A 56858-nucleotide genomic window follows, 5' to 3' on the forward strand; every position below is an offset into this window, starting at 1 on the left:
CGGTCGGAGTTGTCGGTGACCAGAACAACGGGGGAGAGCCGCGATCGGGTGGCACCGTGTCGTTTGCCACCTACAACGGGATCAGCAGTCTCGATCCGGCTGACCGTCAGGACGGCGGCGCTACCGGTGGTAGCGAAATGGCAGCCATCTACGACCTTCTCATGCGCTTCGATACGTCGGCGGGCGAATACGTCCCCCACTTGGCTCAGTCGTTGTCGGCCAACGGCGACAACACGGTGTGGACACTGAAATTGCGCGACGGCGTCACCTTCAGCGACGGCACTCCGATGGACAGTGCGGCAGTCCTGTGGAGCATCGATCACTATCTGCAGAAGAAGGGAACTCACGCGCTGGTGTGGAAGACCGCTGTGCGCGAGACGAATTCACCGGATCCGAGTACGGTCGTCTTTACATTGGCGCAGCCGTGGGACGAGTTCCCGATCATGTTCACCACCGGTCCCGGCATGATCGTCGCGCCCTCGTCGATGGCTACCGGCACGTTCACCCCGATCGGGGCAGGCCCGTTCACCGTCGAGAAGTTCGCCTCCCAGGACGAATTGGTGCTCGCTGCCCGTCCGACGTACTGGGACGGGGCGCCGTACCTCGAGAAGTTGCGCTTTCCGGCAATCGTCAACGAGAAGAGCAAACTGGAAGGATTGCACACCGACGGAATCCAGGTTGCCTATCTGAAGTCTCCCGACTTCATTCACGAGGCTTTCGAAGCCGGTGATCCCGGATTTGTGTACTCGGCCAGCATGGCCGGAGTTCTGGCAATCAATCAGCGCGACGATCGGGCAGCGAAGGACGAGCGCGTGCGTAAGGCGATTGTCGCTGCGGTGGACCCGAATACGTTCAACGAGCGAGTTCAGGGCGGCTTCGGCGAACCCGGCACCGACATGTTCGCGTCGTGGTCGCAGTGGCACGGATCGGTGGCCGGGAACGGCTTCGACCCCGAGGCGGCCAAGAAGTATCTCGCCGAGGCGAAGGCGGACGGTTACGACGGAAAACTGACGTACGTCGGGATGAACGATCCGGCGACGCAGCGCAGCGCACTGACGTTTCAGTCGCTCTTGCAGGCAGTGGGTTTCACGGTCGACATCACCTACGCAACCAGCATCAACGATCTGATTTCCATGCTGTACGCTAAGCACGACTACGACGTGTCCTACTTCGCGTTCAACGTGCTGGAAGAGTCACCGTTCGTGCGTATGTACGGCAACCTGTTCAGCGAATCGCCGTCGAACATCCTCGGTTACAAGAACGCTCGGATGGACGAGTTGCTCGGCAAGCTGCAAACAGCGTCGGGCGAGGATGAGCGGCGAGCCGTCATCGACGATATTCAGACCGTGGTCAACGAGACGGCGCCGATGGCCGTGGTCAACTCCGGCAAGGTCTTCATCCCGTGGCGCGAGAACGTCCACGGAGTGACCCCGAGTGCGGACGGGATTCTGCTCTTCGGCAACACGTGGTTGAGCTGACCCCCGTGCGCCTTTTTGGTAGTGCCCACTACCAAAAAGGCGCACAGGGGCTTTGCCCCTATAGCTCCGCTCGTACCAACTTCGCGGCTTCGACGAGGTTACGCAGTGACGCCTCGACCTCGACGGAACCGCGGGTCTTCAAACCGCAGTCCGGGTTGACCCACAACCGCTCGACAGGAACAGCTTTGAGTGCCTCACGCAGGGATTCGGCAATCTCGTCGACGCTCGGCACCCGCGGCGAGTGGATGTCGTAGACACCCGGGCCGACGCCGAGATCGAACCCGACCGAACTGAGATCGTCGAGGACCTCCATGTGTGAGCGCGCCGCCTCGATGGACGTGACGTCCGCGTCGAGGCCGGCGATGGCGCCGATCACCGCTCCGAACTCGGAGTAGCACAGGTGCGTGTGGATCGCGGTGGAATCCGCGACGCCCGAGGTAGCCAACCGGAAGGCGCCGACCGACCAGTCCAGGTAGGCGCGCTGATCCTCGGCACGCAGTGGGAGTAGTTCTCGTAGAGCCGGTTCGTCAACCTGGATGATTCCGATTCCGGCGGCCTGCAGGTCGACGGTCTCGTCTCGAATGGCCAGTGCGACTTGATTTGCCGAGTCGGCGAGGGGTTGGTCGTCGCGGACGAACGACCAGGCCAGAATGGTGACGGGTCCGGTGAGCATGCCCTTGACCGGCTTGTCGGTCAGGGACTGCGCGTACGTGATCCAGTCGACGGTCATCTGTTTCGGGCGGGAGACGTCGCCGTACAGAATCGGCGGACGCACGCAGCGGGTGCCGTACGACTGGACCCAACCGTTGGCGGTGGCGAAGAATCCGTCCAACTGCTCCGCGAAGTACTGGACCATGTCGTTGCGTTCCGGCTCACCGTGAACAAGAACGTCCAGGTCCAGCTTTTCCTGGAGCGCAACAACTTCGGCAATTTCGGCGCGCATACGGTTGACGTACTCGGCTTCGTCGATCTCGCCCTTGCGCAGTGCTGCGCGAGCGATGCGGATCTTCGAGGTTTGCGGGTACGAACCGATTGTCGTCGTGGGCAGCGGCGGCAGAGAAAGCAGTTCGTCCTGGGCAGCGCGACGTTCGGCGGCGGGCGCGCGACCGGTCGCCGAGTTCAGCACGGCGGCCAGGCGTCCCCGAACACTCGCATCATTGAGTCTGCGATCGTCCTTGCGGGTCGACGCGGCCGCTCGTGCCAGAGCGAACTCGTCTTCCACCGACTCCCGGCCCTGTGTGAGAGCGGTTGCGAGAGTTACTACTTCCTTGACCTTCTCGGTGCCGAACGCGAGCCACGAGCGCAGGGCCTTGTCGACATCGGCTTCTGCGTCGAGAGTGTACGGAACGTGCAGCAGGGAGCACGATGTGGAGACGGCAAGATTATCCACGCTGCCCAACAGAGCACCCAACGTGCTCAGTGCCGAATCCAGATCCGACCGCCAGATGTTTCGTCCGTCGACCACGCCGGCGACGACCAGTTTGCGGGCGAGTTCGGGGACGGAGCCGATCGAATCCTGACCGGCCACCAGGTCGACGGCAAATCCTTCGACGCCGGTGGACGCAAGCGCGGGCAGCGCCTCACGCAGCGAACCGAAGTACGACGCCAACAGGATCGACGGCCGCTCGGACAGCGCTGAAAGCTGTTCGTACGCAGCGCGTGCCGCTTCGATTTCCTCGTCGGTGCGATCGCCCACGAGGGCCGGTTCGTCGAGCTGAACCCAGCTCGCACCGGCCTTCGCGAGCCGACCGAGTAGATCCGCGTAGAGGGGGAGTAGTTCTTCGAGTCGCGAGAGCAGCGGCTCGTCGGTGCCGACAGCCTTCGAGAGCAGCAGGAAGGTGACCGGTCCGATGACGACCGGGCGGGCTGCAATGCCGTCGGAAAGTGCTTCTGCCAGTTCGGACAAGACCTTGGACGGGTCGAGTGCGAACGTGGTGGACGGCGAGATCTCCGGCACCAGGTAGTGGTAGTTGGTGTCGAACCACTTCGTCATTTCGAGCGGCGCGATGGTGTCCGTCCCACGGGCAGCGGCAAAGTAGCGGTCCAACGGATCGGCGACCGACGCGACGCGGTCGGGCAGCGCGCCGAGAAGAACTGCGGTGTCGAGCATCTGGTCGTAGAAGGAGAAGGTATTGACCGGGACGGAGTCGAGGCCCAGGTCACGGAGGTCGGCCAAGCCCTGCCGACGGAGGTCACGGGCGACAGCCTGCAGGGCGTCGGCGTCGATGCGCCCTGCCCAGTAGCTTTCGGTTGCCCGCTTGAGTTCTCGATGAGGACCGATGCGCGGTGAGCCCAGCACGGTCGAAGTGAATGTTGTTGTCACGGAGTTTCTCCAGATTGCCAATGCATTGATGGCCACTGCCGGCAGACGGGTACACCTCACGAGACCCCGAGTTTCAGCGGGCAGCACTGCCCGCACCGCACACGAGGTCCGATGGAGATCTACACGCCCATTCCACGAGGCGGTGGACCGTCGGGCACGGCGTGCCCGACACAGTCGGCAGGTCTTCGGACTCGCGGGCACTCGATCGAGTTGGATCGAACCTACTGGCCGTCGCTTCCCAGGCGGATGCCCAGTGCACATGAACGGCGGTCGTTCCTGCTTACCGCTGCGGGACAGTCCCGGATTTTCACCGGGTTCCCTCTCACCCCGACAGCTTGCGCTGACGGAGCTTCGACGCCGGGACCGGTCTTCGGGGCTCCTCATGACCGTGCCGGGCGAACCAGCTGCATCGACCAGCATAAGGCCAACCCTCCCTGAGCAGTCAAGGAGAGTCGGCGAAGGGCGCTATGCGCGTGACATGTAGGAATTCGAGTCCGGTGGTACGCGCGGAAGATTTTCGGAGGAACGTAGATTCTCCGCCATTTCGACAAGCAGATCCTGTGAAGACGGTGAGAGGTCGACGACACGGGAGGTGAGGTTCCGCAGGCGCACGTTGTGCAGCTGTTCGAGGAGGGAGAGGTCTGCCTCGCCACCTGAGATCGCGGGCGGAGTGTGATCGGACGGGGCGTAGAAGTAGTCCGGATGGACCTTGAAGAAGTGGGCGAGGGCGGCAACCACTTCGGGTGACGGATTGGTTCGGACGCCGGTGCGCAGTTGCGACAGGTACGGCGTCGAGATACGGCAGCCGAACTCGGTCATGCCGCGAACGACCATCGCGTTGGTGACGTGAAAGTCGGCAGTCTCGAACAGCGAGTTCAAGCGATCGTTGAACTGGTTCGACATGAGACGTCCCTTCCCCCGCTACGCACAGGCTCCGTCGGTTCAATTAACTGCATCATAGCCAGTTATCGAACGATTAGCTGTTTCAGATTCTCGCGAAGCGGTCGTTTGCAGGGAAAATCCCTAGGGTAGAAGGTCCCTACTTTGAGTGATCTGGACAAATCGCCATCACGAATCGAACGGCGAACTATTTGCCGGGGAAGGCTATTCCAGACGCGCGGATCAGAGCCAGCCGTTCGACTCGGCGATTCTGACGGCTTCCGCGCGCGTCGACGCACCCGTCTTACCCATCGCGGATGACAGATGATTTCGAACTGTCCCGGCAGACAGGAAGAGCGCCCCTGCGATGGCTGCCACGGGTGCGCCGTCGTGAGCGGCGCGCAGTACTTGGGTCTCACGCTCCGTCAGGGGCGACTCGCCGCTGACGAGGCTGTCGGCCGCAAGGGTGGGATCGACGACGCGCAGTCCGGCGTGGACACGCCTGACCGCGTCGGCAAGCTGCCTGGCGGGGGTGTCCTTGACGACGAACCCGCCGGCCCCGGCGTGCAGGGCTTTACGAAGAAATCCGGGACGGCCGAACGTGGTGACGATCAGAACCCGGGTGTCGGGTGCTGCCTCGCGAAGGGCCGCCGTCGCGGCGATTCCGTCCATGCCGGGCATCTCGACGTCCAAAAGCGCGACGTCCGGGCGGTGTTCGAGAACGGCGGACACCACCTCGTCGCCGCGACCGACCTCGGCCACCACGGACAGGTCGGATTCCAGATCGAGCAGCGCGGCCAAAGCTCCTCGCACGAGCGCCTGATCGTCCGCCAAGAGCAGCCGTATGGTTGCTCGATCGCCCTGGCTGTTCACTCTGTCTCCTGTTCGACTACCTGAAGTGCAAACCCCTGTGGCTGGGGATGAGTGATGATCACTCGTGCGCCCGACGCTCCGGCGCGCTCGCGCAATCCGATCAGACCGTTTCCGGAAGACGTCGACTCGGCCCCTCGTCCGTCGTCGACGACCGACGCACTATTTTCGTCGACCGTGATCCGGCAGTGGGTCGCACCGCTGTGTCGAACGACGTTGGTGACGCCCTCACGGATCGTCCATGCAAAGAGTTCCCGAAGACGCGTGGGAACCATGTCGGTACTGCTCGGCACCTCGTCCTCGATACCAGCCGCACGCAATGCCTCTCGCGCTCGGGCTATCTCGACGGGTAGCGAAATCCCACGAAATCCTTCGACGGCCGAGCGCACGTCTGCCAACGCGTCACGAGAAAGTCTTTCGAGGTCGTCGAGTTCGTTGCGCGCACGTTCGATATCGACATCGAGTAGGCGATTGGCCAGTTCGGCTTTGATCGTGATGACGGTCAGCGAGTGCCCGAGGATGTCGTGCAGATCGCGCGCCATCCTCGTTCGCTCCTCCATGATTGCCCGCTGCTCCTGCTCTTCGCGTTCATGGAGTATGGCGAAGTTGCGGCTGATCAGGGACATGATTCCCCAGGTCGCGAACGCGGCCGCGCAGACTCCGAGTGAGAGTCCGGAGTAGTTTCCCCATCCGGACGAGAGGCTGACTATCTCCACGGAGGCCGCGAACACCAAAGCGAGAATGCCGCCGGCGACGGTCGGCAACAGCGTCACCGCTGTCACCGCGAGGTACGGTGCTGCTGTCAAACCTGTCGGCCCGACGCTCACGATCATCACAGCGGCCAACGCGGTCAAGGCGGACAGAGCCAGTGCAGCTTCGCGAATCGTCGGCCGAGTCATCGTCATTCGACGCCGCTGCTGCGTTGTGGCGAAGGTGTAGAGGTAGAGGGCACTGAAGGCGATCGTCGCGAGAATCCCTGTCCAGCCGCGCAGTTCGTCGCGTAGATTCCATCCCTCGATCAGCGGCCCGCCGAGAAATACCATCCAGACCGCCGCGAAGAGAACGCCGAAACGATTCCGCCGCGGGAGCGCGACGGAATCTTCTCGGTCAGTCGTTTGCGACAACTACACACGCTCCGTATCTCGTTGGAACCGCCAGATCGCTCCGCCGGCGAAGATGGCGAACCACACCAGGATATTGACGATCCAGGTCCAGTGAATGCTATTGCCCGTCAACGGTGCGTGGGCGAGGGCGTTGATGCCGAACATCGGGGTGAACTGTGCGATGGTCGCCCATACGGAACCGTCGGTGAGTGGTACGAAGAGTCCGCCGCCGAATGCGAGCAGAGCCAGTCCCGGTCCGAGCAACTGCATGACGTTCTCACTGGGGAGTAGGTACCCCATGAACAGGCCGAAGGCCGCGAAGATCGACGATCCCAGCCAGGCGATCAATGCCGTTGTGAACCAGAGTGATCCGTCCATCTGCGCCGAGGTGAACGCGCCGACGACGTAGACCACGAGAATCGAGACGAGACCGAGCAGCATCGCCATGATCAGTTTGACGGCGATGTAGGCGACCGGGGTCAGGGGAGTCAGCCGAAGTTGTCGGCTCCACCCGGACGCTCGTTCGATCGAGACCATCGCGCCGCCGCTGGTGGTGGCCAGCATCGCGCCGTACAGGGCCATGCTGATCATGATGTACGCGGCGACATTGCCGTGCCCGATCCCGTGGTCGTCGTCGCCTTGACCGAGACCGAAGACGAGGAAGAAGACAACCGGCATGACGAGCGTGAAGATCATCGTGCGCCGGTTGCGAGTCAGGCGACGAAATTCCAGTCGCAGTAGCGTCGTGTTGAATCCGCCGAGAGGTACGACGGTTCGCTCGGCTCCGTAGGTATTCGCTTCGGTTGCAGTGGTCATCACTTCTGTCCTTCGGAGTTGTTCGACGTGAGTGCGATGAATGCGTCTTCGAGGCCACGCGAGACGATTTCGAGATCGCGAGCCTGCGTATTGGTCAACAGGAACCGTGCAACGGCATCGGTGTCGCCCGAGTGCACGAGTAGCGACTCACCGCGCACCTCGACGGCGTCGGAGTTCGGTATGGCTCGCAGGAGTTCGTCGGTGATGCCTGGAACAGTCGCGCGCAGGGTGCGCCCGGACGCCATCGCCTTGACCTCGGCGGTGGTCCCGTCTGCGACCACGGTGCCTTGCCTGACCAGGATGATGCGGTCGGCGTAGACATCGGCCTCTTCGAGGTAGTGCGTCGCAAAAAGCACAGTGCGACCGTGATCTGCGTCGGCGCGGATGGCGGACCAAAAGTCCCGACGCCCTTCGACGTCCATACCGGTGGTGGGCTCGTCGAGAATGAGCAATTGCGGGTTCGACAGCAACGCCATCGCAAATCGCAACCGCTGTTGTTGTCCGCCTGAGCATTTGCTGACCAGGCGATCGGAGATGTCGAGGATTCCGGCTCTCCCCAGCACTTCGTCGACCGGACGGGATTGGGAGTACAGGCTGGCGGTCAGCTGCACCGTCTCGGCAACCGTCAGCTCTTTCAGTAGTCCGCCGGTCTGCATGACTGCCGAGACGAGTCCGCGGGCAATCGCCGATCGAGGTGACATTCCGAAGACGCTCACCTCGCCTGACGTCGGCCGGGACAGGCCGAGGATCATGTCGATGGTTGTCGTCTTGCCTGCGCCGTTCGGGCCGAGGAACGCGACGATCTCGCCGGGGCGGATGCTCAGGTCGATACCTTTGACGGCGTCGACGGTTCCGAAACTCTTACGAAGTCCGGTCAACCGGACGGCGTCGTGTGCCGATCCTTCAGTGAGTGTGTGCAGTGCCTGTGGTGAATGCCGTGCCTGTGTTGAGGTCATACATAGAATCTGCTCGCTTCGAGGTCGTGATCCCTCGTCCGTCCGTCATTCTTCTGCCATGACATTTGTCATCGGGTCGGCCGGTATCTGTTTCGGTGCAACCTGGCCGAGGCGCGCGAGGACCAACCCCGCGATGATTGCTGCGCCACCTACAGCTTGGAGTGCGGTGACGGATTCCCCGACCAGGATCCACGCGGCGACGACCGCGCACAGCACTTCGGTCAGCGCTACCAGAGACCCGATTGTCGGCCCCAGCAGCGTGATCGCGGCGATGCCGGTGAGATAGGCAATGACAGTGCTGACCAGGACCAGGACCACCACCGGCAGCCACACGTTCACCGAATGGTCTGCCACGACTGCGTTCGAGGCCGAGAACTGGAGGGGGAGGACGCCTACGAGTCCGAGCGCGCCGATGACCACCGCACTGACCGTGAGCCCCGATGCCGCGAGCACAACTGGATGGAGATCACCGTCCGCACGTTCGGAAATGACGAAATAGACTGCAAGGCATGCCGCGGCGGCCAGTCCCCAGGCGACTCCGACGGCACTGATCTCTGCCGATCCGAAGACGTCGATCACCACGGCGGCGCCGATCAAGGCCACCGCCGCACCGAGAAGCGTCTGCACGCTCGGACGCGCGCCCTTGGTTATCCACACCCACCCGATGACGATGATCGGTGCAAGGTACTCGAGAAGCAATGCGACGCCGACCGAAAGATGTTGCACGGCATTGAAGAAGCACAGTTGAACGCCCGAGATCGCGAACACCCCGTACAGCAGTACCGTTCGCGTGTGGGTGCTCACCTGTCGTAGGCGAGGCCATTGGGTGGCTACGGCGATCACCATCATCACCAGTGCGCCGCCGGCAACGCGCGCGAACACTGCGCCGCCGGGGGACCACCCTGATTCGATGAGAGATTTCGCGAACGGGCCCGATACGCCGAACGTTGCCGCGGACAGCAGAGCGAAGATCAAGCCGTTGCGAGAGTTCACGTCGTCACCCGTCAGGAGTAAAAGCGATTACGATGCTGACATTAGGTTGATACGGCTCAGGAGTCAAAGTGCATTTTGCTGGTGACACGGAATCGGCGCTCGTCTTCGCCGCGTCGTTGGTCAACACGGCCCGCGGCGGGGCCGAACTGCTTCCGGATCAAGAGGAGCTGACACGGTTTCTCGACGCGGATCGCTGGACCGGCAGGCGGGACGGCACACCGGAGGAATTGACGGCGGTTCGTGCGCTGCGTCCACGACTGCGAAAGTTCTGGGAAGCCGCGGGAGTGGACGACGCCGTCGAGGTGGTGAACACACTGCTACTCGAATCGGGCGCGAGGCCGCGGCTCACCAGGCACGATGATCTCGGCTGGCACCTGCACGTCACCGCTGACGATTCGCCACTGGTGGACCGGATGGCCGCAGAAGCGGCGATGGGTGTGCTCGATCTGATCCGAACCGACGAATTCTCGAGGTTGCGATGGTGCGAGGCCCCGGACTGCGAAGCGGTCTTCGTGGATTTGTCGCGCAATCGTTCGAAGCGATACTGCGACACCGGAAACTGTGGGAACAGGGCGCACGTCGCCGCCTATCGTGCCCGTAAATCCGGGGCGTGACCAAGCGGCGTTCGGAGGGATAGAACCAGGCTGAGTGAATACCTTGTCGGGAGCCAGGATCGGTCTAGCGTTGTGAATTCGGAACAGATTTCGCGAAGCCAGGAGGATGGTCGGTGGCCGATCGTAGGCGTCCACTCAAGACGATGACCGGTGTCAGCGGGGCGGTGAGTATCTACGACGCCGCGATCGATCCGACGACTTCGACGGTCGCGTCCGCGATCGACGTCGCAAAGACGGCCGAGGCGAACAAGATCGATGGACTGTTTGCCGCCGACCTGCTGAGTTTCGGTGCGCAGGGCGCGATCGGTGCGCAGGAGCCGTTGATCTTCCTTGCCGCGCTGAGTGCGGTCACCACCCATGTGGGGCTCATCGCCACCGTCACGACGACGTTTCATCACCCATTCAACCTGGCACGGTTGTTCGGCACCCTGGACCACGTCAGCAATGGTCGAGCCGCATGGAATGCCGTCACTTCCTCACTCGGAGAAGAGAACTACAGCGACCTGGACCTGCCGAGTCCGGAGGAGCGGTACGCCCGAGCGGCCGAATCGCTCGAGGTGGTCAACGCGCTCTTCGACAGCTGGAAGCCCGGCGCCTTGATCCGGGGAGAGGGCTCTGCGGTGCTGGATCCGTCGAGGGTGGTCCCCATCGAGCACCGAGGCAAGTACTTCACCGTGCAGGGGCCGTTGAACATTCCATCCCTGCCGCAGCGTCGTCCGGTCCAATTCCAGGCAGGCCAATCTGCCGGGGGTATCGAACTGGGTGCTCGCTTCGCGGAGGTCGTATTCACTTCTCTCGCAACCTTCGAGGACGCGGTCACCTACACGAAGACGATCCGCGCCAGGGCGGCAGAGTTGGGGCGTGGGGACGAACTGCCACTGATTTTCAGCTCGTTCCACGCAACGTACGGCGCTACCGAAGCCGAAGTCGAACGATTGGTCAGAGAAGCCGAGGAATCGACGGACTTCGACGCCGGACGCACCAGGCTTGCCGACATGTTCGGCGGTGACGTGGATTTCTCGGAATTGCCGCTGGATCGGCCGATCCCGGAGTCGTTGTTGCCGGACCCGTCGTCGGTGAATCGACGACGGGGCCGGGTCGAGATCTTCGGCAAGCTCGCATCACTAGGAAAGACTCTGCGTGAGTTGATCATCGCGTCCAAGGACACCGGCCACTGGGCAGCGGCGGGCACCCCGGAACAGCTCGCGGACGCGATCGAGGAACGATACGACGCGGGCGTACTCGACGTCATCACGCTCGGTGACCTTGCCGATCCGCGTACACGCGATTTCGTCACGAACGGGCTGCTGCCGGAGCTGCGCAAGCGCGGAATCGTGGGATCCGACTACGTCGGCGGTACCTTTCGCGAAAACCTCGAGTTGCCACCGCTGCCACCGGTTTCCGGTGTCTAGTTGTTGGAAGCGAGTGAGCGCATGAAGAACATGAGGTTGGCCGGTCTTTCCGCGAGGCGACGCATGAAGTAGCCGTACCACTGGCTGCCGTAGGGAACGTAGACCCGCAGGTGATTGCCTTCGGCTACCAATCTGCGTTGTTCGCCGTCGCGGATGCCGTAGAGCATCTGAAACTCGAAATCCTCGGCTGTGCGTTCGGTCAATGTGGCGAGTTCGAGGGCGGCGTCGATCATGGTGGGATCGTGGGAGGCGACCATCGGGTACCCGTCACCTTCCATCAAGACCTTCAGGCAACGCAGGTACGACGCGTCGACTTCGCCGGCCTTTTGGAACGCGACGCCGGCCGGTTCCTTGTATGCACCCTTGCACAGCCGAATTCGTGAACCTGATCCGGAGAAGTGCCGGCAGTCGGCCTCGGTGCGGTGTAGATACGCCTGCAGGACCGTGCCGAGCGTCGGGAAGTCGCGGCGCAACTCTTCGACGATGGACAGTGTCGAGTCGGTGGTGGTGTGATCCTCCGCATCGACGGTGACCCACGCGCCCACTTCGTCTGCCGCTGTGACGATTCGGTGAGCGTTCGCCAGGGCGATCTTCTCGCCGTCACCGGGAAGTGACTGCCCCAACGCGGAGAGCTTGAGCGAAACCTCCAGGGAGTGTTGCGTCCCGGCAATCTCGGAAAGCGTTGCGTACGAGCGGAGAAGGGAGAGATAGGCATCGACGGTAGCTGTTGCCTGAGCCGGATCGGTGGTGTCCTCGCCGAGGTAGTCGACCGTCACGAACCGGCCACTGGTGAGGATGTTGCGCACCGCTGACATCGCTGCGGGTTCCGCGTCCCCGGCGACGAACCTGTCTACAAGCTTGCGGGTCAAGGTCATCCCGGAGACTGTCTTCTCCAGTCGCGACGAGCGTGCCGCCGCGAGGAGCACCGGGCGCAGTGGGTTGCTCAGCGAGACGGCACTCATCAACGGTTCTCGCTCTCGGCTGGATCGACGTCCTGGTGGGGGTAACGATGATCGGTGGGAGGAACGAAGGTTTCCTTGACGGTGCGTGTCGACGCCCAACGGAGCAGATTCTGCGGCGAACCGGCCTTGTCGTTGGTACCCGAAGCCCGCGCACCTCCGAAGGGTTGTTGTCCGACTACCGCTCCCGTCGGCTTGTCGTTGACGTAGAAGTTTCCGGCGGCGAACCGCAGACCATGATGAGCTTGATCGACGGCCGCACGGTCGGTGGCGATCACGGCGCCGGTCAGGGCGTAAGCGGATCCGCTGTCGACGCGCGCGAGGATGTCGGCGTAGGCATTCGGTGCGGAGTCGTCGTAGACGTGAAGCGAAAGGATGGGACCGAAGTACTCGGTGCTGAAGGCTTCGTCGCTCGGGTCGTCACCGAGTAGGACCGTCGGTGAGATGAAGAATCCTTCACGGTCGTCGTAGTCGCCGCCTGCTGCGATGGTGAGGCTGCTGGTCGACTTGGCGCGGACGATCGCGGCGGCGTTTCGGTCGAACGAACGTTGGTCGATGACGGCGCCGCCGAAGTTCGTCAGGTCGGTGACGTCTCCGTACTTCAGCGACGACACAGTGTCGATGAACGTGTCGCCCATCTTGGCCCACAACGACTTCGGGATGAACGCCCGTGATGCGGCCGAACATTTCTGGCCCTGGTAGTCGAAGGCCCCGCGAATCAATGCCGTCGTGAGTACGTCCGGGTCAGCGGAACTGTGTGCGAGTACAAAATCCTTGCCGCCGGTTTCGCCGACGAGACGCGGATACGTCCGGTAGTTCGAGATGTTGGCTCCGACCTCACGCCACAAACGCTGGAACGTTGCGGTGGATCCGGTGAAGTGGATACCCGCCAGTCGGGGGTCGGCAAGCGCGACCTCGGACACCAAGGGGCCGTCGCCGAGAACAAGATTGATCACCCCGGGCGGGAGGCCGGCAGCTTCGAGTAGTTGCATTGTCAGGTACGCCGCGACGGCCTGCGTCGGTGACGGCTTCCAGATCACGGTGTTGCCCATCAGGGCCGGTGCTGTGGGGAGATTTCCGGCGATGGCGGTGAAATTGAAGGGAGTGATCGCGTAGACGAAACCTTCGAGTGGACGATATTCGACGCGATTCCACACTCCCGGAGCGGAAACGGGTTGGTCGGCGAGTATCTGACGTGCGAACGCGACGTTGAAACGCCAGAAGTCGATCAGTTCGCAGGGCGCGTCGATCTCGGCCTGGTATGCGGTCTTCGACTGGCCGAGCATTGTTGCGGCGGCGATGGTTTCGCGCCACGGGCCGGAAAGTAGATCGGCGGCGCGGAGGAAGACCGCAGCGCGGTCGTCGAACGAGAGGTCGCGCCAGGCCGGGGCGGCGAGTGTAGCGGCGTCGATGGCATCACGAACATCCGAGTGCGTTGCGTCCGCATACGATCCGAGCACCGAACTGTGACGGTGTGGTTGAACAACGCTCTCTCGCTTACCTTCCGCAGTTCGGTGGATGCCGCCGATGACCTGCCTGATGTCGGTCGGCGATTCGGCCAGTTCGGTCAGTTTCGTACGGAGGCGCGATCGTTCCGGGCTTCCCGGCGCGTAATTGTTCACCGGTTCGTTGGCTGGGTGGGGGACATTGGTAACGGCGTCCATGACGATCCTTCGGCAGACTCAGGAGTGGGCAGTTGTCGTGTCGTGAACCAGTCAAGTCGAAAGACGTCGGCGAGTAATCCGCTGAGCGGCCAAACATCGGTGTCCGTGTTTGTCCGATCGGCTGAACCGTTTTCGCAGGAAAATGCACTATTCTCGAAGTTGAGGCATTGCGACGGTCCGGAGAGTGGGTGGTACGTGTCTATCCGTGGGGTCAGGCTCGACGCGGTCCTTCGGGCGCTGGGCGGAGCTTTTGTCGAGCTCGTCCTCGCGCCGTCAGGTGATGACGTCTTCGTCGACTCCGTGGTGTTCGCAGAGGTCGGGGACCTCACGCGCCCCAGAACCGCGGCCGTCGAATCCTCTGAGCTCTGGCTCGCTGTCGGTATCGGCGCAGCCGAATTGGCGGCCTGGCTGAACCGCCTCGATCAGAAGGGATCAGCGCCTCGGGCCGTCATGTCGAAGGAGGCCTCGGACACGTCGGTGCGTGCGGCGGCACAGCGCGCCGGAATCGCCTTGATAGCGGTCCATCCGGATGCTCGTTGGGATCGATTGTTCACGACCATCCGGGGCGTGCTCGATCATTCGGTGTCCCGACAGGATTCGGACGACATCGTATTCGGTAGTGACACAGACTTGTTCGAGCTGGCGCAGAACGTCGCCGCAATCACGCGGGGGATGGTCAGCATCGAGGACGAGCATTCCCACGTCTTGGCCTATTCGGCATCGGGAGATGCTGCGGACGAGCTACGTCGGCAATCAATCCTCGGCCGCGAAGGACCTCGCGAATACCTCCGAAAGCTACAGGAGTGGGGCGTCTTCGAGAGCCTGCGGCGAAGTGACGACGTAGTGGAGGTGCCCGCTCACGACGACCTTGCGATCAGGCGACGGTTGGTGGTTCCGATTCGGAGAATATCCGACAATGTCAAGGGGGAGAGCGGTTTCAGCTCTGATCTTCTCGGCACGATCTGGGTGCAGGAAGGCCCGGTTCCCATTGCCGGCGATGCCGACAGCGTGCTCCGCGGTGCCGCGGCCGTTGCTGCTCGGCTGATTTCGCGCATCCGAGACGCGCCGAGTAACGAGGCGATACAGATTCAGCGGTTGCTCGGGGTTCGCGGCGGCGGTGTCGACGTTCCTTCGCTCGCGGCCTCGTTGACCATCCCGATGTCCGGACCGGCGATGGTGGTCGGAGTGGCGAGTATCGGAAACGGTGGGCTGCCGTCTTCGGGCGAACTCGTGTCGTCTTTGCGACTGCACGCCAGCGCCTTTCAGCGTGAATCGCTGGTGAGTACCGTCGGCACCCGGATCTATGTGCTGTTTCCGCGAACCCAATCCGTGAAATCCACAGTCTCGTGGACCCGCGAAGTTGTCGCGCGTTTGGACAAGGTGTCGCCTTCGGGGCTACGGGCCGCGGTCTCGTCGCCGGTTTCGACGCTTGCGGAGGTGGCCCAGGCTCGGGCCGAAGTGGATCGGGTCTTGGACGGAACGTCGGGGGATGTTCGTGTGACCACCCTCGCGGACTCGCGCACACCGGTGCTGCTGGGCGAAATCATGGACACCATTGCGGCCGACGAGCAACTGCACGATCCGAGAGTCGACGCCCTGGACGTCTACGACAGACGCAACGGGTCGAACATGCGCGAAAGCATCTCCGTTTACCTCGCACATTCGGGCGATGTCCGACGTGCATCCGAGCAGCTTCGGATTCACCCGAACACCCTCAGGTATCGGATCAAGAGGGTCGAGGAGATCACGGATACCGACCTCTCCGAGCCGTCGGCCAGGCTGTTGATGGAGATTCAGTTGGCGGCGTCTGCTCGGGCAGTGAGTTCGCCGAACCTGTCGGACCCCAGCAGTACTCTTCGCGAATGATCGACTCAGCGAAGGTGCCAGGCGCAGCGCGCGCGTATTTCGACGGCGGCGACGTCCGCGGCGTTTTCACCGAAGACGCAGTGGTTCGTGACGACGGCCGGACGTATGTCGGGATCGAAGAAATCGTGGCGTGGAAGTCGGCCGTGTCGACGGCGTTCACCTTCACCCAGAAGATCGAGTCGGTCAACACCCCAGGCTCGGCCGTTGTCGTGTCGGTGAAGGTCGAGGGTGATTTTCCCGGAAGCCCCGTCCAGTTACATCACCATTTCACTCTCGACGGTGATCGGATTTCCGCTCTCACGGTGTGCCCCTGATGCCCACCGCTGACGAACTGCTCGGGAAATCCGTCGTCGCCGATCTGGCAGGCTGTCTAGAGCGAGCCTCCGGTCACACACGCCTCGCCCTCGTTCGGGGTAGTACATCCGAATTCGACGGTATGAGTCTCGGCGAACGTACGCGCGTTGTGCGGGACGCGATGACTGCCGAACTGCCTCAGGATCTTCCGGCCTTCGCCGAGATCATCCGCCGTGCGCTTTCAGAAGAGACCTTCACCGGTTGGATGATCTGGCCGGTGACCGAAGCCGTCGCCGTCACGGCGACACGAAGTGGCTCCGAGTCGGATTTCGACGAGGGAATGGCTCTGCTTGCCGAGTTGACGTCGCGTCTGACGGCCGAATTCGCAATTCGCTCATTTCTCGAAACGAACCTTGACCGTTCGCTGGCGATCGCACTCACCTGGACCGGCCATGAAGACGAACACGTCCGGCGCTTGGCGACCGAAGGCACTCGTACTCGTTTGCCCTGGGGAAGACGAGTGAAAGAATTGACGGCGCGTCCCGAGTCGACAATCGTCATTCTCGACGAGCTGTATCGGGATGATTCGGAATATGTACGACGTTCGGTCGCAAACCATCTCAACGATCTCAGTCGTGCTGACGCTGGGCTCGCAGTATCGACTGCGAAGCGTTGGCTGCAGACACCGGATGCCAACACACTGAAAATCGTCAAACATGCATTGCGGACGTTGATCAAGGCCGGCGATCCAGATGCTCTGTCCCTCTTGGGGTTCTCGCCGCCCACCGACGTCGTGGTCGAGGGGTTCGTCATCGACCGCGAAACAGTTGATGCGGGTGGAGAACTCACCTTCGACTTCGCCGTCACGAACAATGGCAGCGAGTCCGTCACCGTCGTGATCGATTACATCGTCCACCACGTGAAGGCCAACGGGCAGACGACGCCCAAGGTCTTCAAACTGACAACACGAACGCTGGAACCCGGGGTGCCGGCCCGTATCGCGAAGAGGCATTCCTTCAAACCGATCAGCACCCGGAAGTACTACGCCGGCGAACATGCCGTCGAGGTGCAGATCAACGGCGTACGCCAGGTGCGAGGTGTATTCCGTTTGGACGCGTGAGGAGATCCGGCCTAGACGCGGAGACTGGCAAATATCGGGATCGGGGCTATGCGGACCGTCGTCCAGATCAACACGAGTGTCAAGATCACAGCCGGTGACCAGCGCAACTGATGCCAGAGCACGACGGGTCTTCCACGGGTGCGGGCGGTCGTCCACGAGACGTACGTGAACGCCAGTGCAAGCAGCATCACGAGGCCAAAGGCATTGAAACGCATCGCTGCACCGAAATCGCCGTGGATGAGGCTGTACACCATCCGAGTGCTACCGCAACCGGGACAATTGACGTTGAACAGCGCTTTGGTCGGACAAACGGGAATGACCCCACCAGGTGTGGTGGGGTCACTCCAGGAGATGAAGGCGCACAGCGCAATTGCCGTGAACGCAACTGCCGCTGGCGCCTTCAGTGCGGCGAGTCGTGATATGTCATCGTTCTCGGTGTCACCACAATTCGGTGTCATTGCAGTTCGGTGTTTGGCCGTCGATCAGTGTCGCCGGTCGGCGTCGGCGGTCACAGGGAACTCGATCCGGCAAGGACGACGACAAAAAGGAAGTACAGAACAGCGACGGCAACACCTGCGCCGACTGACCACAAGGCGAACTTCTTGGCATCGTCAGCTGATTTTCGCGCAGCGTCGAACTGACCTTGCGCCCACAAAGTGTTGACCTGGCTTGATTTGACGATCGAGACGATGCCGAGCGGGAGGCAGCAGAACACTGTCACGAGAATCGCCCAGACCAGATTGTTGTCCGGCGGAGGGCCGACCGGTTGTTGCTGGCCGTAGTACGGGTTCTGCGTCATTGGTCACCTAGCGTTCGGAGAAACAGGGCGTTCGGAGAAACACCCTCTGACGTGCGAAGAGCACGGGCAGGTGACAACATAATCCGTTTCCGAGTGAGTCAGTATCGACTGTTCGTATGACAGAGAATCCGGTTGATTTCTGATTCGGAAGGCGATCCCGAAGACGTCAGCGCATGACCTGTACCTGCTCGGCGATGTCAGCGGCCAGGGCCATCGCAGTCAGAGCGAGGCCGTTGTTGAGGTCGTATCGCAGATGCCCGACATGGCCGTCCTGGACAGCGCGGACTCGTTTCCACGTGGGCGACTCGGCTTCCACAGCGTCGGGGTTCTGTAGCAAGACGAAGTCGGCCTGGTCGAAGATCGCAAGCTCCTCGAGGCTGTAGAAAGTCGAATCCTTCCGATCAGGTGCGGCATGGGCAGCGTCGGTCAAGACGTTCAAGCCGAGGTCCTGCGCAACCGAGACGGCGAACGTGTTGTTCTGCAGCCAGATCTGACCGCTGTCTGCGCCGGCGATCGCAATCGACTTGCCTTCGAGGAGACCACCGATCTTGGCCCGCGCTTGCGCAAGTTCGGCGTTGTATCGGGCGATGACGCGTTCGGCGACTTCGCGGCGATCGAGAGCCGTGAGCTGCGCGGTCATGGCCTGCTTCCACGACGAGCCCGTCGTGCCCTCGTCGACGACGAGCACCGGTGCGATGTCAGTGCCGAGCAGGCCCTTGTCCTGGTAGTAATCCCACCAGCCTTTCCCGACGACCAAAAGATCGGGGTCGTGGCTCAGTATCGATTCGGCATTCGGTTCGTTGTTCGTCCCACCGAGGCGAGCCGCGCCGGCGGGTACCTGGCGCATGAGTTGAGACTTCGGATCCCAATTGGTCGCGACGATCGGGTACTCGGCAAGTAGTGCAAAATCGAGGGCGCCTCGAGCTTCGAGTACCACGACGCGCTTGGGGTCCCGCGGGAGGCGGTAGGCCTGGTCCGCGACGACGATGTCGACCCACTCGTCGGAGGCTTCGGTGCCGCTGGATTCGCTCGAACATGCAGAGAGTGCGCCTAGTGCACCGAGCGCCGCCGCACCGGCCAGGAATCCGCGTCGTGTCAAGGAATCGATCAGACGGGTGAACTCGCCGTCCACATCTCTTGTCGACTGCAAGGGGGTATCGGTCGCAAAAGGGGACACCGTCGGGTGGAAGGTTTCGGTCGATTCGATCACAGGCATGAGAAGGCGCAGCTCCATCTGATGTTCCGGGCATTGGCAGGTGCCTGACCAACGTATTCGAATTCCGTAGCCGCAGCCTTGCTCGAAAGCGCCAATCGCTCAGCGGATTTGGCCATTCGTCACGGGCTCGTGCCACGGGACTCTCCCCTCGGATTCGGCTCGTTGTGGAGGGGCGCGCCCATCTGATCCGAACTCGAGGTATCGTGGCCGACATGCAGCGCGTCTATTTCTGGTTTAGCAGGCCGGCCCCGGGTGGGCCTGCCGGCGTAACCACGCGCTGACAACCTCCACCCAAGAGCCGGACTACAGACCGGCTCGCTGGAGTTTCTCTTCATCTCTGGGGTCGGCCTGAGAACAGGAAACCGAAAACCCCATGACTGTCACCATCGACACCACCGCAGCTTCGGACAGCCTCGACGATCAGCGCACTGTGAGTATCAGTCCGCTCGTGTCACCGGCGACCGTTCGTGCTCAGCACGCTCCGGACGAGGTCGCGGCCGCCACTGTGCGCACCGGTCGGGCCGACACCATCAACATCCTCAACGGTGACGACGATCGTTTGATCGTCGTAGTCGGTCCGTGCTCTGTGCACGATCCGGAAGCGGCGATGGACTACGCCCGCCGGTTGGCCGCCAAGGCCGAAGAACTGCGGGACGATCTGCACATCGTCATGCGCGTCTACTTCGAAAAGCCGCGCACCACACTCGGGTGGAAGGGCCTGCTCAACGACCCCCACCTCGACGGCACGTTCGACATCAACACCGGGCTCGGTATCGGCCGCAAGTTGCTTCTCGACGTGTCGAGCCTGGGCCTGCCTGTCGGCTGCGAGTTCCTTGATCCGATCATGCCTCAGTACATTGCCGACCTGGTCAGCTACGGTGCGATCGGCGCCCGGACCGCCGCCAGTCAGGTTCACCGTCAGCTGTGCAGCGCGCTGTCCATGCCCGTCGGTATCAAGAACTCCACCGAAGGCGACGTACAGGTAGCCGTCGACGGCACCCGCGCCGCGGCAGCGAGCCACGTGTTCCCCGGAACGGACCTCGACGGCCAGGCTGCCTTGATCCGTACCGCGGGCAACCCCGACTGCCATGTCATTCTTCGTGGTGGTAGCGACGGACCGAACTACGATGCCGAGACAGTCGCGGACACCCTTGCCCGCCTGCGTAAGTCGAACCTGCCCGAGCGCGTGGTCATCGACGCGAGCCACGGTAACAGCAGCAAGGACCATGAGCGTCAGGTCATCGTGCTCGACGACATTGCCCGACGTCTGACCGAGGGCGAGCAGGGAATCGCGGGCGTCATGTTGGAGAGTTTCATCGAGGCCGGCCGTCAGGACCTGACCTTGGGTAAGGCGGACGAGCTCACCTACGGTCAGTCGATCACCGACGCGTGCATCGACTGGTCCACCACCGCAGCGCAGTTGGACCGTCTGGCGCAGGCCGTTGCGGCTCGGAGGGGCTGACGCCCCCGTGCGCCTTTTTGGTAGCGCCAACTACCAAAAAGGCGCACAGGGCCGCTAGGCCAACACTTCTCGCGTGGCCTCGACCAGGCGTTCCAGCCAGGCATCCGTGCCGACGGCCTGACGCAGTGGCTCGTTGGGCAGTTCGATGCTGACCGACAGTCCGGCAGGCAAAGTCGACCAGATGTCGGCCAGGGCTATGCCGCCGGTGCCGGGCACCAGACGCTCCTCGCGGGCCTGACGGATCAGCTCTGCGTCCCCAGTGGGAGCGGGGGTCGAACCGTCGCACATCTGGGCGTAGTGCAACCACTCGCGCGGGATGGACGCAAGATCCTCGAGCGTTGTCGCCGAGCGGTCGGTGTGCAATGCGTCGACGAGGACACTGCGAGCCGGACCGTCTGCCGCCGAGACGATCTCGATGGCCGCACGCGCATCGGGCACCGCAGTCCACGGCATGAATTCGAGCGAGGCGACGATGCCGTAGTTCGCGCACAGTTCAGCGAGGCGGGCATAGGAGTCCGTGAGCCGAGCGCGGTCGCGGTCGTCGCCGCCCACCAGAACGGCTTTGGCTCCGAGCTGTGCTCCGGCTTCGAGCAGCGGAACGTAGTCGGCGGGGTCGAAGTCGGCTGCAAGACGGATGATTTCGAGGTCGAATACCTCGACCGGTGAATCGCCCAGTCGACGCACCAGTTCGTCCAACGACTGCTTGTCCTCGTGCAGAGGGTAGGCCGTCGTACCTGGTGCCGCGGGCATCAGACGGATACCGATGGTGTCGAAGCCGTGCTTTTCAGCCAAGGCGACGTGCTGCATCGGTGCGGTGTCGAGCACTGTGAGGGCTGCCAGTCCGAGTGAGAGTGTCATGCGTGCGCTCCAACTGTCCTGGCTCCGGCCAGTTCCCGGCCGGCCAGGTAACCGAATGTCATGGCCGGTCCGAGGTTGATGCCCCCGGACGGGTAGTGCCCGCCCATCACGCTCGCCTGATCGACGCCGACGGCGAGCAACCCCTCGATGGGGCGGTCGTTGTCATCGAGAACCTGCGACGACGAGTCCGTGACCAGTCCGGCGAAGGTGCCGAAACTCCCTGGCACGACTTTCACCGCGTAGTACGGACCCTTCTGCAAGGGCGCGAGCGACGGGTTCGGCCACGGATTGGAAGCATCTCCGGAACCTCGGTTGAACGGTGTTGTACCGCGACCGAACTCGGGGTCTTCACCGGCCACGGCCCCGATATTGAAAGCTGCGACGGTTTTCTCCAACTGCACGGGGTCGGCGCCGATCTTCTCGGCCAAGTCCCGAAGAGTGCGCCCACGCGTGAGGTACCCCGAGCGCAGGTACGGCTGGATCGGGATCGGCAAGGGCTTCGCCATGCCCAGCGGGAGGTATCGCACATACTGTTGATCGGCAATCAACCACGAGCACACCTCTTCACCCTCGGGAACCTGCTCGACCATCGCGAGTGTGTAGTCGTGATAGCCGAGTGCTTCGTTGACAAACCGCTTGCCGTTCGCGAGAACTCCGATGACACCGGGCTTTCCGCGATCGAGGATGTGCGGGAACACACCTTCCTTGCCGTTGCGGTAGCGAACGATGGAGACGGGGCAGTACGCGACGGGGGAGGCGAGGGTGCGGTCGAGTCGGCCGCCCACGGATTCGCCGAGGGTGATGCCGTCGCCGGTGGTTGTCTTCGGGGTGAGCGACCAGTGCTCGTTGCCGGTGGGGGTGCGCGGGAACAGTTCGCGTCGTCGGTCGATGTCCTGGGCGAAGCCGCCGGTGGCCAGTACGACGCCGCGCGTGGCAGTTACCGAGTACGCACCATCCGGGCCTTCGAGGCGGACACCGACAACGCGACCGTCATCGTCAGTCCGCAGCGATGTTGCCGACGTTTTCACCCGAATCTCGACGCCGAGATCAAGCGCTGAGCGAAGCATCATGCCGACAAGCGCAGTGCCGTTGACGAGTTGCTGGCCACGACGTTTGGTGGCGAGATCGAACATGTGCTTTGTCACGCGAACACCACAGTGCACAAAGGCTTTCGGTGATCGGGTCGAGTGCAGGAAAGCCTGCAGATCAGGGCCGGCCATGATGCCCATACCGAGGAATGACGTCTCGTACAACTGTCGACGTAGCAGCGCCGCGACGTCGGGGCCGAGCTTTCGCAAGCTCACCGGTTTCGGTCCGACGGAACGATGACCAGTGCCGGCTCCCGGTGTGTCGCCGTGTATGTCGGCGATCTTGGCTCCGGGAACAAACTTCAGCGCAGTCTTGCGTTCGAAGAACTCGACCATCTCCGGTGCGCCGTCGAGAAGAGCATCCACTTTGGCGGCGTCGAAGTTGTCTCCGAGTCGGTTCTCCAGATATGCCCGCGGCGCCGAACGATCTTCGACAACCCCGTCGGCGATGGCAAACATGTTGCGCGGGGTCCACATCCACCCGCCTGACCAGGCCGTTGCGCCGCCGCAGGTGTCGGCCTTCTCGACAACGAGTACCGACGCGCCGCCATGTGCTGCGGCAATTGCTGTGGAAAGCCCGCCTGCGCCGGAGCCCACGACAACCACGTCGTAGGTGAGGGGGGTACTGCTACTCATTTCTGCTCCTTGGCAGTTGTTGCGAGGGTCGGTGTCGATGTCAGCTCGACAACCTTGCCCGTTCGTGACGATTCGTAGATTGCGGCGATGATGGCAAGTGATGCGCGGGCGTCCCGGCCGGTGACGGCGGGTTCACGCCCGGTCAGGACGGCGTCGGCGAAGTCTTGCACCTGCAGGGTGTGGAAGTCGGTCAGTGCCGCATTGACCGCGCCCACATCGAGATTCGCATCGATGTCTGCGGAGTACGGCGACCGGAACTCCACTTCGCCCGGCACCGTCCAGATTTCGTTGACACCCTCGTGCCCTTCGGGGAACTCGAGGACACTGGCGATGGCACCGGTGCGCCCGATCACCGTGACGCGGTTGCCCAGGTTGTGATTGGCACCCGTTGTCGCAGTGACGGTGGCGGTGCCACCCGAGGCAAAGGAAATCACAGCTGACGCGCTGTCTTCCGTCTCGATGTGCTCACCGTGGGTGTGGGTGCGGATGAAGCCGCTGACCGAGACGGCCTCGCCCATGAACCAGACCAGCATGTCGATCTGGTGCACGGCCTGAGTCATGAGCACGCCACCGCCGTCGGTGTCCCAGCGTCCACGCCAGGCGTCGGCCGAGTAGTAACTCGATGGGCGATGCAGGATCACCGACGCCTCACCGAGCATGGGTAGTCCGATCCGCCCGTCGTCGATGGCGTCGCGGATCCGACGTGCTGCCGGCCAGAATCGGCGTTGGAAGAGCACCCCGAACGTGATACCGGCGCGGTCGGCGGCCTCGATCATGCGGTCGGCGGCAGCAACATCGACTGCGATGGGCTTCTCGCACAAAACATGTACACCCGCTTCGGCAGCGGCCACGACTACCTCTTCATGTACCGGGTGCGGCGTGCAAACGGTGCAGGCGTCGAGTCCGAGGGCGAGAAGTTGCTCCACTGAACTCACGGCTGCGGGAATGCCGTGCGCTGCCGCGAACTCCTGGGCGCGTCCGATATCGGGATCGCAGCAGCCGATCACCTCGACACCGGGGACTTGTTGCAGCGCGCGGGCATGGTTGCCGGCGATCTTGCCGCAGCCGACGATTCCGACTTTCAACGTCATCAGAAATGTTCCTCTGCTTCGACGTCCCGCGCCGCAGATTCGCCGCGGTCGAGACTGTTCAGTGCTTCGATGTCCTCGCCGGATAGGGTGACGTCGAGTGCTGCCAGGTTCTCGGCCTGACGCGTCGGGTTCGCTGATCGCGCGACCGGAACCACACCCTGCGCGACGTGCCATGCGAGCACCACTTGAGCTGGTGTGCAACCGATTCGACCGGCGATCTCCCCGACCACGGCGTTGTCGAGCACGTCACCCCGGCCGAGCGGACTCCACGACTGAGTGAAGATGCCAAGTTCGTCGTTTGCGCGGCGAACCGGGATCCGAGCGAGCGACGGGTCCATCTGAATCTGGTTGACTGCCGGTGCCTCGCCGGTTTCGGCGACGACGCGGCGCAGGTGGAGCTCCAGGAAGTTCGACACACCCACGTACCGAACCAGTCCGGCGTCGCGGCAGGCCAGCATCGACTCGAACGACGCGACATAGCGATCGATTCGCGGGAGTGGCCAGTGGATCAGGAACAGATCCAGCTGGTCGAGTCCCAGTAGTTCCAGACTCTGCTCGAGGGCGCCCCGAATGTCGCCGGAAACCTGGTCGTTGCCACGAAGTTTGGTGGTGACGAACAGTTCTTCTCGCGGCAAACCTGATTCCGCCAGCGCCACACCGACGGCGCCCTCGTTGCCGTAGATCGCGGCGGTGTCGATGAGGCGGTACCCGGCCTCGATGCCGGAGAGAACCGAGTTCGTGGCGTCGGCACCGACCAGGGGCCAGGTTCCGAGTCCAATGGGCGGCAATGCAGTTGCCACGGGTGTGGCTGCCTGTGTGGTCATGCGTGAACCTCCTGACGTGCCGCAGCGGCGGCGGTGATCGCGACGGCAACGTCGGCTGCGGTCACGAGTGCGGCATGGATGGACCCGCCGTCACCGCTCGCGTCGCCGACGGTATGTACTCCGAGTCGTGGTGCCAGTGAACGGAGTTCGGCAAGAAGTTCCGAACGCGGCTCGACGCCTTGCGAGATCAGCAGTTCGCCCGGAGCATCGACCTCGCTCAGCACACCGGCCGTCGAAATCGTGACGCGGTCAGCGGCGACTGTGGTGACGATCGAGCTGAGGTAGGTCGTGAGGTTCTCACTTGCGGCCAGGCGCGGCAGCAGCACGATCTTTCCGCGGCGTCCGACGTCGTGCGCGATGGTTTCCTGCGGGCCGATCATCACGACCTGGGTGCCCTTCTGAAGGAGATCGTCGGCGACGGCCGCAGCCTCACGGTCGGCGCCGAAGATGGTGACAGCGGCAGGAGCTGGATCGCCGGAGACGAGGAATTCGCGGACGTCGCGAACGGTACGGGTTGCTGCTCCGGGGAGATCGACCACGGGGCCGACGCCGCCGGCGGCAAGAACTATGGCGTCGAAATCGACACCGGAGAGCAAAGCAGCATCTACCCGGGTCGAGGTGTGGCAGTGGACCCCGAGTTCAGCCAGTTCCGCGGCGTACCAGTCCACGATCCGTCCATATTCGGGATACTCGTGAAGCTTCGATGCCAGAGCGAAGTCGCCACCGAGGCTGGGTCGCTCGTCGTACAGGTCGACGCGGTGACCGGCAAGTGCGAGGTCGCGGGCAGCGGCCATTCCCGACGGCCCGGCACCGATGACGGCGACCCGCACGGTGGCATCAGCCGGCTTTGTGGGCTGATCCAATTCGCGGCCGACCCACGGGTTGACGGAGCAGGGAATGGGGCCGGCGGCCAGGCTGTCGATGCAGTAGTTGCAGGCAATGCAAGGGCGGTACCGGCCACCGTCGATGGCGCGATTCGGGAAGTCCGGATCTGCGTGCAGCGTACGAGCCATGCTGACGAAGTTCGCCTGCCCGGATTCGATGATCCGCGCAGCGATCTCCGGCGACGTGATGCGTCCGGCCACTCCCACCGGGATGTCGAAGTCGCGCTGGTACTGCTCGGAGTACGGCGCGAGGAGACCGCGCGACCATTCACCGGGCTGGATGATCCACTGTCCCGCTTCGTAGTTGCCGGCCGAGACGTCGAGGAAATCGAGTCGGTCGGTGTCGATGGCGCCGATGCGAGCGCGAGTCATCTCGGCGTCGAGTCCGCCGTCGATGCCTTCGAAGGCTGAGAATCGGAGTCCCAGAGTGATTCCCGGTGCGTGCTCGTGGACGGAGGCGATGACCTTGTTGACGAACAAGGTGGGGTCGGCCCACTCGTCGTCGCGGTGATTGTAAGCAGGGGAGAGGAACTGGTGGATCAGATACCCGTGGCCACCGTGCAGGGAGATGACGTCGACGCCGGCCTGCTGGCAGCGCGCTGCGGCTTCACCGAAACACTCGATGATGTGCTCGATGTCGTCGCCGTCGAGTTGTTCTGGCATCTCGCCGCCGACAACCAAACACGGAATCGGTGTCGGGGCAACGGGAACAAACCCGCTGACAGAACCTTGCGCCGTGCGACCACCATGGTTGAGTTCGACTCCGACGAGCGCTCCATGCGCGTGAATAGCGTCGACCATCTTCTTGATGCCCGGAATCCGTTCGTCGACGTCGACGCCCATCTGCCGGATGCGACCCTTGCCGTCGGCACGCACGTAGCTCGCTTCGGTGAAGATCAGTGCAGCACCACCTTCGGCGCGGCGAGCGAGGTACGCGATGTACTCGTCCGTCATGGTGCCGTCGACTTCGCAGTAGTTGCGTTCCATCGGGGCCGACACGAACCGGTTCCGGAGGCGGACGCTGCCCATGTCGAGAGGTTCGGCGAAAGGCGCAGTCACATTCATCAGTGCTCCTGGTACTTCGCGAGAAAGTAGGTGTTCGGTTGTGCTCATGCGCATGCCGTCTCGGAGAGCAGCTCGCTCAGATGGCTGCGCATGCGATCCGTATCGGCTTCGACACCCGTCAGGAGTGTGAAGGTGTCAGAGGCTTGAGCCACCAGCATCTGGCCACCGTCGAGGACTCGACATCCGAGAGTAATTGCAGCGTCGAGCAATTCGGTGCGCATCGGCCGATAGACGATGTCCGCGACCCACAAGCCCGCGTGGAGCGCCGCGGGGTCGAACGGAGTTCCGGGATGGCCGACCATCCCGATCGGAGATGCGTTGACGACGCCGTCGCACGTCGTCAGGTTGACGGCGATCTCATCGATCGCCAAAGCCGTTGTGCGCGTGGCAGGAAAGGCCGAGGCGACGCGAGAACACACATCGGCAGCGCGATCGGGATCAATATCTGCGATGCGAAGATCCGTGGTACCGGCGGCGGCGAGTGCGTACGCCACGGCGGAACCCGCCCCTCCTGCCCCGGCAAGCACCACTCGGTCCAGGGCGGCGTCGGGCAAACCGCGCTGCAGTGCTGTGAGGAATCCACTGTGATCGGTGTTGTGGCCGATCAGAAGGCCGTTGTGGACGACAATCGTGTTGACAGCACCGAGCAGTCGGGCATTGTCGGACAGTTCGTCGAGTGCGTCCACGACAACCTGCTTGCACGGATGGGTGATGTTCAGTCCGGTGAAGCCGGCTGCGACGGCGCTCCGCACCACCTCGCCGGTCTTTTCGACCGAGACCGTCAGGTTCTCGAGGTCTACCAGTTCGTAGCTGTAATCGTCGAGTCCGAGTGCTGATGCTTCGTGCGAATGCAGCGCCGGCGAGAGGGAAGTCGAGATCCCGGCTCCGACAAGGCCGATTCGGTGACGTGTGAATTCGGTAGTCATGACATTCTCCTGCATAAGTGGGGACGGCCCCTCGCGGCAATTCAGCGCGAGGGGCCGGTCCGGTCAAGCGTTGTTGCTGGTGAGCTCCGAGTCCTGCTTGATTAGCAGGCTCGGCTTCGGTTGGCCCAGTTCAGCTGTGGGCGTGCGGTACGTTTCCGGTCCGGTCATTGCCGCGATGGCGGAGACGACGGCGAAGCCCAGGCACATCCAGGCAACCGGTGTCCAGTTGCTCTTGTCTCCGGCTGAAATCGCCTGAGCGATAGCCGGTGTGAAGCCGGCAACAAGGAGTCCGAGCATGAGGCTGACGGCCATTCCGGTGTATCGGACCTTCGCGGGAAACTGCTCCGGGAAGTACGCCGGGTACGTGCCGTTGGGCATCGCGTAGAAGATTCCGATCATGACGATTCCCGAAGCGAAGACCATGGGAACGCTTTGGGTTCCGATCGAATGGAAGAAGACGAAGATCATCAGGCCGGCTCCGATCGCGCCGACGACGAAAATGGGCTTGCGTCCGTAGCGATCCGAGAGGATGCCGAACAGCGGCTGAGTCAGTACGGCAACAAAATTGGCGGTCGCGATAGCCCACAGCATCGTGGAGCGTTCGAAGCCGGATTCGACGGCGTACGCCAGAGCGAAGACGTTGACGATGGTGTTGATCATCGCGAAGGTCGAGCTCATGCTGATGCGGATCACGGTGCGCCAGTGCGAGCGGAACATCTCGACGACGGGAATTCCGGCCGTCTCGTCCTGTTCCTTGAGTTCCTCGAATACCTCCGGCTCATCCAGGGCGCGACGTAGCCACAGCGCGACGACGGTCACGATGATGCTGAGCCAGAAGGGAACTCGCCAACCCCACGAGTAGAGGTCTTCGTCGGACAGGCTCGCCACTGGGATGAATACCAGGCTGGAGACGACGATGCCGAACATGATCCCGCTCATGGTGAACGAGGTGAAGAACGAACGACGGTGATCAGGTGCGTGTTCGAGCGTCAGTGCCGAAGAGCCGGGTGATTCACCGCCCGCAGAGAGCCCTTGAAGAAGGCGAAGCAAGACGAGAATGATCGGCGCGGCGATGCCGATCTGGTCGTAGGTCGGCAGGCAACCGACGATGACCGTCGCAACACCCATGAGGAGCAGGCAGGCGAGAAGCGCGTTCTTGCGTCCGTACCGATCGCCGAGGTGTCCCCAAAGCACCGCGCCGAGCGGGCGGGCGACGTAGGCGACACCTAAGGTGCTGATCGAGAGCAGGGTTGCCGTTGATCCGCCGCCGGGGAAGAAGATCTTGGGGAACACCAGCGCGGCCGCGGAGCCGTAGATGAAGAAGTCGTAGTACTCGAGGGTGCTGCCGAGGAAGCCCGAAACGGCGGCGCGGCGCGCGTTCGCATTCGGATGTTCCTCGGTCGAGTTCGTGGATCCGGTGGAGGTGATCGGAGGTGCCATGTGAAGTCCTTTCGTCCCGATGGGCCGGCCGTGGCGGCACGTTTGGAGATGCACCACGCATCGGTGACGTCCCTCACCTTTCGGCGGCTGAGACGACAGTGCCACGAAGGACTATGGCGCGTCCAACACTAAATGAGTCTCAGATAATGACGTTTTTGGTCTCAATCTCCGGCGTCGGCAGAATTTCCTCGGATGTCTCCAATGCGACGGCGAGCGCATCGGTCATGTGCCGCGGTGACCAGGCAATTCCGTGATTCATGAACGTCGGCTCGCCGGTGAGTGGGACGAACACACTGCCAGGTGGGGTGATAGCAGCCATACCGGACGTCATCAGCGCTACACCGACGCCGGCGGCAACGAGCATCAGGATCATGTACGGATCGGTGATCTCCTGAACCACGCGAGGCCTGAAGTCTGCGTTCATGCAGGCGCGCATCGCGGTTTCCTGGAGGGCCGAGCCGGCCGAGAGCGGGGTGGTCACGAATCCGTCGTCGGCCAATTCGCGGAGGTCGATCGCGTCTCTCTCTGCGAGGGGATGGTCGATCGGAAGCACAGCGCCGAATGCCTCTCGTCGGATGAGCCGGGTAGACAGTGATGCGGATTCCACGGGTAGTCCGACGAAGGCGAGATCGAGGGCGCCGCTCTCGAGTTGGATGACCGCGTCGCGCGTCATGATCCGGCCGAGGAGTGTCAGTTCGACTTCCGGATAACGCTGACGCAACGCGCGTGTCAGTGGCGGAAGTGCTTGATAGTTGAGCACTCCGGTGAACCCGATTGTGACTCGTCCGTAGACGCCTCCCGACGACGCACGCGTAGCGTGTCGTGCCGTCTCCATGTTCTCGATGACGCGATAGGCGTGGGGGAGAAAGGCATGTCCGCCGGATGTGAGTGCGACGCTGCGAGTGCTTCGTTCGAACAACTTGACGCCGATGTCCTTTTCGAGCTTTCGGATCATCTGGCTGAGCGGCGACTGGGCCATCTGGAGCCGTGATGCGGCCCGCCCGAAGTGAAGTTCTTCCGCAACCGCGACAAACGCGTGCAACCAGCGGGTTTCCATCGCCAAGGCCTCCAGGTATTTGACGTTGACAACAAACGCCATATATTCAGAATTTCTACACAGTGTGACGGCAATTATGCCTGTTTGCAACATAAATTGAGTGCATAGCGCACAGAAACTCAGGAGTGAATGCGATGCGGGGTTACCCAGAGGGTGTCACAGCGCTCGTTACCGGCGGTGCGAGCGGAATCGGCGCCGCCAGTGCAAAGCTGTTGACGGAGAGGGGAGTTCGGGTGGTAACGGCAGATCTTGCCGAAGGCGCGGACGAACAACTCGACGTGAGTGATCCGACAGCAGTCGATGCGCTTCGAACCAGGCTCGGCAGAGTCGACATCTTGATCAACAGTGCGGGAATCGTCGGACCATCAGCGCCACTCGTCGACGTCGACCTCGCGGCTTGGCAGCGTACGTTCCGCATCAACGTCGAAGGGACATTCCTGATGTGCCGGGCGTTCGTGCCGGGGATGGTTGCGTCGGGGTGGGGGAGGGTCGTCAACCTCGCAAGTATTGCGGCCAAGGACGGAAACCCGAATCAGAGTGCATATTCCGCGTCCAAAGCGGCCGTCGTCGCGCTGACGAAATCACTCGGCAAAGAGGTCGCCACCACCGGTGTGCTGGTCAACGCGATAGCTCCGGCGGCCGTGGAAAGTCCTATGAATGCCGGCACCGATCCGGCCATCCTCGCCCGTTCGCAGTCTTTGACGCCGATGGCGCGAATGGGGAGGGCCGACGAGATTGCCGAACTGATCTCCTGGCTGTCGTCGTCGGCGGTAAGTTACTCGACCGGCGCCGTGTACGACGCCAGCGGCGGCCGTGCAACATACTGAATTACCTTCTGGGAGAAATCGATCAGAACCGGAGCAGTGACTGCCACAGTTCGCGAGATGCGTCCTGGTACTCGAGCATGTGCGAGATCAGTTCGCGCAGTGGCTGTGTCGGTTCGAGTTCTTCCGGAAGGAGCGGATTGCGCACGATGACCGCGATCACCGCGCTGCCCAGAGCAAGTGATTCGCGGGCCGCCTCCTCGCGACTGATTGTCGCCAGGCGTGTTTGCGCCTGTGTGAGTGCTTCACGGGCCTCGGCGATGTCGGCCAACAGTGCTTCCGAGTTCCAGAGTGTGCGGATTGTCGAATCATCCTCGGGGGCAAGGTGAGCGATTTCCATGACGGCCGATTCGGGGGCGGCGCCGAGTCGGCGGAGAGTGCGGCGGGCGCTGTCCGTGCCGCCGAGGAGATTGTTCGGACGGACTGCGAGTGTGGGCTTCCACTCCTCGTAACCCGCCAGTCGCAGCGCTTGATCGTGCCGGCGGGCGGCAGTGCGGTCGCTTCGTTTGAGCCCCGAGTGCTCGACGGCGATCCAGGTGCCGTCCCAGGGGCGTATGCGATCGGTACGAGTTCGCCACCCCTCGACCTCGCTGTAGGTGGGGATGCCGTCCGGGTTGAGGACGTACGTTCCACGAGCGGTACGACGCAGTTTGTTCTCTCGGCACAGGCGGCCCGTTGCCACGCGAATGCTCGATGCGCTGACGCCGACGATCTCGCCGGCCCGGGTCAGCACAGCGGTGCTGAACTCGGTGTCCGGGCTCGCTGTTGCGAGGTCCAGCACAACTCGGGTTGCGGACATTCCTCGATCAGTTTGTAACAACTTTTGAACAACTCCTGACAAATTCTGTTACAAGTGGCATGGTGGGTACCGGGAAACCTTATCCGCGAGCAGTGAGGAAATATCGTGACCGACTCCGATCGACCAGGTGGCGATGTCTATGTGGAGCGTGACGGTGGCGTCACTGTCATCGTGATGAATCGCCCTGATCGCAAGAATGCGGTGGACGGGCCGATGGCGGCGCAGTTGCGTGATGCCTTCCTGGAATTCGAGTCGGACGAGAGTCAGAAGGTGGCAATTCTGTGGGGTGCGGGCGGCACATTTTGTGCCGGTGCGGATTTGACCGCAGTCTCCGACCCCGCGCGCGTGCACGAGTTGCATCCGGAAGGCGGCGGCACCGGCCCGATGGGGCCGAGTCGGTTGGTGTTGTCCAAACCGTTGATCGCCGCCGTCAGTGGATACGCAGTGGCCGGAGGGCTCGAGCTTTCATTGCTCGCGGACCTGAGGATCTGCGAGGAGGATTCCGTGTTCGGAGTCTTCTGCCGGCGCTGGGGAGTTCCTCTCATCGACGGCGGGACCGTGCGACTGCCGCGAATCGTCGGGCAGGGGCGAGCGCTCGACATGATCTTGACCGGTCGCCCGGTCGACGCTTCGGAGGCGTTGGCCTTCGGACTGGCCAATCGTGTTGTTCCAGTGGGGCAGTCACTCCAGGTAGCCAAGGAGCTTGCGCACCAGTTGTCCGCTTTCCCACAACTCTGCATGCTCGCGGATCGCGCATCGGCCTACCGATCTTTTGATCTACCACTTGCCGAAGCACTGCGCGCCGAGGGGGTCGCAGGAAATCCCATTGTCATCGCCGAAGGTGTGCGCGGCGCTGCTGCGTTCGCCGCGGGCGCCGGCCGGCACGGCCGATTCGAGAACAACCCGAATTCGAACGAGGAAACTGAACCATGATGCCCGTAACCCGAGATCTGATCGCCCGTGGTGCGCGACAGCACGGACCGCGAACAGCCGTCGTCTTCGGCGATCGATCGATGACGTTCACGGAAGTGGACGAACTCAGCAGCCGATTGGCGCATACATTCATCGCGCTCGGTATCGGGCGTGGCGCACGGGTTGCGTTGCTGGTCAACAACTCTCTTGCCAGCGTGCCTGTCGATTTTGCGTGTGTCAAAGCCGGCATCAACAGGGTTCCGCTCAACTCGCGACTCTCGCTCGACGAGCACGCACGAATGCTCGAGGACACCGACACCTCGCACGTCGTTTTCGGTACTGACCTTGCCGGCCGAGCTGCTGAACTGTCCGCCAGGTTCCCGGATCGGACGTTCGTCGGGCTGGAAACAGGTGCGGAGGGGCAGCTTTCGCTGTTGGATCGAGCACAGGGCATGTCTTCGGCCACTCCGGACGTCGAGGTAGATCCCGACGACGTGATCCTGACGCTGTTCACTTCCGGGACCACGGGAACGCTGAAGGCCGCGCAGCACACTCAGCGCAGCTACGCCGGAATCTGCCGCAATGTTCTGCTCAATCTGCTTCCGGCGACTCAGGACGACACGATGTTGCACGCAGCATCACTGATTCACGCCAGCGGTGTCTTCGTGCTTCCATTCTGGCTCCGTGGCGGTAAGACCGTCATCCTTCCCGGTTTCGACCCGTCGACCTTCTTGGACTCGATAACCGAGCATCGGGCTACGGCAATCAATCTGGTGCCGACGATGATTCAGATGCTCCTCGAACGCCCTGATTTTGCGAGCGCAGACATCTCGAGTCTGAAATCCGTGATCTACGGTGCGTCGCCGATGCCGCTGGCCACCATCGAACGGGCGATGCAGGCGTGGGGGCAACACCGTTTTCTCCAGTACTACGGGCAGACCGAGGCACCGCTGTGTATTGCAGTCTTACGGCCCGAAGATCACACGGAAGATCGCCTGCTGTCCTGTGGTCAGCCGGCCATCGACGTCGAGATCAGGCTGCTCGACGGCGAGGGAAACGAAGTGCCCCAGGGAGAACCGGGTGAAATCGTGATCCGCTCGCCATCGGCGATCGCCGGATACTTCAATGCACCGGAACTGAATGCGGACACCTTCACCGAAGACGGCTGGGTTCACACCCGTGACATCGGTCAGTTCGACGCCGAAGGATTCTTGTTCTTGAAGGACCGAGCTTCGGACATGATCATCAGCGGCGGATACAACGTCTACCCCCGTGAAGTCGAGGATGCACTCCTGACGCATCCGTCTGTCCGTGAGGTCGCCGTGGTGGGTACCGCCGACGCCAAGTGGGTGGAGGCGGTCACGGCTGTGGTGGTGCTCGAGGACGGGACCGTCGAAAACGACGTACTGCAAGCATCATTGGTCGCGCACGTCGGCGAGCGACTGGCGTCGTACAAGAAGCCGCGTCGGGTTGTTTTCGCAGAATCCATACCGAAGACGGCCGTCGGCAAGCTCAATCGGAAGGCGCTGCGAGACGAACTCCGCGACGCTATCTAACTCCGCGAGTGCGGAATTGAACGCTGATTCTCGGCCCGAGGGCCCGCGCACTCTTCGGGACACAGTGTTCCCACGTGCGTTGGCAGGATCCGCCCATGACGAGTAGATCTCCGTGTCCGAGATTGAAGCGGATGGATTCGCCGCCCCCACGAGGGCGCAATAGGAGCGGGCGAGCCGCACCGAGAGACAGGATGGCCACCATCGTGTCCTCGGTGCGACTTCGTCCCGTATCGTCCCCGTGCCAGGCAACGCTGTCGGAACCGTCGCGATAGAAACAGAGACCCGACGTGGCGAATGGTTCACCGAGTTCGTCGAAGTAGTGACTGCTCAGCGCGTCTTTGGCTTCGGTGAGAAGTGCGTCCGGCAGTGGTTGATTCTCTGCGTAGAAACACACCAGACGAGGGACGTCGACAACGCGGTCGTACATCTGACGCCGTTCGGAACGCCACGGCACCGTAGCTTCCAGATTGTCGAACACGGCCTCCGATCCGGTCAGCCAGGCCGGGCGATGGTCGACCCATGCGCCGGCGGTGAGAATACGTCGCTGCACCGTGCCGTCGAGATCGGCCAAAGAAACGCCGAGGTCACCGTTGTCGAACAGAGACGGTTGCATCGTGGCGGGCATAGGCTCCACCGTACACCGAAATCGAACATATGTTCCCATGAATTTTGATTGCAGTGCTGGACGGCTGTTCATCCTTGCTGGGTGATGTCCGTCGGCGTGAACCTTTGAATACTGTTCTCACGCTATTTCGCCGAAGAAGGGGACGTCATGACTGCTCCGCACCAATCTCATGCGAACCATCCTGTCCGACAGGGCTTTGCCATCGGGACCACGGTGGCGGCAGCCTGCCTGCTCTTCGTCGCGGGAATCGTCGCGTTGCTGCAGGGCATCGCGGCTCTCGCAGACAACGACCTGCTGATCGTCGGAGTCAATTACACCTTCGAATTCGATGTCACGACATGGGGTTGGATCCACATCGTGCTCGGAATCATCGGCATCGCGGTGTCGCTGGGATTGTTCGTCGGCATGGCGTGGGCCCGCGGGATGGCATTCGTCATCGCGGCACTTTCGATCGTGGCGAATTTCCTGTGGATGCCGTACTACCCGCTGTGGTCGATCGTGATCATCGCCCTCGACGTCGCTGTGATCTGGGCCGTCGCGACCTGGCGACCTGACGAGGTGTGATCCTCTGACCGAAGTGAGTGGTTCACCTGCGGTAGGTGAACCACTCACTTCGCTGTGTCCGGGCCTCCACGGTTGGCCTCATCCCTACGCGGCGTCAGCGCCGTTTCGGTGACTCGCGATCCTGGTTCTCGCGCGGACGCATGTCCTTCGTCGATCGGTGTGGGAAGCCATGGATCATCGAGCAAGAGATCCAGCAGATCACTACCGTTGCGATTCCGAGTCCGATCGACGCGAATGGTTCCTGCGTAGCCAGCCAGACGCTCAGTCCGATTGCCGTCCCGACGATCAGAATCAGGATGGTGTCGAGTCGTGTCGTTTGCATCGAAATCATCGCCTGGCACAGATAGTTTCTGGCGGCCCGCTGGTTTTGGCGGCCCGCCGCCCGGCGAGTGACAGCCGGGGGCAGACCTTGCGCGGCTGACCCCTCGCTCTGGAAATCGCCGCCGCAAGTGATCAATACCCGCGAAATTCGTCTGCGAAACTCTTGGCAGGCAGAACAGGACCTTTGGCCGGTCAGATCGATTCCGCGCGGTTGGCCGCCTCGATGAATCGGGACCAGAACGGTACGCGGACGCTAATGGGAGAGAGTGTCTTTCGGCCCTGTCCGAGGGGGAACTCATTGGCGAGATATTCGAGGAGGTTTGCCCCGTAGTAGACGATGTCGGTCTGCCACACGGAGATCACCGGCGATCCCGAGGGGGAGGGTGCGGCGGGCGTGAAGCGGTGAGCGAAGATCGGGACAAGGCGCGGCCACGCTCCGATCTGTTGACGCACGATTGTGGTGACGTCCTCGGGTGAGGCGGGCATTCTGCCCCACGATGCCGGCCAGAACGGTGGTTGTTGATGCAGTGCATCCCAAATGAAACCTTCGGTGACTTTATCTAGCCAAGTACCCAACTCGAGGTCGTCGGCGCTACGCCAGTTCGGCCAACGGTCGCCAAGTGGTAACGCAGTGGCAAGAAGGCTGCGGTGGTCTGGGTTGAAGTGAAATCCAAAGCGTTTGTGGACGGATTCGAACTCTGCGTCGGTCAGACCCTCGCTGAGTTCGATCCCGGCCCCGTTGAGCAGTGCCGCTGCCTCGCGCCCGACGTGCTTCATTTCAGGAGTCTTGCAGATGCCACGTCCAGAACGGCAACGATGCTCTGGTCGATCACCGCACAATCGCCCGGCCGGCCTGTTGGTCGAACCTACGTTGAGGTTGTACATACTAGTTGTTACAGTCGATTGGTGAACTCAAAGGACCAGCTGACGGGTGCGATGGCAGAGCTGTTGTGGGAGCGCGGCTATGCAGCGACGAGCCCACGCGACGTGATGACACGTGCCGGGGTTGGCCAGGGCAGCATGTATCACCATTTCAGTGGAAAGCACGAACTCGCGGTAGAGGCGCTGTCTGCAGTTACCCGAGAAATGACGGGCGAGTCATCTCCGTTGGGTGGAGAAGGCTCGCCCCTCGAACAGATGAAGCGCTACCTCTCATTGCCGCGGCCGGGTACTCGGGGGTGCCGGGTGGGTCGGATGACCCAGGACCCGGAAGTGGTCACGGATGCAGAACTGATCGCAGTTGTTGCGAATGCCTTCGACACCATGCTGAACCATTGGGAGCGGGCGATCACTGCCGCGATTGCTGCAGGAGAACTTCCGACGAGCATCGTCCCGGCGGATCTCGCGCGAACGCTGGCAGCCGTCCTGCAGGGCGGCTATGTACTTGCCCGCGCGCAGGGTGAACAGGGCCCGATGGACGCGGCGGTTCGTGGAGCCATTTCCCTGCTCGACGCCGCCCAGTCCGCTCTCTGCACCGATCACTGACCAACTCGAGAAAGAGAAATCAATGTCCGTTCGTATCGGAATCAACGGCTTCGGCCGTATCGGTCGCAGCTACCTGCGGGCTGCGCTAAGCAGCGATGCAGATGTCGAGATCGTCGCGATCAACGACATCGCCGACGCCGCAACCCTCGCTTCGCTCCTGGAGTGGGACTCGGTGTCCGGTCATCTGGACGGCGTCGAGGTCGACGGGGACGCGATTCTCGTTGCAGGAAAGCGCATTCGCGTCACCTCTGAGCGCGAGCCGTCCCTCATCCCCTGGAGAGTCGAACGCGTCGATGTCGTCATAGAGTCGACCGGCAGATTCACGGACTCGGTCAACGCTCGCCAACACCTGACAGCGGGAGCGCGAAAGGTGATCATTTCGGCTCCCGCCGACAGTGATGTCCCTGCAGTTGTACTCGGAGTAAACGACGACGTCCTCGACATGTCGGAGGACGTATTCTCGAACGGATCCTGCACGACCAACTGCCTCGCACCGATGGTTAAGGTGCTGCACGAGGCGTTCGGCATCGAGTCCGGACTGATGACGACGATCCACGCCTACACCAGCGACCAGCGCCTCCACGATGCTCCTCACAGCGATCTCCGGCGCGCTCGTGCCGCGGCATTGTCTACGATCCCGACTTCCTCCGGCGCCGCCGCCACCATCGGGCGGATCATCCCAGAGCTGGACGGAAAATTGACCGGACTCTCGCTGCGCGTCCCCGTGCCAGTCGGTTCTATCACCGACCTCACTGCCCATCTCTCACGACCGGCGACTGTCGTGGAGATCAACGAAGCGTTTCGCGTCGCATCGCAGACTCCCGAACTCTCGTCTTACCTTGCCTATTCGGAGGCGCCACTTGTCTCTGCCGACATAGTCGGCAATCCCCACTCGGCAATCTTCGATGCGCCCCTCACACAGGTCGTCGGCGAACAAGTGAAGGTTTTCGCCTGGTACGACAACGAGTGGGGATTCTCGAACCGGCTCGTCGAGCTTTCGCAGCGGGTTGGCCCATAGCGACCAGACGCAGGGGCGGAAGGCTTCGGTCGTGGAGGCTGTGCGACGGAAACTCATTTCCCATGGGGGACCCTCGTATGGACCGCACTGGTGCGTGGTGCCCGCAATGATTGGCCGCGATGTGCCCTCACCTGTGGCAGAGGGCGCTGGGTTGTCGAGCGAGTCCGCCATCGTTGCCGTAGATCGGTTGCCGGTGATCTCACCGTACTAGTCGGAAGGTGGTCTGGGCTCGAGGAAATCGGGAGGTGCGGCTGCCGCCGACCCGCATCAGATCGGGACGCAGTCGATGTACTGTGAGCCATGCCGACCCTGCTTCGACGTGCATTCAAGATCGGCGCGGTAGCGCTGGCAACGATTGTGGTGGCGGCCTACCTGTATGCGGCCTTCACTTATCGCAGCGCTGATGTCTTTGCGCCGCCAGGGCGCATCGAGGCTCTCGGCCGGACCTACCTGATCAGCAATTTCCCGCCGCGCACTCGTGAAGATCTCGAACAGCGATTCGCGCAGGGCCATCGTGAGCAGTACACCTTGGAACAAGTGAGTTCCGTATTTCCGTGGCGCGCTGTCTACCAGTGGCAGAACGACCAGATCCGCGGCCAGGCGACGTCGAGCGCGTACCTGAAATGGGGCGAGACGTACATCAGCTATTCGCTTTCGGGTGGCCCGTGATTCTGCGGGACCGAGTCGAACTCACATCGCTTCGTCTGCTGTCGCTCGTCGGGCTACTGCTGCACCGGACTGAGCCTGCCACCGTTCTTCGATGCGGCCGTACCGCCACACGAGTAGAGCAATCAGCCAGGTGGCGACGAAGAGTCCGACGATGATGAAGCCCATCGCGCCGAGATCCAAGTTCCCGATGGCGCCGAGAAACCCGTCGTGGATGTCGAGTTTGTCGGTGAAGATCGAGATGATTTCCTGGGACCCGATCAGCAGGGCGACTGCCACCGAGAGTCCGGTGATCACCATGTTGTAGTAGATCTTTCGGACCGGCTGAGCAAATGCCCAACCGTAGGCGAAGTTCATGAACGATCCGTCGATCGAGTCGAAAAGCGACATCCCGGCGCAGAAGAGGATCGGCAGAACGAGGATCGAATACCACGGGAGCCCTGTCGCCGCCGCGCCACCGGCGATCACCAACAGCCCGACTTCGGTGACGGTGTCGAATCCCAATCCGAACAGTAGGCCGACCGGGTACATGTGCCAGGGCTTGCGAACCATCTTCATCACCGGGCCCAGAATCTTGTTCAGGGCGCCACGGCTGTCGAGTTCCTTCTCGAGTTGTTCCTCGTCGAAGGTTCCGGCCTTGTACTTCGTGTACACCCGATGAATCCCGATGAGAGAGACAAGGTTCAAGATTCCGATCAAAATCAGGAACGTGCCGGAAATGGTGGTGCCGAACAAGCCGGTCCACTTCTCCAGATCGGAGTTGTCGTCGGAAAGGCTGGTGGCCAGTTGCCGCACACCCAAAGCCAAGAGGGCGACGAGTACGAAGACGATGGTCGAGTGTCCGAGCGAAAACCAGAACCCGACGGACATCGGTTTCTTGCCGTCCGCTACCAACTTCCGAGTGGTGTTGTCGATAGCGGCGATGTGATCGGCGTCGAAAGCATGGCGCATGCCGAGCGTGTACGCCGTGACACCGAGTCCGACGCCGAAGACACTGCCTTCGATCGTGTAGTGGCCGGGGACAACCAGGCCGAGAAGAACTGCCCACCCGACGACGTTGAGCGCTACGACGGTGACGGTCATCCCGATGATGCTTCGACGCTGGCCTCGATCCAGACTGTGCCAAGCACCGGCGATTCGGGTGCCCGTCGTTGTCATTGTCGTGGACATCGAACCTCACCGATCTTTCAGTCGCGGCCGGCGGCCACGCTACTGAAATCGTATAAGTGTTCAACTGTTCAGATAAGCGCCTGGAGGTTACAAATTGCCCATTCGGGAGTAAAGATATTTTGCTCGTCGATGGGAAATGCTCAGGCGAACACGGTATTGACCAGCGCAACGTAGATCGTCGTTCCGACGACGATGCTCAGGACGGCATTCTTTCGCCAGAGGTGCGCGGCGATCGTGGCGCACACTGCAATCAGTTCGGGTAGGCCATGAGAAGGGGCGGTGATCGACACCCCTTTGAGTGAATACATGACGAGAATCAACATGACGCCTGCCGGCATGTAGATGCCGAGGTAGCCGACCAGGGCGGAGGAGCGCAGCGGCATGAGCGCGGCGAAGGGGATTGCGCGCAGCGCGAAGGTGACCACGGCCATGACTGCGACCGCCGCAAAGATGTACGAGGTGTCAGGCATCGATCTTCGCCTTTCGTGAGTCGTAGACAAAGCGCCCGATCAGGAAGAGCACGAAGGCGCCCATCGCAATTGGCAGCATGTGGTCCGGCGCTGCGAGCCGGGCGACCAGAGCGCAGGTGACCGCGGCGACCGGCACCGCGAATCCGTTTTGTGCGCGAATCGCTTCGATCGAGAGGACGACGAACAACGCCGTCAGGGCGAAGTCGAGGCCGACGATCGAGTCCGGAATCCACTGTCCTGCCGTCGCGCCCAGGATCGCGCCACCGATCCAGTAGCCGTGCAGGTACAGCTGGGAGTAGACGATGACGCGTCCGGTGAGTGCCTTGGGATCGGCAGTTACCGACATCGCATAGGCCTCGTCGGTCAGCGCGAACATGCTGTAGAAGCGGGCGAAGGGGTTGCGAATCTTTTCCAGCGGAAAACTCAAGGCGTAGAACACATGTCGAAAGTTGACCAGCAGTGCGGTCAGAGCAACGTACGGCAGCGGTGTCATGGCCGCGACCATTCCGACCGCGAGAAACTCCAGCGATCCGGCGTAGATCAGCGAGGTGAAAGCGACTGCCCACCAAGGGCTGAGCCCTTGTTGGACCACAAGAACACCAAGTGCGATCCCGAGTGGGAGCAGGCCGAATCCAACCGGTAGCGACAGCTGGAAGGCGTGCCGCCACGCCGGGGTTCGCGGTGGGAGTTCGACGGCCGGTGCGGCCGTCGACGATGCTGGTTCGATCACGACGCAAATCTATAACAAAGATCGAGGTGATCGATTGCTCAGAATGCCCACATATTGAACAGTGCGCAATAATAGTGCGATGGATGCCATGGATGACGCAATTTTGTTTCACCTACGCCAGGACTCGAGTTTGACCAACACCGAGTTGGCGGATCTGGTGGGTCTGACACCCTCACCTTGCCTGCGTCGGGTGAAGAAGCTCGAAGCCGACGGAATCATTACCGGGTACCGGGCGATCGTCAGTCAGGAAGCGCTCGGTCGAGGATTTCAGGTGATCGTCACCGCCGAGATCGGAGTCAACGACCAGGCCACCATCGAGGACTTCGAATCCCAGGTCGCCGCCTTCGACGAAGTGATCGAATGTCGGCGGTTGTTCGGAATTCCCGACTACTTCATTCGCGTCGCGGTGAAAGATCTCGCGACGTACGAGAACTTCATGGTCACCAAGCTCAGCGGGCTTCCGGCTGTCTCGCGGGTGACATCGCTGATCACCATGAAGACCATCAAGAGCGTCGACTGACTCCCGGGCTCGGCTGAACCTTCACTAGGTGTCGGTGGTCGGCGTTAACGTCGGAACATGGGATACGAATTTCAAGTCACAGTAGATTCGGCACATCCGCACGAACAGGCGAAGTGGTGGGCCGCAGCACTCGGGTGGGCAGCGGAGCCCAGCGACGAAGATTTCATCAGGGGCCTCGTCGCCGCTGGTCACGCCAAGGAATCCGACACCACGACATTCGAGGGAGTCCTCGTCTGGCGCGAAGGTGCGGCCATCAGCGATCCGGAGCATCCCGAACGTCCCCGCGTTCTGTTCCAATTGGTTCCGGAATCGAAGACGGTGAAGAACCGGCTCCATTTCGACATACGAGTGGGCGACAAGCGCGAGGATGTCGCAGCGCACCTCGAGACGGTGGGGGCGACGATCCTGCACCGAGGAGCGCAGGGGCCGAGCGTGTGGATCACGATGACCGATCCCGAAGGAAACGAGTTCTGCGTCAGCTAGCGGTACGAACTCGGAGTGTCGCCGGTCCATCGTTTGAAGGCCCGACGGAAGGCGCTGGGCTCGGAGAACCCCAATCGCGCCGAGAGTACTTCGACGGATTCTCCGCGCCGCAAACCAGCGATGGCTACGTCGCGGAGCACTTCCTCGCGTAGTTGATTCAGTGATGTTCCGTCACGCCGCAGCAGTCGACGCAGATGGGGAACGCTGATCGAAAGCATCTCCGCGATCTCCTCGGCAGTGGAGGTTCGCCCCTTCACCCCGAGCTCCAGGACCCGTCGTACCTGCGCCGACGCAGTGCTGTCGTAATCACGTTCGGACATGAGCTGAATCGGAGATTCTCGGAGGTACTCCTCCAACGTCTCCTCGGTTTGGATGATCGGTGCACGCATGGCCGAGTTGTCGAACTCCAGTGCCGCGCGCTTCGCGCCGAAGGTGACCGGCGCTCCGAAGATGTAGTCGTAGTCCTGCGCCAACCGTGCATCCGGTGCCGAGTACGGAAATTCGACCGCCCGAAGTCGGACGCGCTTTCCGATCAACCATGCGGAAAATCGGTGCAGCAAGATCAGGACGAAATCGGTTGTGACACGTTCTGCGACATCAGGTTCGGCGACGCCTTCGCGAGCTCGGACAGCGAAACTCACCCGAGTGCTTTCCTCGCCCTTCTCGATCGACAGTGGGGCCAGAGCCGGTAGCGCACGGATCACGTCGGACATTCGAGCGAAGGCCGATCCGAGATCAGGGCAATGGATCAACGTCAGGCAGATCAATCGGAAAGTGCCACGGGGGACCGGGGCGGATCCGAGGCCGAACAATTCGTCGTCGGTGATCTGCCAGGTGGATTGGATGAACGTGGTGACCTGAGTCGGGGTCAGCCGGGCGCGCGGGTCGGACAGTGTCTCGAGGTCGATCCCGGCAGCGCGCAGTGCACCCGACAAGTCGACGTCGTTGTCCGGCGAGAACGCGAGATAGCGGTGGACGAATGCGGTCGGGATGGTCCGCGCTGTCATGGGTGCGCTGCTCCTTGGAGCAGGTGGAGACGGCGTGCAGCTTCGGACAGAATGTGGTCCTGCTTGCAGAAGGCGAAGCGCACCAGGTGCTTCCAATCGTCGCGGTTGTCCGCGAACACGTCGACCGGAACGGCCGCGACGCCGATTCGCTCGGGCAGTGCGCGGCAGAAATCTCCCGCATCGGTTTCGCCCAACGGTCTGATGTCGGCAAGGAGGAAGTACGTGCCGCCACCGGAATGCACCGTGAAACCGGCCTCGGTCAGAGCTTTACCGAGTACGTCGCGTTTGCCTTGCAAGCTCTGTCGAAGTTCGACGACCCACGGCTGTTCGTTGGTGAGCGCGTAGGCAACGGCCGGTTGGAACGGTGCACCGGCAACAAATGACATGAACTGCTTGGCGGCACGGACTCCGTCGATGAGTTCGCGCGGGCCGATCGCCCAGCCGGTTTTCCAGCCGGTGACATTGAAAGTCTTTGCCGCACTGGACACCGTGACGGTGCGCTCACGCATGCCCGGGAGCGACGCCATCGGTGTGTGGGTGAGGCCGTCGAAGACCAAGTGCTCGTAGACCTCGTCGCTCAACACGATCAGGTCGCGTTCGCACGCGAGTTCGGCGATCGCTCGAAGTTCGTGATCGGTGAATACGGTGCCGGTGGGGTTGTGAGGACTGTTGACGATCAGCATCTTCGTCTTGGCGGTGATCGCGCCGCGCAATGCATCGAGATCGACCGCAAATCCGTCTCCCGCGGTTACCAACGGAACTGTGCGACGTACAGCGCCTGCCAACGCGACGGATGCAGCGTAGGAGTCGTAGTACGGCTCGATCAGCACTACTTCTTCGCCGGGTTCGACCAGTCCGAGAATCGCAGCACTGATCGCCTCGGTGGCGCCGACGGTGACCAGAACTTCGGAGTCGGGATCACTGTCGAGTCCGTAGCGGATGCGCCGATCCTCCGCGATGGCCTGACGCAAGACGGGCATGCCCGGACCGGGCGGGTATTGATTGACGCCCTCGGCGATGGCTCGGCGCGCTACCTCGAGCATGGCCGCAGGACCGTCGGTATCCGGAAAGCCCTGACCGAGGTTGACCGCGTCGTGAAGTGTGGCCAACGCTGTCATCTCGGCGAAGATCGTGGATGCGAACGGCTGCAGACGCGAGACGGTGCGGTTGCGGGGCGTCGAAGGCATCTTTGCAGCTTAGTCGGCTGACACCGCATCCTCACATCCGCTCGGACGCGGTGCTTGTCACGTTTGAATCGCCGCCATCGTCCAACTCTGTAGAGAGCATCGAATCCGGTGCCCCAGAACATACGGAGGCTTGCCATGACTCGCATTCCCGCAGTGACACCGTCAGAAGCCAGTCCGTTGATCAAAGTGGCATACAAATTCGCCGCCAGGCAGTACGACGAAGTCCCCGAGCCCTTTGCCGTCCTGGCCAACCATCGGAAATTGTTCGTAGCGGCTGCCCGCCACGAAATGGCTGTGCAGAAGGCGTCGAAGGTGCTGCCGTCGAACATTCGTGAACTGGCCGTCTATCGCGTCGCCTGGACTGTCGGCTGCTCGTGGTGTGTCGACTTCGGGACGATGCTCTCGCGCTTGGACGGTTTGGACATCGACAAGTTGAAAGAGATCGCGAACTACCGGGATTCATCGAAGTACAGCGAAGACGAGCGGGCCGCGATCGCCTACGCCGACGCCATGACCGGTGACCCCCATGGGGAGAACGGGGTGACGGACGAACAGGTCGCGGATCTCGAGCGCAGGTTCGGGCGAGCGGGCGTCGTGGAACTGACCTATCAGATCGGGCTCGAAAACATGCGCGCCCGGATGTATTCGGCGTTGGGGATTACCGAGCAGGGGTTCAGCACCGACTCCTGCCGTGTGCCCTGGGCAGAAGAATGATGCGCTGATTCGTCTACGGCAACTATCGACAATGCTCCGCAGATACGTGATCATGATTGACTAGTTCACGCATCTGCGGAGCATTCCGGCTTGTTAGGTCCGCACTTGCGACCTACGATCACCTGGTGCCCAACATTCGAATCCGCGAAGCTGCCGGCCTGCTCGGTGTCAGTGACGACACCGTCCGGCGGTGGGTCGACGGTGGGCTTCTCACCGCGACGACGGACGACTCCGGCCGCAAGGTCATCGACGGTGCCGAGTTGGCGGGCTTCGCCCGGTCCAACGCCGGACCCGCACCGGCCGATCCGCTCACGGGTGCGAGTTCGGCCCGCAACCGGTTCGCCGGCCTCGTCACCAAGGTCGTCACCGACAAGGTGATGGCTCAGGTCGAAATGCAGTGTGGGCCCTTCACTGTCGTCTCGTTGATGAGTACCGACGCGGTTCGGGAGCTCGGACTCGAGGTCGGGAGTATCGGAGTCGCAATCGTGAAGGCCACCACGGTCATCGTGGAAACGCCGTAGTTTTTGAACATACTGGAGGAAATTCGTGAAGCGTGTAGTCGGACTTGTTGCAGCAGGTGCCTTTTCGCTTGCCCTGGTGACCGGTTGTAGTTCCTCCGACAATTCTTCGTCGGAGACGTCGTCGGCCGCTCCGACCACAACCACTTCGAGTGAGAGTGCCACGGGAAGTATCACCGTCTTCGCGGCGGCGTCACTCAAGAACAGCTTCACCGAACTCGGCAAGGAATTCGAGTCCGAGAACCCCGGTTCATCGGTCACTTTCAGCTTTGCCGGGTCCTCGGACCTCGTCGCTCAGATCACTCAGGGCGCACCGGCTGACGTGTTCGCCTCGGCTGACGCCGCCAACATGACCAAGGCCACCGACGCCGGCGTCGTCGCGGGGTCGCCCTCGGACTTCGCGAGCAACACCTTGACGATTGTTGTGCCGCCGGGCAATCCGAAGGGCATCGCGTCGTTCGCCGATCTGGCAAAGGAGGGGACGCAACTGGTGATCTGCGCTCCGCAGGTCCCTTGTGGCGCGGCTACGAAGAAGGTCGAGACGGCCACAGGCGAGACCCTCTCGCCCGTCAGCGAAGAATCGTCGGTGACCGACGTTCTCAACAAGGTGACGTCCGGGCAGGCCGATGCCGGCATCGTTTACGTCACCGACGCGAAGTCCGCTGGTGACAAGGTTCAGACCGTCGCGTTCCCGGAGGCCACCACGGTGGTCAACCTGTACCAGATTGCGGTGCTGAAGGATTCGAAGAATTCGGGAACGGCAACCAAATTCGTCGATCTCGTGAAGGGGCCCAAGGGCCTGGCAGTTCTGAGTGACGCGGGATTCGCTGCCCCGTGACACACCTAAGACCGGCGGTCCGGGCTCCGCTCGGGTTGCCGGTATGGATTTACCTTCCGGCGCTGATCGGCGGAGCGTTTGTCATCGCGCCCTTGGCGGCGATGCTGGCCACCGTGCAGTGGTCGCAGTTCTGGGAACTCGTGACTTCCGAATCGTCGGTTGCCGCGTTGAAACTGAGTTTGAAGACAGCGGCAATGAGCACGCTGCTGTGCATCCTGTTCGGGGTACCGATGGCCGCGGTGTTGGCGCGCAGTCATTTTCGGGGACTGTCCGTTCTTCGATCCTTGATTCTGCTCCCGCTGGTTCTGCCGCCAGTGGTGGGCGGTATCGCGTTGCTGTACACGTTCGGGCGCAAAGGGTTGATCGGTGAGCAGTTGGAAGTGCTCGGCATCCAGATAGCATTCTCGACAACCGCGGTGGTCCTGGCGCAGACGTTTGTCGCGCTACCGTTCCTCGTCGTCAGCCTCGAAGGTGCGCTACGCACTGCGGGCACACGATACGAGGCCGTAGCCTCGACGCTCGGAGCCCGCCCGACCACCGTGCTTCGCCGGGTGACTTTGCCGCTGGTGCTTCCCGGTCTGGTGTCAGGGGCAGTGCTGGCTTTCGCTCGCGCACTGGGGGAGTTCGGTGCAACGCTGACGTTCGCGGGAAGTCTGCAAGGGGTCACGCGTACCCTGCCGTTGGAAATCTATCTCCAGCGTGAGACCGATCCGGATGCAGCGGTAGCGCTTTCGCTGGTGTTGGTCGTAGTCGCGGTGGTCATCGTGGTTGCGGTGCGTGGACGCGGATCGGCGGGTTCGTTGTGAGTGGCCTCCACGTCGACATCGAGATTCCGGAGCGCGATGTCGTTGCGACGTTCGACGTCGCGGCCGGTGAGGTGACCGCTGTCCTCGGACCGAACGGCGCAGGCAAGTCGACGGTACTGGCGGCGGTTGCCGGACTACATCACCCGCGGCGTGGGTTGATCGAACTGAATTCTCGCGTTCTCACCGATACCGGTAGGGGAGTCGCGTTGGCGCCGCATCGGCGCGGCACTGCTCTACTCGCGCAAGAGGCACTTCTCTTTCCCCACCTCAGTGCGGCCGCGAACGTGGCGTTCGCGCCGCGCAGTGCAGGGCGGTCGCGTCGCGATTCCGCCGATTCCGCGCGCCACTGGCTCGACGCAGTCGACGCCGCCGAATTGGCTGACCGCAAGCCGTCACAGCTCTCCGGCGGTCAAGCGCAACGAGTCGCAGTGGCGAGGGCATTGGCTGCTGAACCCGAACTACTCCTGCTCGACGAACCGATGTCTGCGCTCGACGTCGCCTCCGCCCCGGCATTGCGGTCGTTGCTGCGTAGAGTGCTCCGAACAGGAGATCGCACGGCCGTGCTCGTCACGCACGACGCTCTGGATGCGCTGGCCCTTGCCGATACCGTTGTCGTGCTGGACGGCGGCCGGGTCGTCGAACGTGGTGACGTACGAACAGTTCTGACTCGCCCGCGTAGTGCATTTGCAGCACGCATCGCAGGGATCAACTTGCGCAGCGGCACGATGGCCGGAGACGGAATGCTCAGAAGTCCGGTCGGGGTGGATATCGCGGGCCAGACGGAGACCGACCTACCGGCCGGCAGTGCCGCCGTGGCAGTCTTCGAGCCGCGAGCAGTGTCGGTCTACCTGGATCCGCCTCACGGGAGCCCACGAAACGCGTTTGCGGTCACGATCGCGGAGATCGAAAATCGAGGCGATGTCGTCCGAGTCCGAGCCGAGGACGAAGCCGGCCAGCCGGGCTTGTCTGCCGACATCACGGCGAGCGCAGCGGCCGAGCTCGATCTGGTTCCGGGATCGGCCGCTACGTTTGTGGTCAAGGCCACCGAGACGCTGATCTATGCGCAGGGCGCAGGCTCGTAGACGTCCTCTACGACCGAATCCGCATAGAGGGCTGCAATTTCGGACGCGTACTTCTCGGCTATCGGCTTGCGCCTGAGCTTCATCGTCGGTGTCAGCTCGTCGCCGCCTGGCTCCCAGAACGTGGTGAGTACGTGAAACCGCTTGATCTGCTCGGCCCTCGACAGACGCGAGTTTCCCTCGGCGACAGCAGTTGCAACGATGTCGACGATCCGAGCGTCCTTGGCGAGTACCGCGGCCTCGGCCGCAAGTCCCAGTGAGCATGCCGCTCCGACCGCGGCGTCGGCGCTGAGAGTGATCAACGCTGTGTTGAACTTTCGGCCGTCTCCGATCGCCACGACCTCACCGATCAACGACGACGACGTCTTCACTGCGGTCTCGATGGCAGCGGGGGACATGTTCTTTCCCGACGCATTGATGATCAGCTCCTTCTTGCGATCGATCACCGTGAGGTATCCGTCTGCGTCGGCCGTGACGATGTCTCCGGTCGAAAGCCAACCGTCTGCACTGATCGCTTCGGCCGTTTTTGCCGGTTCGCCGCGGTACCCCTTCATGACCAACGGTCCTCGAACCAGTAGCTCACCGTCCGCCTCGATGCGCATTTCCATGCCGGGGAGCAACTTTCCGACCGTTCCCAGCTTGGTCGGCTCGGCCGGTGCGGTGCTCGCAATGCATGTCAGCTCGGACATTCCCCAGATCTCCGAGATCGGAACTCCCAGGGCTGCAAAGAATGCCAAGGTGTCCGGCGGAATCGGTGCGGCGCCAGAGATGGCCCACTTCAGTTCGGCAAAACCGAGTTTCGCACGCAGAGCGGAGAGGACCATTGCATCGGCTCGGGCGTAGTCCGCTTCCAGTTCGGCGGGGACTGTTTCACCGGCTCGCAAGTGTGCGAGCCGAGTGCGACCGACGTCGAGTGCCCACTGCAATGCCGCTCGCCGCGCGTCGTCCGGTTCGTTGGCGACGGCCGATTCGACTGCAACCTTCAGCTTTTCCCACACACGGGGGACGCTGCCCCAGATCGTGGGGCGACAGTCCGGAAGCGCAGCCGCTACCTGGCTCGGATCCGGCACGACAGTGATCTGGGTGCCGAACACCATTTGCATGTACAGGCAGGTGAGCCGATCGGCGATGTGCGCCGACGGCATGTACGAGGTGATGCGGTCACCGAACTCGACGGGGAGTACAGCACTGACGGCGGTGGTTTCGAACAACAGACAGGCATGAGTCGTCTCGACGCCTTTGGGGTTGCCGGTCGTGCCGGAGGTGTAGATCAACGTGGCGACGTCGTTCGGTTTCACCGCACGCCAGGTGCTCTCGAAATCGAAATCGGCGGCAGCAGAGGACTTCATCTGCTCCAGCGTCAGGGTGCCGGACTGCTGGGCAGACGGTTGCGCGTCGACGACCACGATCGTGTCGAGTGTGGCACCGGATCGGCGAACGGTATCCACGTACTGGGCCTCGCAGACGAGCACTCGCGCACCGGAATTGGCGAGGATGTACTGGATGCCTTCGGGTGCCGACGTGTTGTAGATGGAGAAGGATGTCGCGCCGAGGTGTTGGGCGCCGACGTCGATCGGGTAGAACTCGATGCGGTTACTCATCATCAATGCAACCGTATCGCCATGTCCCACGCCGATTCCGGCCAATCCCGCGGCAACATCGCGAACCTGTTCGCCGTACGCGCGCCACGTCAGTGTTCGCGCATCGCCGATGTCTCGCAAAGCCACCGCGTCGGGCGCTACCGCCGACACTCGCTGGAAGGCTGCACACAACGTAGTCATGATGTTCTCCTGGATGCCTTTGGCAGGGCTGATGCATTCGTCGGGGCCGCAGCGGTGGTTCTGTCTTCGAGTTCGCGGATCAGGTCGTGTGCCTGTTTGTCTTTTGCCAGGTAACCGTCGGCAAGGACATTGATGAATCCGCGTCCCCACGCCCAGGGTTCCCAGGCAGCGGGGGCAAGGGTCCGGGCGGCGCGGCGCGCGATCGCGTCGGCGATCACGGTGGCGGCACGGTCCGGGGAGATTCGATGACGGAGGGGACCAGGTAGTCGAGCGTCGAGTTTGCGCCCGATCTCGTCGTCGTCGAGTGTTGCGCGTGCAAGTTGTGTATCCACCATCCCGAAGTACGCGATGCCGGCAGTAGCGCCGTAGCCGGCAACCTCGAGACGCAGCGCCCGGCCGAGCGCTTCGACCCCAGCCTTGCTGATCATGTACGAAGCGCCGCCCAAACCGGGGGCGAACGACGCCGCCGATGACACGACGACGATGTGCCCACTGTTGCGGATCACCTCGTCGATGGTCGGATGCACGGTGTTGAAGACGCCGGTGAGATTGACGTCGAGCACACGATCGAAGGCGTCGGGATTGATCTGGCGCAATGTTGCCGGGGGAGGGGTGATTCCGGCGTTGGCCACTACGACGTCGATTCTGCCCAGCTGCTCGATGATCGTTTGCACGGCTGCGGTCATGCCGTCCCGATCTCGGACATCGGCCGTCACCGTCACGACTCGCTGTGACTCGAATGAGCGCTCGGCCGTTGCCAATGAACTCTCGTTGACGTCGACCAGTGCCACGGTGGCCCCACGCCGGTGGAGAGTGCGCGCCAGCGCTGCACCGATACCGTCGCCTCCACCGGTGATCAGTACGACCTTCCCGGCGACGTCGTAGTCGAGTCGGCGTCCGGGCAGTGGAATGCCCAGATCGCGGACTGTTCCCGCAATTGCGGACAAGCGTCCCGTCATTGCTTCAGTGCCTTCCGTGTAGTGCGCGGATGAGAACCTTGACCAGCCAGTCGATTCGGGCGGTCCTTCGAAACGTCGTCAGTGGTAGGGGCGAACGGAATCGTTGCCGAGTCGTCGAACGAGCGTAGGTGAACTCCTTCAGACCATCTGGGCCGTGAACGCGTCCGAAACCAGATGCTCCGACCCCACCCAGTGGCAGGTTGGGAACCGCGGCATACATCACGTAAGAGTTCACCGACGCTCCTCCGGATCGGAGCCGATCGGCAACAGCCGCTCCGTCCTTGCCGAACACGCTTGCTCCCAATGCGTATGGCGACGCATTGACCAACTCCACCGCCTCGTCCATCGAGGCGACCTTGGTGATCGTCATCGTCGGGCCGAAAGTTTCCTCCGTGACGGCGAGGCTGTCTTCGGGGACGTCGACCATGATGGTCGGTTGCACGTACTGGCCGGAGATCGAGCCGAGCCCTCCGAGAACGACACGTCCACCCCGCGACATCGCGTCGTCGATGTGGCGCCGGATTACAGCCACTTGCGAGGGCATGGTGATCGGACCGATCTTGTCTTCGGCACCCGGACCCGCATGAACTCGGGCAGCCAAAGTGATTGTCTTGTCGATAAACTCGCCGTAGACATGTGCGTGCACGTACACACGCTCGACGCCCAGACAGGTTTGACCGGAGTTGGACAATGCTCCCCACACCGCAGCATCCGCGGCGGCACCGACATTTCCGTCGGCATCAAGGATGAGCGCGTCCTTACCACCACATTCCATCAACACCGGTGTGAGGGTCTCGGCGCACGCTGCCATGACTTTCTTGCCCGTCGCGGTCGATCCGGTGAACCCGATCTTGTCGACACCGGCCAGGCACAGTGCCGCGCCGACCGAACCATCGCCCGTGACGACCTGCAGCACAGGATGTTCAGGGACGACCTCGGCGAAGGCGCGGCCCAACCATTGCCCGACTGCCGGTGCGAACTCACTCGGCTTGTAGACCACGGCGTTGCCTGCAGCCAGCGAGAACGAGAGCGAACCGAGTGGGGTGAAGACCGGATAGTTCCACGGACCGATCACACCGATCACCCCGAGAGGTCGATACTCCACCGAGGCGGCCTGATTGACCGTCAACAAACTGGAGCGGACGCTGCGCCTGCCCAATACCTTTCGGGCATTCTTCGACGCCCACGCGAGATGTTCTAGTGCCATGGCGATTTCGAGCATCGCGTCAGGGTGCGGCTTGCCCATGTCCCGGTGCACGACGTCGGCGAGTTCGGATGCGCGACGAGCGATGATTCCTCGCCACCGATCCAGTCGACGAGCGCGTTGCTCGAATGTCAGTTCTGCCCACCATTCGGAAGCAGTACGGGCGTCGCGCACTGCCTGTGTCACTGTGTCGTCGGACGCCTGTGTGGTCGTGTCGATCTCGGTCGCCGTCATCGTGGAGTTCCTTGAAGTGTGTGGTGGACGGCGCCGTCGGCCCAGCCGCGGGTGACGCGTTGGAGGATCGGTCGGGACAGAGTCAGAATGGGGGCGAACCACGGCTGCGCTTGCACAGCGAACGTCCAGGTGAGGCGGCTGCCAGTCGAAGTCGGTTCCAACACCAGATCTTCAGCGAAGCGTTTGAACCCCGGAAGTGACGCCGACTCCACGTAGAACGACATCCGGCGCCCCTCGTCCCAGCGGAAGAATCGCTCGTTCAGTGCAGCAAAAGCGCCGGCTCGCACGGTTCGCGTAGTCCCGACGCCGAATGGTCTGTCCGAGGTCCAGTCGGCTCCGGTGATCCCGTGCGCCCACGACGTGAGCGCTCCGTCCGAGGTCAACGTCTGCCACAAGCTTTCACATGTCGCTTCGGATTCGATCCGGTGAGTGATCACCAGCGGAGCGGAGCGGCTGAAGGCTGCGTCGGCCGCAGAAAGAGAGAATTTTCCCTTCACAGGTCCACCACCAAAGACCCACCGGTGGAACGTGATCGACAGGTCAACATCGAACCAGTACGTTCGGATTCGGTGAGGAGGGTGTCTCGATGCTCGACGGTCCCGGAGAGCACCCGGACCTTGCATGTACCGCAGAAGCCCTGTTGGCATGAATACGCTACTCCGGGAAGTACGCGTCGTATTGCAGCCAATGCACTTTCGGACTCGCCCACATCGACGGTGAGTCCGGTGCGCGCCAGATGCACCGTGAACTCCTTGCCGTCGACTACCGGGAGTGGGGAGAACCTCTCGCTGTGCACCGATCCGGTCGGGTTGGCGGCGAAAGTTGCCGCACGCACCGTGTTCATCAGCGGAACCGGTCCGCACGTGTACACCGCGGCACCTGGATCCGCAGCAGCGACGAGTGTTCCGATATCCGTCGGACCCAGCTCGTCGTCGGGTCGGATGGTTACCCGGCCGCTGGAATACTCCTCGATCTCGTTCAGGAATGGCATAGCTGCCCGAGTTCGTCCGAGATAGTCCAATCGCCACGGGACTCCGCGGCGGTGACAGCGTTGCACCATGGGAAGTATCGGAGTGATCCCGATTCCGCCCGCAACAAAGAGGTACGACGGAGCAGTGACAAAAGGAAATGCATTCCGCGGCCCTCGTACGTCGACAACCATTCCGGGTTTCAGCGACTCGTGTATCTCGCGGGAGCCGCCCCCGCCTTCGTCGATCCGCCGGACGGCGATCCGATACGAGGTCAAGTCGTCGGGGTCTCCGCACAACGAATACTGTCGTTGCCTTCCCGAGGGGAGAATGACGTCTAGGTGAGCGCCGGGAATCCACGACGGCAGGGTGATTCCTTCCCTCGGGGTCAAGGTGACACTCAGGACGTCTGCGCACTCGAACCGGACGGACTTCACGTCCAGCGTCATGTCGAATCCGCTGTAGCGGACCGGGTTGGGACGCGAAAGTATCTGCGCTGCAGGACTTGACGCAAAGATTCGACGGTATGCGCTCGTCGCCTGTGCGGCAATCCTCAACGACCGGGTCGGTGTGAAGTCTTGTGCGTCGTGAGGACGGTCGGCAGTCGTCTTGTTCATCCTTCACTCTTTTCGGAAGAACGATTGGCGGCAGGTGAGCGAGCGAGGTAGCGCATGGCTACGTCCATGTCCCCGATCTGGGACGGATGGAAGCTCGGCCGCAGATACGGAGGAATCTCGGTGATCAGGAATTTCATGTTCGGGACCAGGCCGCGGCGAGTGGCGCTGATCAGTTGCAGAGGCCACAGGCGGCCCTTCGCCTTCGACGGGTCCTGCCGGAAGAGGTAGTTCATCGAGGCGATGAACAACACGAACAACGTGAAGCTGGCGAGTAGCGCCGTGCGAACGCGGCGGGCGTAGCTACCGTCCACGTACATGTAGGCGTCGAAGGCCACGTTGCGGTGCTCGACTTCCTCGGCGCCGTGCCACTTGACCATGTCGAGCATCGTCGGGTGCATGCCGGCATCTTCGAGGGCGGGATCGGTGAGCAGCCATTCCCCGACCACCGCCGTGTAGTGCTCCATCGCGGCAAACAAGCCGAGACGTTCACAGAGCCAGGCGTGCTTGGCTTTTCCGGTCAATCCTTTGTCGCCCAATATCTTGTCCACGAGCCAGTCCATCCGGCGTGACATCGGTTTCATGTCCATGCCGAGGTCCGCAAGATGCTCGCGTGCACCTTTGTGCGACGACGCGTGTGTTGCTTCCTGGCCGACGAATCCCACCACCTCTTCGTGCAGGCGGGAGTCCTCGATGAGCGGGAGCGCTTCGGCGAGCGTTGCGGACATGGCCCGCTCTCCCTCGGGCAACACGAGATGCATGAAGTTGATGACGTGGGTGACCATCGGTTCGTTCGGCACGTAATGCAGTGGTACGCCGTCCCAGTCGAATTCGACGTCACGGGCGGCGATCGCATGTGCTTCGTCGGTGTAGCGGCGCGCGCCGGACGGTGCGACGACGGGTGTGCCTCGGAAGGCGTTGATGCCGAGCATTATCGGCTCCTCACGGTTTCTCGGGCAGTGGTGAGTGATTCGGACGAGACGGGTTGTACTTGCGCGTAGTGAGCGAGGTCGGCTCGTTTGGTCCTGGTGCGGAAGGATCGGTTGAATCCGGGATAGAAGGTGTAATTGCGGCCGCCGTCGACGAGGTAGTAACTACTGCACCCGCCGGCGTTCCATACGCTGGTGGCGAGTCGGCGGTCGGTCGCGCGCACGAACTCTCTCTGCACGTCTGCCCGGACGTCGATACTGCCGATGCCGCGCTCGTCCATTTGAAGAATGCAGCTCACGATGTACTCGACCTGCGCTTCGATCGTGACGACCTGCGAGGTGTAGACCACGGAATTGGGGCCGAGGATCATGAAGAAGTTCGGAAACCCGCTGATGGTGGTGCCGAGGAAGGCCTCGGCACTGCCGTTCCACGTCTGCGCGAGGCTGCGGCCGTCCTTGCCCCGGATGATGTCGAACGACGGGTTGTCTCCCATACGAAAGCCGGTTCCCATGACTATGGTGTCGACTTCCCGGAAGGCGCCGTCCGCGGTGAGGACTCCGCGCTCCTGCACCTCGACGATTCCGTCCGTCACCACCTCCACATTGGGTGACGCCAGCGCGGGATAGTAGGTGTTCGAGAACGTCGGACGCTTGCATCCGAATGCGTAGTGGGGGAGCAGCTTTGCGCGAAGCTCCGGGTCCCGCACCTGCCGGCGAAGGTGTGCTCGGCCGAGTGCGGCCAGCCCTTTGAGCAGTGACGGCTTGTACACGAATCCGGGTACCAGGGCTTCTTGGAGCAGGTCGAGTCCCTTGCGTGCCAGTCGTTGGGTGAGCGGCACCCGCTCGAAGAGAGCGCTCGGCCAGCCGGTCATCGGCTGATCCGGGTGCGGCAGGATCCACGTCGGTGTCCGCTGGAACACGGTCAACGTGTCCGCGAGCGGTTGCAGTCTGGGGATGATCTGCACCGCAGAGGCACCGGTGCCGACCACGGCTATCCGCTCACCGCGAAGGTCGTGGTCGTGGTTCCAGTCCGCGGTGTGGAACATCTGACCACGAAACGATTCGAGCCCGGGAAGGTCGGGTGTGGCGGGGGCACTGAACGGGCCGGTGGCCGCGACCAGGAACTGTGTCTCCCACACGGTTTCCGCAGTGTGTACCCGCCAGATCTGGGCTTGCTCGTCCCA

The 56858-nt window shown here is 62.4% G+C and carries 57 protein-coding genes and 1 riboswitch (2 of these 58 only partly in view); of the genes, 21 read left to right on the forward strand and 36 right to left on the reverse strand.

The genetic code is table 11. The features are described from left to right. Nucleotides 1-1478: the 3' portion of an ABC transporter substrate-binding protein gene (locus ATN37_RS27760; protein ID WP_063315878.1), read on the forward strand. 121 nt of this gene lie to the left of the window's left edge; the window shows 1478 of its 1599 coding nt (coding positions 122-1599); its start codon lies off the left edge, out of view; it ends in the stop codon at nt 1476-1478. Nucleotides 1479-1536: 58 nt separating this feature from the next. Here the strand turns inward: ATN37_RS27760 and metE are convergent, their stop codons facing one another. The 7 genes from metE to ATN37_RS27795 form a co-directional block, all read right to left on the reverse strand. Beyond that, nucleotides 1537-3801 carry a 5-methyltetrahydropteroyltriglutamate--homocysteine S-methyltransferase gene (gene metE, locus ATN37_RS27765; protein ID WP_003940074.1) on the reverse strand — a complete coding sequence of 755 codons (2265 nt, stop codon included), beginning with the start codon at nt 3799-3801 and terminating at the stop codon, nt 1537-1539. Nucleotides 3802-3959: 158 nt separating this feature from the next. After that, nucleotides 3960-4161: riboswitch (cobalamin riboswitch) on the reverse strand. 105 nt (nt 4162-4266) lie between these two features. Continuing rightward, complete coding sequence (locus ATN37_RS27770; RefSeq protein WP_003940179.1) at nt 4267-4704, reverse strand: helix-turn-helix domain-containing protein; 438 nt, start codon at nt 4702-4704, stop codon at nt 4267-4269. A gap of 219 nt (nt 4705-4923) precedes the next feature. Beyond that, on the reverse strand, nt 4924-5553 hold the full coding sequence (locus tag ATN37_RS27775) for a response regulator transcription factor (RefSeq protein WP_003940330.1): 630 nt from the start codon (nt 5551-5553) through the stop codon (nt 4924-4926). After that, nucleotides 5550-6674 carry a sensor histidine kinase gene (locus ATN37_RS27780; protein WP_003940336.1) on the reverse strand — a complete coding sequence of 375 codons (1125 nt, stop codon included), beginning with the start codon at nt 6672-6674 and terminating at the stop codon, nt 5550-5552. The genes ATN37_RS27775 and ATN37_RS27780 overlap by 4 nt, the downstream gene beginning before the upstream one ends. Beyond that, the gene (locus ATN37_RS27785; RefSeq protein WP_019745005.1) at nt 6675-7469 is read right to left on the reverse strand and encodes an ABC transporter permease; all 795 of its coding nucleotides are present in this window, start codon (nt 7467-7469) and stop codon (nt 6675-6677) included. Continuing rightward, nucleotides 7469-8425 carry an ABC transporter ATP-binding protein gene (locus ATN37_RS27790; RefSeq protein WP_003940598.1) on the reverse strand — a complete coding sequence of 319 codons (957 nt, stop codon included), beginning with the start codon at nt 8423-8425 and terminating at the stop codon, nt 7469-7471. The genes ATN37_RS27785 and ATN37_RS27790 overlap by 1 nt, the downstream gene beginning before the upstream one ends. A gap of 45 nt (nt 8426-8470) precedes the next feature. Continuing rightward, nucleotides 8471-9418: a DMT family transporter gene (locus ATN37_RS27795; protein ID WP_003940332.1), complete on the reverse strand. Its 948-nt coding sequence runs from the start codon at nt 9416-9418 to the stop codon at nt 8471-8473. Between the two features lie 68 nt (nt 9419-9486). Between ATN37_RS27795 and ATN37_RS27800 the strand changes: the two genes are divergently transcribed. Both ATN37_RS27800 and ATN37_RS27805 read left to right on the forward strand, forming a co-directional pair. Continuing rightward, the gene (locus tag ATN37_RS27800) at nt 9487-10032 is read left to right on the forward strand and encodes a CGNR zinc finger domain-containing protein (protein ID WP_003939872.1); all 546 of its coding nucleotides are present in this window, start codon (nt 9487-9489) and stop codon (nt 10030-10032) included. A 113-nt stretch (nt 10033-10145) separates the two neighbouring features. Beyond that, nucleotides 10146-11444: an NtaA/DmoA family FMN-dependent monooxygenase gene (locus ATN37_RS27805; protein ID WP_198035667.1), complete on the forward strand. Its 1299-nt coding sequence runs from the start codon at nt 10146-10148 to the stop codon at nt 11442-11444. On the opposite strand, the gene ATN37_RS27810 is transcribed toward ATN37_RS27805, so the two are convergent. Both ATN37_RS27810 and pruA read right to left on the reverse strand, forming a co-directional pair. After that, nucleotides 11441-12406, reverse strand: a complete 966-nt coding sequence (locus tag ATN37_RS27810) for a proline dehydrogenase family protein (protein WP_042921755.1) — start codon at nt 12404-12406, stop codon at nt 11441-11443. The genes ATN37_RS27805 and ATN37_RS27810 overlap by 4 nt on opposite strands. Next, nucleotides 12406-14067: an L-glutamate gamma-semialdehyde dehydrogenase gene (gene pruA, locus ATN37_RS27815; protein ID WP_081558329.1), complete on the reverse strand. Its 1662-nt coding sequence runs from the start codon at nt 14065-14067 to the stop codon at nt 12406-12408. The genes ATN37_RS27810 and pruA overlap by 1 nt, the downstream gene beginning before the upstream one ends. Before the next feature lie 195 nt (nt 14068-14262). Between pruA and ATN37_RS27820 the strand changes: the two genes are divergently transcribed. The 3 genes from ATN37_RS27820 to ATN37_RS27830 are packed head-to-tail and all read left to right on the forward strand — an operon-like array spanning nt 14263 to nt 17347. Next, nucleotides 14263-15933, forward strand: coding sequence for a CdaR family transcriptional regulator (locus ATN37_RS27820; protein WP_065351309.1), 1671 nt, complete (start codon nt 14263-14265; stop codon nt 15931-15933). Beyond that, the gene (locus tag ATN37_RS27825) at nt 15930-16247 is read left to right on the forward strand and encodes a nuclear transport factor 2 family protein (RefSeq protein ID WP_007733586.1); all 318 of its coding nucleotides are present in this window, start codon (nt 15930-15932) and stop codon (nt 16245-16247) included. Before ATN37_RS27820 ends, ATN37_RS27825 begins: the two co-directional genes overlap by 4 nt. Beyond that, complete coding sequence (locus tag ATN37_RS27830) at nt 16247-17347, forward strand: DNA alkylation repair protein (RefSeq protein WP_081558328.1); 1101 nt, start codon at nt 16247-16249, stop codon at nt 17345-17347. The genes ATN37_RS27825 and ATN37_RS27830 overlap by 1 nt, the downstream gene beginning before the upstream one ends. Before the next feature lie 11 nt (nt 17348-17358). Here ATN37_RS27830 and ATN37_RS27835 read toward each other — a convergent pair whose 3' ends face one another. The 3 genes from ATN37_RS27835 to ATN37_RS27845 all read right to left on the reverse strand — a co-directional run bounded on the left by ATN37_RS27835 (nt 17359) and on the right by ATN37_RS27845 (nt 19362). Beyond that, entirely contained in the window at nt 17359-17805 is a 447-nt protein-coding gene (locus ATN37_RS27835; protein ID WP_051649551.1) for a DUF2752 domain-containing protein, read from the reverse strand. Between the two features lie 50 nt (nt 17806-17855). Further along, the gene (locus tag ATN37_RS27840) at nt 17856-18146 is read right to left on the reverse strand and encodes a CD225/dispanin family protein (protein ID WP_003940575.1); all 291 of its coding nucleotides are present in this window, start codon (nt 18144-18146) and stop codon (nt 17856-17858) included. A gap of 166 nt (nt 18147-18312) precedes the next feature. After that, a complete protein-coding gene (locus ATN37_RS27845; protein ID WP_238704710.1) occupies nt 18313-19362 on the reverse strand; it encodes an ABC transporter substrate-binding protein in 1050 nt (349 codons plus the stop codon). Between the two features lie 373 nt (nt 19363-19735). Here ATN37_RS27845 and ATN37_RS27850 point away from each other — a divergent pair, with 373 nt between their 5' ends. Further along, the gene (locus ATN37_RS27850; RefSeq protein ID WP_003940571.1) at nt 19736-20824 is read left to right on the forward strand and encodes a 3-deoxy-7-phosphoheptulonate synthase; all 1089 of its coding nucleotides are present in this window, start codon (nt 19736-19738) and stop codon (nt 20822-20824) included. 54 nt (nt 20825-20878) lie between these two features. On the opposite strand, the gene ATN37_RS27855 is transcribed toward ATN37_RS27850, so the two are convergent. The 8 genes from ATN37_RS27855 to ATN37_RS27890 all read right to left on the reverse strand — a co-directional run bounded on the left by ATN37_RS27855 (nt 20879) and on the right by ATN37_RS27890 (nt 30693). After that, nucleotides 20879-21682 carry a sugar phosphate isomerase/epimerase gene (locus ATN37_RS27855; RefSeq protein WP_218695871.1) on the reverse strand — a complete coding sequence of 268 codons (804 nt, stop codon included), beginning with the start codon at nt 21680-21682 and terminating at the stop codon, nt 20879-20881. Further along, on the reverse strand, nt 21679-23406 hold the full coding sequence (locus ATN37_RS27860; RefSeq protein ID WP_218695872.1) for an FAD-dependent oxidoreductase: 1728 nt from the start codon (nt 23404-23406) through the stop codon (nt 21679-21681). The genes ATN37_RS27855 and ATN37_RS27860 overlap by 4 nt, the downstream gene beginning before the upstream one ends. Next, on the reverse strand, nt 23403-24497 hold the full coding sequence (locus ATN37_RS27865) for a Gfo/Idh/MocA family protein (protein ID WP_218695874.1): 1095 nt from the start codon (nt 24495-24497) through the stop codon (nt 23403-23405). Before ATN37_RS27865 ends, ATN37_RS27860 begins: the two co-directional genes overlap by 4 nt. Then, nucleotides 24497-25321, reverse strand: a complete 825-nt coding sequence (locus ATN37_RS27870; protein ID WP_218695876.1) for an aldo/keto reductase — start codon at nt 25319-25321, stop codon at nt 24497-24499. The genes ATN37_RS27865 and ATN37_RS27870 overlap by 1 nt, the downstream gene beginning before the upstream one ends. After that, nucleotides 25318-27270, reverse strand: coding sequence for an FAD-dependent oxidoreductase (locus ATN37_RS27875; protein WP_193595009.1), 1953 nt, complete (start codon nt 27268-27270; stop codon nt 25318-25320). The genes ATN37_RS27870 and ATN37_RS27875 overlap by 4 nt, the downstream gene beginning before the upstream one ends. 44 nt (nt 27271-27314) lie before the next feature. Next, entirely contained in the window at nt 27315-28196 is an 882-nt protein-coding gene (locus tag ATN37_RS27880; protein WP_218695878.1) for a shikimate dehydrogenase, read from the reverse strand. A 63-nt stretch (nt 28197-28259) separates the two neighbouring features. Further along, entirely contained in the window at nt 28260-29636 is a 1377-nt protein-coding gene (locus ATN37_RS27885) for an MFS transporter (protein WP_218695879.1), read from the reverse strand. A 139-nt stretch (nt 29637-29775) separates the two neighbouring features. After that, a complete protein-coding gene (locus tag ATN37_RS27890; protein ID WP_020970528.1) occupies nt 29776-30693 on the reverse strand; it encodes a LysR family transcriptional regulator in 918 nt (305 codons plus the stop codon). Nucleotides 30694-30827: 134 nt separating this feature from the next. On the opposite strand from ATN37_RS27890, the gene ATN37_RS27895 reads away from it, so the two are divergent. After that, entirely contained in the window at nt 30828-31520 is a 693-nt protein-coding gene (locus tag ATN37_RS27895; protein ID WP_218695882.1) for an SDR family NAD(P)-dependent oxidoreductase, read from the forward strand. A gap of 22 nt (nt 31521-31542) precedes the next feature. Here the strand turns inward: ATN37_RS27895 and ATN37_RS27900 are convergent, their stop codons facing one another. Further along, the gene (locus ATN37_RS27900; RefSeq protein WP_054188890.1) at nt 31543-32316 is read right to left on the reverse strand and encodes a hypothetical protein; all 774 of its coding nucleotides are present in this window, start codon (nt 32314-32316) and stop codon (nt 31543-31545) included. Nucleotides 32317-32421: 105 nt separating this feature from the next. Between ATN37_RS27900 and ATN37_RS27905 the strand changes: the two genes are divergently transcribed. Continuing rightward, nucleotides 32422-33249 (forward strand): crotonase/enoyl-CoA hydratase family protein, encoded by an 828-nt coding sequence (locus ATN37_RS27905; protein WP_003939849.1) that lies wholly within the window; start codon nt 32422-32424, stop codon nt 33247-33249. Further along, nucleotides 33246-34784: an AMP-binding protein gene (locus ATN37_RS27910; protein ID WP_058037803.1), complete on the forward strand. Its 1539-nt coding sequence runs from the start codon at nt 33246-33248 to the stop codon at nt 34782-34784. The genes ATN37_RS27905 and ATN37_RS27910 overlap by 4 nt, the downstream gene beginning before the upstream one ends. Here the strand turns inward: ATN37_RS27910 and ATN37_RS27915 are convergent. Beyond that, nucleotides 34777-35409, reverse strand: a complete 633-nt coding sequence (locus ATN37_RS27915) for an alpha-ketoglutarate-dependent dioxygenase AlkB (protein WP_054188888.1) — start codon at nt 35407-35409, stop codon at nt 34777-34779. The genes ATN37_RS27910 and ATN37_RS27915 overlap by 8 nt on opposite strands. A 147-nt stretch (nt 35410-35556) precedes the next feature. On the opposite strand from ATN37_RS27915, the gene ATN37_RS27920 reads away from it, so the two are divergent. Next, complete coding sequence (locus ATN37_RS27920) at nt 35557-35973, forward strand: hypothetical protein (protein WP_007733561.1); 417 nt, start codon at nt 35557-35559, stop codon at nt 35971-35973. Between the two features lie 94 nt (nt 35974-36067). Here ATN37_RS27920 and ATN37_RS27925 read toward each other — a convergent pair whose 3' ends face one another. Next, complete coding sequence (locus ATN37_RS27925) at nt 36068-36295, reverse strand: hypothetical protein (protein ID WP_020970523.1); 228 nt, start codon at nt 36293-36295, stop codon at nt 36068-36070. Nucleotides 36296-36486: 191 nt separating this feature from the next. Further along, entirely contained in the window at nt 36487-37071 is a 585-nt protein-coding gene (locus ATN37_RS27930; protein WP_218695884.1) for a hypothetical protein, read from the reverse strand. A 129-nt stretch (nt 37072-37200) separates the two neighbouring features. Between ATN37_RS27930 and ATN37_RS27935 the strand changes: the two genes are divergently transcribed. The 3 genes from ATN37_RS27935 to ATN37_RS27945 all read left to right on the forward strand — a co-directional run bounded on the left by ATN37_RS27935 (nt 37201) and on the right by ATN37_RS27945 (nt 39466). Then, nucleotides 37201-37779, forward strand: coding sequence for a TetR/AcrR family transcriptional regulator (locus tag ATN37_RS27935; protein WP_054188886.1), 579 nt, complete (start codon nt 37201-37203; stop codon nt 37777-37779). A 22-nt stretch (nt 37780-37801) separates the two neighbouring features. Continuing rightward, the gene (gap, locus tag ATN37_RS27940; RefSeq protein WP_218695886.1) at nt 37802-38797 is read left to right on the forward strand and encodes a type I glyceraldehyde-3-phosphate dehydrogenase; all 996 of its coding nucleotides are present in this window, start codon (nt 37802-37804) and stop codon (nt 38795-38797) included. Nucleotides 38798-39097: 300 nt separating this feature from the next. After that, complete coding sequence (locus ATN37_RS27945) at nt 39098-39466, forward strand: hypothetical protein (RefSeq protein WP_042451261.1); 369 nt, start codon at nt 39098-39100, stop codon at nt 39464-39466. A gap of 21 nt (nt 39467-39487) precedes the next feature. Here the strand turns inward: ATN37_RS27945 and ATN37_RS27950 are convergent, their stop codons facing one another. The 3 genes from ATN37_RS27950 to ATN37_RS27960 all read right to left on the reverse strand — a co-directional run bounded on the left by ATN37_RS27950 (nt 39488) and on the right by ATN37_RS27960 (nt 41833). After that, complete coding sequence (locus ATN37_RS27950; RefSeq protein ID WP_007733551.1) at nt 39488-40633, reverse strand: HoxN/HupN/NixA family nickel/cobalt transporter; 1146 nt, start codon at nt 40631-40633, stop codon at nt 39488-39490. A 140-nt stretch (nt 40634-40773) separates the two neighbouring features. Then, nucleotides 40774-41103, reverse strand: coding sequence for a branched-chain amino acid transporter permease (locus tag ATN37_RS27955; protein ID WP_003940007.1), 330 nt, complete (start codon nt 41101-41103; stop codon nt 40774-40776). After that, entirely contained in the window at nt 41096-41833 is a 738-nt protein-coding gene (locus ATN37_RS27960) for an AzlC family ABC transporter permease (RefSeq protein ID WP_003940360.1), read from the reverse strand. The genes ATN37_RS27955 and ATN37_RS27960 overlap by 8 nt, the downstream gene beginning before the upstream one ends. Nucleotides 41834-41912: 79 nt before the next feature. Between ATN37_RS27960 and ATN37_RS27965 the strand changes: the two genes are divergently transcribed. Both ATN37_RS27965 and ATN37_RS27970 read left to right on the forward strand, forming a co-directional pair. Next, nucleotides 41913-42353 carry an Lrp/AsnC family transcriptional regulator gene (locus tag ATN37_RS27965; RefSeq protein ID WP_020970517.1) on the forward strand — a complete coding sequence of 147 codons (441 nt, stop codon included), beginning with the start codon at nt 41913-41915 and terminating at the stop codon, nt 42351-42353. A gap of 57 nt (nt 42354-42410) precedes the next feature. Further along, on the forward strand, nt 42411-42836 hold the full coding sequence (locus tag ATN37_RS27970; RefSeq protein WP_003940409.1) for a VOC family protein: 426 nt from the start codon (nt 42411-42413) through the stop codon (nt 42834-42836). On the opposite strand, the gene ATN37_RS27975 is transcribed toward ATN37_RS27970, so the two are convergent. Together ATN37_RS27975 and ATN37_RS27980 are read right to left on the reverse strand one after the other, a co-directional pair. Continuing rightward, nucleotides 42833-43843 carry an AraC family transcriptional regulator gene (locus tag ATN37_RS27975; RefSeq protein ID WP_003940556.1) on the reverse strand — a complete coding sequence of 337 codons (1011 nt, stop codon included), beginning with the start codon at nt 43841-43843 and terminating at the stop codon, nt 42833-42835. The genes ATN37_RS27970 and ATN37_RS27975 overlap by 4 nt on opposite strands. Then, on the reverse strand, nt 43840-45030 hold the full coding sequence (locus ATN37_RS27980) for a pyridoxal phosphate-dependent aminotransferase (RefSeq protein WP_003939670.1): 1191 nt from the start codon (nt 45028-45030) through the stop codon (nt 43840-43842). The genes ATN37_RS27975 and ATN37_RS27980 overlap by 4 nt, the downstream gene beginning before the upstream one ends. A gap of 135 nt (nt 45031-45165) precedes the next feature. On the opposite strand from ATN37_RS27980, the gene ATN37_RS27985 reads away from it, so the two are divergent. The 5 genes from ATN37_RS27985 to ATN37_RS28005 all read left to right on the forward strand — a co-directional run bounded on the left by ATN37_RS27985 (nt 45166) and on the right by ATN37_RS28005 (nt 48988). Further along, nucleotides 45166-45744, forward strand: coding sequence for a carboxymuconolactone decarboxylase family protein (locus ATN37_RS27985; protein ID WP_007733549.1), 579 nt, complete (start codon nt 45166-45168; stop codon nt 45742-45744). A gap of 125 nt (nt 45745-45869) precedes the next feature. After that, nucleotides 45870-46265, forward strand: coding sequence for a molybdopterin-binding protein (locus tag ATN37_RS27990; RefSeq protein WP_003940157.1), 396 nt, complete (start codon nt 45870-45872; stop codon nt 46263-46265). A 25-nt stretch (nt 46266-46290) separates the two neighbouring features. After that, nucleotides 46291-47100, forward strand: coding sequence for a molybdate ABC transporter substrate-binding protein (gene modA, locus ATN37_RS27995; protein WP_003940357.1), 810 nt, complete (start codon nt 46291-46293; stop codon nt 47098-47100). Beyond that, a complete protein-coding gene (locus tag ATN37_RS28000) occupies nt 47097-47906 on the forward strand; it encodes an ABC transporter permease (protein ID WP_020970514.1) in 810 nt (269 codons plus the stop codon). The genes modA and ATN37_RS28000 overlap by 4 nt, the downstream gene beginning before the upstream one ends. Beyond that, the gene (locus ATN37_RS28005) at nt 47903-48988 is read left to right on the forward strand and encodes a sulfate/molybdate ABC transporter ATP-binding protein (RefSeq protein ID WP_007733546.1); all 1086 of its coding nucleotides are present in this window, start codon (nt 47903-47905) and stop codon (nt 48986-48988) included. Before ATN37_RS28000 ends, ATN37_RS28005 begins: the two co-directional genes overlap by 4 nt. Here the strand turns inward: ATN37_RS28005 and fadD11 are convergent. The 7 genes in view from fadD11 to ATN37_RS28040 are tightly spaced (at most 4 nt apart) and all read right to left on the reverse strand, a layout consistent with a single transcriptional unit that may run on beyond the window. Further along, nucleotides 48964-50766, reverse strand: coding sequence for a fatty acid--CoA ligase FadD11 (gene fadD11, locus ATN37_RS28010; protein ID WP_081558307.1), 1803 nt, complete (start codon nt 50764-50766; stop codon nt 48964-48966). The two genes, ATN37_RS28005 and fadD11, sit on opposite strands and share 25 nt — an antisense overlap. Further along, nucleotides 50763-51725 carry an SDR family oxidoreductase gene (locus tag ATN37_RS28015; protein WP_218695898.1) on the reverse strand — a complete coding sequence of 321 codons (963 nt, stop codon included), beginning with the start codon at nt 51723-51725 and terminating at the stop codon, nt 50763-50765. The genes fadD11 and ATN37_RS28015 overlap by 4 nt, the downstream gene beginning before the upstream one ends. 4 nt (nt 51726-51729) lie before the next feature. Beyond that, nucleotides 51730-53163: an aldehyde dehydrogenase family protein gene (locus ATN37_RS28020; protein WP_218695900.1), complete on the reverse strand. Its 1434-nt coding sequence runs from the start codon at nt 53161-53163 to the stop codon at nt 51730-51732. Next, nucleotides 53160-53660 (reverse strand): SRPBCC family protein, encoded by a 501-nt coding sequence (locus ATN37_RS28025; protein WP_165639080.1) that lies wholly within the window; start codon nt 53658-53660, stop codon nt 53160-53162. Before ATN37_RS28025 ends, ATN37_RS28020 begins: the two co-directional genes overlap by 4 nt. Then, nucleotides 53657-54748: a PDR/VanB family oxidoreductase gene (locus tag ATN37_RS28030; RefSeq protein ID WP_007733536.1), complete on the reverse strand. Its 1092-nt coding sequence runs from the start codon at nt 54746-54748 to the stop codon at nt 53657-53659. Before ATN37_RS28030 ends, ATN37_RS28025 begins: the two co-directional genes overlap by 4 nt. Continuing rightward, a complete protein-coding gene (locus ATN37_RS28035) occupies nt 54745-55677 on the reverse strand; it encodes a metal-dependent hydrolase (protein ID WP_165639081.1) in 933 nt (310 codons plus the stop codon). Before ATN37_RS28035 ends, ATN37_RS28030 begins: the two co-directional genes overlap by 4 nt. After that, nucleotides 55677-56858 carry the 3' portion of an NAD(P)/FAD-dependent oxidoreductase gene (locus ATN37_RS28040; RefSeq protein ID WP_165639082.1) on the reverse strand. The gene runs 375 nt beyond the window's last position, so 1182 of the gene's 1557 nt are visible here — the last part of the coding sequence; its start codon lies off the right edge, out of view; its stop codon occupies nt 55677-55679. Before ATN37_RS28040 ends, ATN37_RS28035 begins: the two co-directional genes overlap by 1 nt.

Origin of the sequence: Rhodococcus sp. MH15, from assembly GCF_019266045.1 — a bacterium.
GTDB classification, from domain to species: domain Bacteria; phylum Actinomycetota; class Actinomycetes; order Mycobacteriales; family Mycobacteriaceae; genus Rhodococcus_F; species Rhodococcus_F qingshengii.

Coding starts and splice junctions, on each gene's coding strand:
- ATN37_RS27770 (WP_003940179.1), bottom strand. CDS start 4,704: ATGTCGAACCAGTTCAACGATCGCTTGAACTCGCTGTTCGAGACTGCC.
- ATN37_RS27785 (WP_019745005.1), bottom strand. CDS start 7,469: ATGACCACTGCAACCGAAGCGAATACCTACGGAGCCGAGCGAACCGTC.
- ATN37_RS27790 (WP_003940598.1), bottom strand. CDS start 8,425: ATGACCTCAACACAGGCACGGCATTCACCACAGGCACTGCACACACTC.
- ATN37_RS27810 (WP_042921755.1), bottom strand. CDS start 12,406: ATGAGTGCCGTCTCGCTGAGCAACCCACTGCGCCCGGTGCTCCTCGCG.
- pruA (WP_081558329.1), bottom strand. CDS start 14,067: ATGGACGCCGTTACCAATGTCCCCCACCCAGCCAACGAACCGGTGAAC.
- ATN37_RS27825 (WP_007733586.1), top strand. CDS start 15,930: ATGATCGACTCAGCGAAGGTGCCAGGCGCAGCGCGCGCGTATTTCGAC.
- ATN37_RS27830 (WP_081558328.1), top strand. CDS start 16,247: ATGCCCACCGCTGACGAACTGCTCGGGAAATCCGTCGTCGCCGATCTG.
- ATN37_RS27835 (WP_051649551.1), bottom strand. CDS start 17,805: ATGACACCGAATTGTGGTGACACCGAGAACGATGACATATCACGACTC.
- ATN37_RS27840 (WP_003940575.1), bottom strand. CDS start 18,146: ATGACGCAGAACCCGTACTACGGCCAGCAACAACCGGTCGGCCCTCCG.
- ATN37_RS27845 (WP_238704710.1), bottom strand. CDS start 19,362: ATGCCTGTGATCGAATCGACCGAAACCTTCCACCCGACGGTGTCCCCT.
- ATN37_RS27850 (WP_003940571.1), top strand. CDS start 19,736: ATGACTGTCACCATCGACACCACCGCAGCTTCGGACAGCCTCGACGAT.
- ATN37_RS27855 (WP_218695871.1), bottom strand. CDS start 21,682: ATGACACTCTCACTCGGACTGGCAGCCCTCACAGTGCTCGACACCGCA.
- ATN37_RS27860 (WP_218695872.1), bottom strand. CDS start 23,406: ATGAGTAGCAGTACCCCCCTCACCTACGACGTGGTTGTCGTGGGCTCC.
- ATN37_RS27865 (WP_218695874.1), bottom strand. CDS start 24,497: ATGACGTTGAAAGTCGGAATCGTCGGCTGCGGCAAGATCGCCGGCAAC.
- ATN37_RS27870 (WP_218695876.1), bottom strand. CDS start 25,321: ATGACCACACAGGCAGCCACACCCGTGGCAACTGCATTGCCGCCCATT.
- ATN37_RS27875 (WP_193595009.1), bottom strand. CDS start 27,270: ATGAATGTGACTGCGCCTTTCGCCGAACCTCTCGACATGGGCAGCGTC.
- ATN37_RS27880 (WP_218695878.1), bottom strand. CDS start 28,196: ATGACTACCGAATTCACACGTCACCGAATCGGCCTTGTCGGAGCCGGG.
- ATN37_RS27885 (WP_218695879.1), bottom strand. CDS start 29,636: ATGGCACCTCCGATCACCTCCACCGGATCCACGAACTCGACCGAGGAA.
- ATN37_RS27890 (WP_020970528.1), bottom strand. CDS start 30,693: ATGGAAACCCGCTGGTTGCACGCGTTTGTCGCGGTTGCGGAAGAACTT.
- ATN37_RS27895 (WP_218695882.1), top strand. CDS start 30,828: ATGCGGGGTTACCCAGAGGGTGTCACAGCGCTCGTTACCGGCGGTGCG.
- ATN37_RS27900 (WP_054188890.1), bottom strand. CDS start 32,316: ATGTCCGCAACCCGAGTTGTGCTGGACCTCGCAACAGCGAGCCCGGAC.
- ATN37_RS27910 (WP_058037803.1), top strand. CDS start 33,246: ATGATGCCCGTAACCCGAGATCTGATCGCCCGTGGTGCGCGACAGCAC.
- ATN37_RS27915 (WP_054188888.1), bottom strand. CDS start 35,409: ATGCCCGCCACGATGCAACCGTCTCTGTTCGACAACGGTGACCTCGGC.
- ATN37_RS27920 (WP_007733561.1), top strand. CDS start 35,557: ATGACTGCTCCGCACCAATCTCATGCGAACCATCCTGTCCGACAGGGC.
- ATN37_RS27925 (WP_020970523.1), bottom strand. CDS start 36,295: ATGCAAACGACACGACTCGACACCATCCTGATTCTGATCGTCGGGACG.
- ATN37_RS27930 (WP_218695884.1), bottom strand. CDS start 37,071: ATGAAGCACGTCGGGCGCGAGGCAGCGGCACTGCTCAACGGGGCCGGG.
- gap (WP_218695886.1), top strand. CDS start 37,802: ATGTCCGTTCGTATCGGAATCAACGGCTTCGGCCGTATCGGTCGCAGC.
- ATN37_RS27945 (WP_042451261.1), top strand. CDS start 39,098: ATGCCGACCCTGCTTCGACGTGCATTCAAGATCGGCGCGGTAGCGCTG.
- ATN37_RS27950 (WP_007733551.1), bottom strand. CDS start 40,633: ATGTCCACGACAATGACAACGACGGGCACCCGAATCGCCGGTGCTTGG.
- ATN37_RS27955 (WP_003940007.1), bottom strand. CDS start 41,103: ATGCCTGACACCTCGTACATCTTTGCGGCGGTCGCAGTCATGGCCGTG.
- ATN37_RS27965 (WP_020970517.1), top strand. CDS start 41,913: ATGGATGCCATGGATGACGCAATTTTGTTTCACCTACGCCAGGACTCG.
- ATN37_RS27970 (WP_003940409.1), top strand. CDS start 42,411: ATGGGATACGAATTTCAAGTCACAGTAGATTCGGCACATCCGCACGAA.
- ATN37_RS27975 (WP_003940556.1), bottom strand. CDS start 43,843: ATGACAGCGCGGACCATCCCGACCGCATTCGTCCACCGCTATCTCGCG.
- ATN37_RS27980 (WP_003939670.1), bottom strand. CDS start 45,030: ATGCCTTCGACGCCCCGCAACCGCACCGTCTCGCGTCTGCAGCCGTTC.
- ATN37_RS27985 (WP_007733549.1), top strand. CDS start 45,166: ATGACTCGCATTCCCGCAGTGACACCGTCAGAAGCCAGTCCGTTGATC.
- fadD11 (WP_081558307.1), bottom strand. CDS start 50,766: ATGACTACGTTGTGTGCAGCCTTCCAGCGAGTGTCGGCGGTAGCGCCC.
- ATN37_RS28015 (WP_218695898.1), bottom strand. CDS start 51,725: ATGACGGGACGCTTGTCCGCAATTGCGGGAACAGTCCGCGATCTGGGC.
- ATN37_RS28020 (WP_218695900.1), bottom strand. CDS start 53,163: ATGACGGCGACCGAGATCGACACGACCACACAGGCGTCCGACGACACA.
- ATN37_RS28030 (WP_007733536.1), bottom strand. CDS start 54,748: ATGAACAAGACGACTGCCGACCGTCCTCACGACGCACAAGACTTCACA.
- ATN37_RS28035 (WP_165639081.1), bottom strand. CDS start 55,677: ATGCTCGGCATCAACGCCTTCCGAGGCACACCCGTCGTCGCACCGTCC.